Genomic DNA, 54,657 nt, shown 5'->3' on the forward strand with positions numbered 1-54,657 from the left:
GGAGATCCGTCCCGGCGGCGGCCGCCGTACGGAGGCCCGGCCGGACTGTCCACCCCCGTGGGGCAGTCCGGCCGGGCCTCCGGCTCGTGGGGGCTCGCGCGCCGTCAGGCGACGCGGGCGACCGCTCGCCGACGGTCCGTCCGGATCGCGGCCGCGCCGCCGAGGATCGCGGCCGCGACCGGGCCGGAGCGGCGGAACACGTCCCGCACGAAGCGGGTGCGCCGGGCGCCGAGGTCCCGCAGCGCGGGGCCGTGGTCGACCGCCACGAAGAGCGCGGCGGCGAGCAGCAGCAACCGCCACCCACCGACCGTCACCCGCCGGGCGGCCGGGCCGAGTTCGGCCAGCGAGTCGGCCAGCCGGTCGCAGTGGAACGGGATGTGCCGCTCCTCGTCGGCCATGATCCGCCCGGCCACCTCGCTCACCAGCGGATCGGCGGCGCCGTCCCGGACGGCGCGGTAGTACGGGACGGCGACCAGCTCGGCGATCATCAGCACCAGCAGCTCGGTGCGCATCCCGAGCAGCCGCCGTACCCGGACGAAGATCCGGTCGCTCCAGTGCCCGTCCAGGGTCGGGCGACCGCCCGCCTCCAACAGCCGGGCCAGCAACCGGGCGTGGTTCTGCTCCTCGGCGACGAAGAGCCGGGCGGCCAGGGCGTAGTCCGGGTCCCCCTCCTTGTCGGCCTTGCCGATCAGGTTGGCCCCGTCACCGTCCTCGCCGACCTGGAACTTCTGCAGGCTGGCCCAGACGGTGTCCGGCAGCCGCGCCACCGCCGACCAGTCGGGCTCGGCGGTGGCGGCCCGGCGGGCGGCCTCGGCATGGAAGTGGTCCACCCACTGGGCGAAATCGTGCTCGGGCATGGCGGTCCCCCTCGTGACGGCGGTGCGACTCGCTCCGCCCTGCGACGTGGACGACTCTAGACCGGGAACTGAACACGTTCAACACGGTTCGCCGCAGGCCGCCCGCCCGGGGTCGCTCAGCCGACCGCCACCGCGCGCGCCGCCTCGGCCATCGAGCGCTCCCCCGCCGCGTTGGGGTGGAAGGCCGCCGCGCCGCTGCCGAACAGCGGTTCCATCCACCGCGTCCCCGAGGGCTTGCACACGTCGTGGCCCACCGAGGGCGCGTACACGTCCACGTACCGGGCACCGTGCGCGGCGGCCTGGGCCGCGATCACCGAGTTGAGCCGCTTCTGGGTGTCGCGCAGCCAGGGCGCGTCGCCCTTGGCGATGCTGACGGTGGCCCAGCAGTTGGACCCGTCGTCCGGCAGGATCGCCGGGTACCCCGTCACCAGCACCGTCGCCCGCGGCGCCCGCTGCCGGATGCCGTCCAGCACCGCCCCGACCTTCGCCCCGGTCGCGTCCACCTTCGCGGCCAGCTGGTCGGTCCCGCCCGAGGTGTAACTCCCCTTGCAGGGAGCGCCGTTGCCGTTGAAGAAGCCGAGCGTGGTGCAGCGCACGATGATGTCGGCGAAGCCCACGTCGTTGCCGCCGATGGTCAGCGTCACCAGGTCGGTGTCGGTGGTCAGCGCGGTGAACTGCGGCCCGGCGGAGCCGCTCTGCGTGCTCGTCATGTGGACGGTGGTCGCTCCGCCGCAGGTGACGTCCGCCCTCGCGGCCGGCGCCAGTGCCCCGGCCAGCACCGAGGGGTAGTTCTTGTCCGACCGCGCACAGGCGGTGTCCACCTGCGTCGGCACCCCGGCGCCGGAGGCGTAGGAGTCGCCGAGGGCGACGTAGCGGGCGTACGGGGCGGCCTGGGCCGCAGCGGCGGCCGGGCCGGCGGCGGTGAGGGCACCGGCGGCGAGGGAGGCCGTGAGGGCGAGGGTGGTGAGGGCCGCGCGGGCGCGCGGGATTCCGGTCGTCGGCATGGGGGTGCCTCCGTGGCGGTGACGAGGGGTGGGGGACGGCACACCGCCACGGAGCTGCACCAGCCGTGGTTACCGGGCGGTCTTACCGCTCGGTAAGGATGTGGCCCGTCCGTCCCCCAGTCAAGCACCGTGACAGCACGGCGAGTTGACCTTCCCCCGACCGGCCGAAGGCCGCCCCGCCGGGCGACACCCGTTCAGCGGTCCTTGAACTCCTCGATGGCGTCGTGGACCACCTTCACCATGCTCTCGCTGCCCACGTGGCCGGAGTCCTCGGAGATGTGCAGCCGGGCTCCCGGCCAGGCGTTCACCAGCCGCCAGGCCGACTGCGGCGGGCAGCCCATGTCGTGCCGGCCGGTCACCACCACGCCGGGGATGCCGGCCAGGCGGGGCGCGCCGCGCAGGAGCTGGTCCTCCGTCAGCCAGGCGCCGTGGCCGAAGAAGTGGGAGCAGATCCGGACGAAGGCGATCTGGTCCTCGTCCACCCGGTCGCTGTACATGCCCGGCCGGTTGTTGGGCTCCGCCGAGATGACGGCGTCCTCCCAGGCGAGCCAGTCGACGGCGGCCTTCGCCCGGACGGCGCGGTCGGGGTGCTCCATCAGCCGGGCGTAGGCGGCCGGCAGGTCGCCGTCCCGCTCCGCCTCGGGCACGCCGCCGCGGAAGCGCTCCCAGGCCTCGGGGTGGAAGCGTCCGGCGCCGCGGTAGAGCCAGTCGATCTCGGCGCGGCTGCTGGTCATGACGGCCTGGAGGATGAGCTCGCTGACCCGCTCCGGGTGCCGCTGCGCGTAGGCCAGGGCGAGCGTCACACCCCAGGAGGCGCCGTTCACCAGCCACTTCTCCACACCGAGGTGCTCGCGCAGGCGCTCCATGTCCTCGATCAGGTGCCCGGTGGTGTTCAGGCTCATGTCCGCCGCCGGGTCACTGGCGTGCGGCGTGCTGCGGCCGCAGTTCCGCTGGTCGAAGCGGATCACCCGGTACCGCTCCGGGTCCCAGGCCCGCAGCGGGTTCCGCGGCGACCCGGACCCGGGCCCGCCGTGGACGCCGACCGCGGGTTTGCCGTCCGGACTGCCGTACTGCTCGTAGTACACGCGGTTCCCGTCGCCGGTGTCGAGGAAGCCGCTGTCGTAGGGCGTGATCGGTGGGTAGAGAGGCATGACAGTGCTCCTAGCACGGGGGCGTGCCGGTGCCAACCTTCTTCTCCCTAGGTTCCCGAGTCGCCGGCCCGTGCCGACGATGGACACATGAGCGAGCGAGGTGGATGGGGAGCGGGAGCGGCGGCCGGAGTGGCCGTCGCCGTGGCGCTGCTGAGCGGGTGTCAGCAGTCGCCCGGCACGGGCGGCGCGGGGCCCTCGGCTGCGCCGGCCGCCGAGGCACCGGCGGTGCCGACGGCCTCGGCCGGCGACCGGGAGCTGCTGGAGTGGGCCGAGCAGACGCACACCGCCGACTGCATGCGGAAGGCCGGCTTCACGTACTACGTGGAGTGGGTCCGCGACACCACCGCCGAGGACGGGCGCCGCTCCGACTTCGGTTCGGCGGACACCTCCTGGGCGCGGGCCTACGGCTACGGCATCCAGCGCCGTCCCCCGAAACCGTCGGCGTCCCCGGGAGCGCACCGGACCAACGCGGACTACGTCGGCGGGCTGTCCTCCGAGCGGCGCGGCGCCTACACCGCGGCGCTCAACGGGGACCGGGCCGACTCGCTCACCGTCCCGCTCGCCGACGGCAACTCCGCCTTCACCCCGCGCGGGGGCTGCACCTCGGCCGCCCGGCGGGAGCTGTACGGCGACCTGGACCGCTGGTTCGCGCTGGACATCCGGGCGAGCAACCTCCAGTTGGAGACCGGCCCGCTGGTGGCCGCCGACGCCCGGTACACGGAAGCGCTGACGGCCTGGCGCACCTGCATGGCGGCGGCCGGGCACCCGGCGCAGAGCCCCGGCGAGGCGCGCCGCCAGGTGGCCTCCGCCGCCCAGGAGCTCCGCGCCGCCGGGGAGAAGCAGTCCCAGGAGAGCCAGGGACCTGACGCCGCCTGGCAGTTGGAGGTGTCGACGGCGACGGCGGACGCGGGCTGCTCGGGGTCCTCGCAGCTGGTGACGGTCGCCGAGCGGGTGGCCGCCGAGGCGCGCGGCCGGATCCGCGAGCAGAGCCGTGCCGAGTTCGCCGAGTACGACGCCCTGCGGGCGCGGGCCGTCGGACGGGCCAGGGAGCTCATCGAGGTTTCGACGCGGACCACCCGCGTCGAGTCACATGGGGAGATACGACGATGAACCGTTTCAAGAAGCTCGGGCTGGCCGCCGCCGCGACGGCGGGCCTCGCGCTGGCGCTGGCGACGCCCGCCTCCGCGGACGCGGGCCGGGTCGTCAACGACTACTGCCACACCGGCGACTTCTGCGCCTTCTACCTGCCCAACTACCAGTACACCTCCGGCAACCAGGCCATCGCCTGGGCCGGTGACAACTGGGACTGGGCGGGCTCCACCCAGGGCAAGTGGGGCAGCATCAACAACAACTCCGAGTCCTGGTACAACGCGGGTGCCCCCGACACCTACGACAAGGTGAAGGTCTACAACTACGCGGGCGGCAGCGGCCTGCTCTTCTGCCTGCCGCGCAACTCGGGCATCGCCAGCAACTCCGGCGTGGCGAACATCGCCTCCGCCCACGTCTGGGTCAGCAGCTGCTGACACCGTGAACCACGCCGGCCCCGCCCTCTTCCGGGCGGGGCCGCCGTCGTTCTCAGGCGCGGGCGCGGAACATCTCCAGCGGCGGGTGGGCGAGCGCCTCGGCCCAGAACTCCTCGCCGTACTGGCGCAGTCCGGCCTCGGTGATCTGCAGCGGCACCCACTCGACCTCGCGGAAACCGGCGGCCTGCAGGCACTTCTCGTAGACCTCGCGGCTCGGCGCCGAGGAGACGATGGTGATCGGCTCCGGCTCCAGCAGCGCGGTGACCCGGACCCGGTTCCCGGTCTCGATCTCACCGGCGAACTCGCAGCGGAAGCCGTAGTTCTCCAGGTCCGCGCAGTCGAAGGCGTAGTCCGGCTTCTGGGCCAGCACGAAGAACTCGCCGCCCGGCACCAGGTTGCGGTGGATGTTGCGGCACATCCGCTCCATCTCGGCCACCGTCTGGGCGTAGTTGAGACACTGCACGCCGAGCGCCACGTCGAACTTCGGTTCCAGATCGCCGAGTTCGAGGACGTCACCGACCTCGTAGCGCACGCCCAGCGGCTCGCGCCGCTCGATCTCCCGCGCGGCGGCGATCATCTCCACCGAGATGTCCACCCCGAACACCTCGCCCGCGCCGCGCCGCTTGAACTCCCGGCTGTAGAAGCCGGTTCCGCAGGCCAGGTCGAGCACCGACCGGCCCCGGACGTCGCCCACCAGCTCCAGGAAGCTCGGCACCTCGCCGAAGCGCATCAGCGGCAGGGCCTTGAAGCCCTCGAAGGCCTCACCGATCTGGTCGTACTGCTGCCCGCTCATGGACAGTCCCCCTTCCGGGCCGCACCCCGTTGCGCGGCCGTGGCGGAAATCCTCTCCCCGCACCGGTGGGCGGCCGTATTGGCGGATGACACAGAGAAGTCGGGCCGGATCGCGGTTCCCGCAGGCAGACGTTACGGATCGTCAGGAACGGTCGGCCGCACGGGGAACGAGCGGGCCGTGCGCGCTCGCTCCCGCTCGGAGGCGGCCGCCCCGTTCCGGCGATCACATTCGCCTTCAGCACTGCCGTGCGAACCGGAACGATCACATTCGGTCTCTTCCGATCCTTCGCCCCGACTTCCACCCGGACTCCGCAATCATGATCTCGGAAGCCGACGGACGGTCTGGGGAGACAGCGACGTGAGACCGGACGGGCGGCGAATACCGGCACCTCGGCACCTCTGAACGAACCGATCAGATCCAGAACGGGCAACCGACGCCCCGGGCACCGCGCGGGGTCGGCCGGTCCGTGCTGTCCGCTCGTGCCCAATCGCGGTGCACACCGCGCCCCGGCAGCCCTGTGGGCGCCCTTCCCCGAGGAGTAGTCATGCTTGGCCTGGGAGCACCACCCACGCCGCAGTCGAGCCGGTCCACGCAGTCCAGCCTGTCCACGCAGGCGGCCAGGCTGCTGGCCACGACCACCAAGTCCGAACCGCAGATGCAGGGGATCACCTCCCGGAACCTGCTGCGCACCCTGCCCTGGGTGGAGGTCGCGGCCGGCACCTACCGGGTCAACCGGCGCCTGCTGCTCAGGACCGGGGCCGGACGGGTGCTCTTCGTCCAGGAGGGCGCGGACCAGGTCCGGCCCGTCCCCGCCTCGCTGGACGCGCTGCCCGCCCTGCGCGGCTACGCCGACCAGGAGGTGCTGGCCGAGCTGGCCGCGGGCTTCCGAGTCCGCGAGGTCCGCGCCGGTGACCTGCTGGCCGGCCAGGGGCAGCCGGTCGAGGAGGTCTTCCTGATCGCCCACGGCCGCCTGGAGCGGATCGTCGAGGGCAAGTACGGCGAGTCGCAGGTGGTCGGCGTGGTCACCGACGGCGCCCACCTGGGCGACGAGGCCCACCTGGGCCCGGACGCCGAGTGGTCGGCCACGCTGCGCGCCGCCACCGACGCCACCGTGCTCGCCCTCCCCTGGGCGCAGTACCGCGAACTCCTGGACCGCACGCCCTCGTTGCGGGCCCACACCGAGGAGTTCCGGGCCCGGGCCGGCCGCGCCGTCAACCGCAAGGGCGAGGCCGAGATCGCGATCAGCGCCGGCCACCGCGGCGAGCCGGAGATCCCCACCAGCTTCGTCGACTACGAACTCGCGCCCCGCGAGTACGAGTTGTCGGTGGCGCAGACCATCCTCCAGGTGCACACCCGGGTCTCCGACCTCTACAACGACCCGATGGACCAGCTGCAGCAGCAGCTGCGCCTGACGGTGGAGGAGCTGCGCGAGCGGCAGGAGCACGAGATCGTCAACAACCGGGAGTTCGGCCTGCTCCACAACGCCGCCTACGACCAGCGGATCTCCACCCGCAGCGGCCCGCCCACCCCGGACGACCTGGACCAGCTGCTGGCCATGCGGCGCTCCACCCACGCCTTCTTCGCCCACCCGAAGGTGATCACGGCCTTCTTCGCCGAGTGCAACAAGCGCGGCCTGTACCCGGCCCCGGCCGAGGTCAACGGCAAGCTCGTGCCCGGCTGGCGGGGCGTGCCGATCTACCCGCTCTCGAAGATCCCGGTCTCCGACACCCAGACCTCCACCATCATGGCGATGCGCTTCGGCGAGGAGCAGCAGGGCGTGATCGGCCTGCGTCCCCAGGACCTCCCGGAGGAGGTCGAGCCGGGGCTGAACGTCCGCTTCATGGGCATCAACCAGCAGTCGGTGATGCGCTACCTGGTCAGCGGCTACCACTCGGCCGCCGTCCTGGTGCCGGACGCCCTCGGCCTGCTGGAGAACTGCCAGATCGGGGCCTCCGCATGACCGCCGCCGAACTCCAGGACCTGGGGCGGCTGTTGCGCGGCCCGAGCGGCCTGGGCACGGGCAGCCTCTACCCGACGCTGCCCGCCGAAGCGCCCGAGGCCGAGGTGCCCACGGCGGAGGCCGTCGTCCTGCCCGGGCCGCCGCAACTCGCTTTCCCGGTGGAGGAGATCGAGGTCTCCGAGGCACCGGTCGCCTTCTCCCTGCCCGGCCTGCCCGGCCTCGCCGTCCCCAGCCTGACGCCCGCCACCGCTCCGGAGCCGCCCCTCTCGGGCAAGCCGGCCCCGGGCGACCCGGTGCCGGGGCTGTACTTCCACCCCGTCGCCGAGCCGGACCCGGCCCGCGTCGAGGAGGTCAGCCGCCGGATCAAGGACTGGGCGGTGCACGAGGTCGCGCTCTACCCGCCGGAGTGGGAGGACCAGTTCGACGGCTTCTCGCTCGGCCGCTACATGGTGACCTGCCACCCGGACGCGCCGACCGTGGACCACCTGATGGTGGCCACCCGTCTGATGGCGGCCGAGAACGTCGTCGACGACGTCTACTGCGAGGACCACGGCGGCTCCCCGGTCGGCCTCGGCGGGCGCCTGCTGCTGGCGCACACCGCGCTGGACCCGCTGCACACCACCGCCGGCTACACCCCGGCCTGGCAGGAGTCGCTGCAGTCCGACGCGCCGCGCCGGGCGTACTTCTCGGCCATGGAGTACTTCCGCCAGGCCGCCAGCGCCTCCCAGGCGGACCGCTTCCGGCACGACATGGCCCGGCTGCACATGGGCTACCTGGCCGAGGCCGCCTGGGACGAGACGGACTACGTGCCCCAGGTGTGGGAGTACCTGGCGATGCGTCAGTTCAACAACTTCCGCCCGTGCCCGACCATCACCGACACGATCGGCGGCTACGAGCTCCCCGCCGATCTGCACGCGCTGCCCGCCCTCCAGCGGGTGATCGCGCTGGCGGGGAACGCGACCACCATCGTCAACGACCTGTACTCCTACACCAAGGAGCTGCAGAGCCCCGGCCTGCACCTCAACCTCCCCGTGGTGATCGCCCGGAACGAGGAGCTGGACGCCCGGGACGCCTACCTCAAGGCCGTCGAGATCCACAACGAGCTGATGCACGCCTTCGAGGCCGAATCGGCCCAGTTGGCCGTCGAGTACCCGAACCCGGCGCTGCTGCGCTTCCTGCGCGGCGTCGCGGTCTGGATCGACGGCAACCACAACTGGCACCAGACCAACACCTACCGCTACACCCTGCCCGACTTCTGGTAACCGCCGCCGGCTTCCCCGGTAGGCCCATCGTCCGCATCACGAGGAGATCCCCCATGACCACCACCGCTGACCCGAACACCGCGTCGATCCCGGCCCCCGCCAGCGCGTACCAGGGTGACATCGCCCGCTACTGGAACAACGAGGCCCGCCCGGTCAACCTGCTCCTCGGCGACGTGGACGGCCTCTACCACCACCACTACGGCATCGGCGACATCGACCAGGCCGCGATCCAGGCCGACGACCCGGCCGAGCGCGAGCAGAAGGTGATCAACGAGCTGCACCGCCTGGAGTCCGCCCAGACCAACGTGCTGCTCGACCACCTCGGCCCGATCACCGCCGAGGACACCCTGGTCGACGCCGGCTGCGGCCGCGGCGGCTCCATGGTGATGGCCCACCAGCGCTTCAACTGCACCGTGGAGGGCGTCACCCTCTCCTCCACCCAGGCCGACTTCGGCAACAACCGCGCCCGCGAGCTCGGCATCGACCACGCCGTCCGCTCCCGGGTGGCCAACATGCTCAACATGCCGTTCGAGACCGGCCAGGCCGCGGCGTCCTGGAACAACGAGTCCAGCATGTACGTGGACCTCGAGGACCTGTTCTCCGAGCACTCCCGGATCCTGAAGCTGGGCGGCCGCTACGTCACCATCACCGGCTGCTGGAACCCCACATACGGCCAGCCCTCCAAGTGGGTCTCCCAGATCAACGCCCACTTCGAGTGCAACATCCACTCCCGCCGCGAGTACATGCGCGCGATGGCCGACAACCGTCTGGTCCCCCAGGCCGTCATCGACCTGACCCCGGCCACCCTGCCCTACTGGGAGCTCCGCGCCACCACCTCGATCGTCACCGGCATCGAGGAGGCCTTCATCCAGTCCTACAAGGACGGCTCCTTCCAGTACCTCCTGATCGCGGCCGACCGCGTCTGACCTCTCCGAGGTACGTGGTCACGCTTCTGGGGGCGCGGGGCTCTGTTGATCTGCGGCTCCGCCGCGTGGGCGCGGGTCGGAAGGCAGCTCACCTGCAACTGGGGCTCCGTCAGCCAGTTGCAGGTGCTGCCGTTCCCCCGCGCGCAGTTCCTCGCGCCCCCGGCGTGTCCACCAGGCGTAGGCGGTACGTGCCGCGCGGCGGGTCCTGCGGCAGGCGGCCGGCCCCGATGGCGGTGAGCAGGGCGTTCGGGTCGGTGGTGAGCTCCACCGTCCGGGGCTCGCCGTCCAGGCGGACGTGCATCAGGCCGAGGTCCAGCTCCAGCACGTCCGGCAGGAGCGGTACCGCGGGACAGGTCCGCCGCAGGTGCTCCGCGAACGCCGATGCCTCCTCCGTGGCGAAGAGTTCGGGCGTCCGCTGCCGGGCGTACCCCGCCAGCAGCTCCCGCACCCCGCCCTCCCCCAGCGTCAGCAACAGCAGCCGCACCGTGTGCACCAGGGTCCCGGCCAGCGCCCCCGCCCGGAACTCCAGGATCAGCTCCCGCAGCAGCCCGATCGCCGGATCCGCCGCCAACTCCCGCTCCAGCGCGGTCCGCGGCTCCCGCCCCACGGCCAGCCCGCCGAGCGCGGCCTCCCACTCCTCCGGGGACGGGCCCGTCTCCGCGGCCTCCCCCACCACCGGCAGGGAGACCGGCGCCGTGACGGCTCCCGGCACCCACATCTCCCGCACCCGGTCCGTCAACTCCCGTACCTCGGAGGCCTCCAGTCCCGGTGCGGCGGACGCCATGACCTCGAACAGCACGGCCCGCAGCGCGGGCAGCCGGGGCAGCACCCGCTCGGCGAGGAGCAGCAACTCCTCGTCCGGCAGGCCGCTGTGGGCGTCCAGCCAGTAGCCCCGGTGCTCGAACCCGCCCGCGAGGTGGACCTCCCAGACCCGCTCCAGCGGCAGCTCGGCGAGCAGCTCGTCCACCGTGCAGCGCCCGTTGCGCTCGTTGGCGAGCACGTTGTGAAGGTCCAACAGCAGCCCGCAGTCCGCCCGTTCGGCCACCTGTGCCGCGAACGCGCCGTCGCTCAGCTCGTCCGCCCGGGGCCGCAGGTAGTTGGTGCCGAGCTCGACCGCGAACGGCACCGGCAGGGCGTCGGCCATCGCCCGCACGGACCGGACGCCGCGCCGCACGCCCGCCGGGCTCTGCCGGGGCGGCAGCATGAAGCCCGTACGGAATCCCTCGGCCCCGCCGCCCACCCGGTTGAAGGCCAGGTGCTCGCTGACCCACGGCACGTCCATCCGAGCCGCCAACTCACCCAGCAGATGGATGTGCTCGGCCTCCGGGAGGACCGTCCCGCCCACCGGGTCGCCGATGCTGTGCAGCAAGCGGGCGCCCGGCAGGTCGGCCAGGCGGCGCAGGGCTTCGTCGTCGGTGCCGAGGGTGCCGTCCGGCCGGGCCCGCCAGAAGGTCTGCGGTTCGACCTCGACCACGTCGAGCTTCTCCCCGCACTCCTCCAACAGCCCTTCCAGGCCCCGTACGTAGGTGAGCCCGACTCCCAGACGGTCCATCCGCCCGGCCCCTCCCGCGCCGCCCGGCCCGCGCCTCAGCCGGCCACCACCGACCCACCACCCAGGGTGAACTCGGCCGAACGGCCGAAGGACCAGTCGAAGCCGGAGTGGCAGCTCGGGCAGTTGTCCTGGTTGACGGCGGCCTTGACCGTGGCGGCCATCAGGTCCAGCCCGTCGGCCTCGGCCAGCGAGAGGGTGAGCTCGGCCGGGGCGTCGACGACAGTGGTGAAGGACATGGGAAACCTCCTGCGCGGAGCCCGGCGGTGCCGGGCGCGGTGATGGTGGGAGCAGCATGCCGCGCATCCCCCTCCCACCTCCCGCCCCGACGCCCAAACTGCCGGTCAACTGCCGCCCACCGCAGGCCCGTTCCCCTCCCCGGGCCGCAGGGCCACCGTCAGCAGCACCGACACCGCCGCCACCACGCCGATCGCCACCGCCGGGCCGACCACCTGCGCCACCCCGCCCGCGATCGCCGCGCCCAGCCCCTGGCAGGTCATCCTCCCGGCGGACTCGACCCCCTGGACCTGTCCCCGCACCGCCTCGGGCGTCGCCTCCAGCAGACGCTCCTGCAAGGGCAGGGTGGCGGCGAAGCCCACGCCCGCCACCAGCACCGCCACCGCGAGCACGGGCGTCGGCGGCCGCAGCGCGAAGAGCAGGAAGGGCAGCGCCAGCAGCAGCCGCAGACCGAAGGCCCAGCGCCGTCGCTGCCGCGCGTCCAGCAGCCGCCCGACCGTCAGGTCCCCGAGCAGCATCCCCGCGGACCCCGCCGCCAGCAGCAGCCCGGCACCCCCGCCCGCGTACGGGATGAACAGCGCCTCGCAGCCGACGATCAGCCCGTTCGGCACCCAGAGGTTCAGCAGCAGCACCCGCTGCCCGGGGTCGGCGAACAGGGCCGCGTTGGCACTCCAGGTGGCCCGCAGCCCGGGCCGCCGGGCGAGGCGGACGGAGCGCTCCCGTACCGTGGCCGCGACCAGGGCCAGCGCGCCGGCGTTCAGCAGGCCCGCGACCGCGAAGAGCTGGTGGGGCGTCAGGTGACGGGCCAGCAGGCCTCCCGCCGCGAAGCCGAGGACGGCGGTCGCCCCGGAGGTGACGTTGGTCAGCGAGCGAGCTGACGCATAGCCGCCCGGCGGGACGGTCTCGGCGAGCAGGCCGAGCCGGGTGCCGGTGGCCAGGGACTGGAGGAGGCCGAGCACCAGCAGCACCCCGAAGCGGGCGGTCAGCGGCAGGCCGGGCAGGGCTTGGACGGCGGTGCCGGCCAGGGTGACGCCGTGGAGGGCGAGCAGGGTGCGGCGGGGGTGGCGGCCGTCGGCCACCGACATCAGGGTGAGGGCTCCGAGCACGGTGGCGAAGGTGGCGCCGTACATGCTGACGGCGGTCAGGAAGGGCGAGCCGGTGCGGTCGTCGACCAGGGAGCCGAGGGCGAAACCGGAGAGCGTGGTGGCGGCGACGGTGAGGGTGAAGGAGGCGTACAGCCCGGCGAACTCGCGGTCGCGGAGCAGGGTGAGGTAGCCGGTACGGGCCGGCGTCAGGGTGTCGATGGGCATGAAAAAAGCCTCCGCGCGCACCAAGTCGGGGCGCTGGAGGCGAACGCACGCACTATAGCATTCAGTACGCCCCGTGAACGTGACTACGGTCTCAGTGATCTTGCTTTGCCATTCGTTTACACTCCTGTAGACCGACCAGACACGTACGCACTGACGAAAGAAGGAGCCGCGGTCCCCGCGATGGACGAGCCTCCCAGTTCCACCCGTGCCGTTCCCGTACAGCAGGACGACCAGTCCGGAGCGGGGGTGGCACGGTGACCGAAGTCCTGCTGCTCCTGCTCGCCCTCGCGCTCACCCTGGCCTGCGCCGTCTTCGTGGCCGCCGAGTTCTCCCTCACCACCGTCGAGCGCGGTGAGGTGGAGCGCGCCGCCGAGGCCGGTGAGCGCGGCGCCGCCGGCGCCCTGGCCGCCGTCAAGCGGCTCACCTTCCAGCTCTCCGGGGCCCAGCTCGGCATCACCGTGACCAGCCTGGTCATCGGCATGCTCGCCGAGCCCTCGGTCTCCGCGCTGCTGCGCGGCCCGCTCACCGCGGTCGGGCTGCCCCACGGGGCCGTGGACACCGTGGCCGTGCTGCTCGGCGTGCTGCTCTCCACCGTGGTCCTGATGGTGGCCGGCGAGCTGGTTCCGAAGAACTGGGCGATCTCCCGCCCGCTCGCCGTGGCCAAGATCGTGGCCCGGCCGCAGTACCTGTTCTCGGCCGCGTTCTCCCCGCTGATCGGGCACCTCAACAACTCCGCGAACCGGGTGGTGCGCCGCTTCGGCCTGGAGCCCGCCGAGGAGCTGGCCTCGGCCCGCACCCCGCAGGAGCTCATCGCGCTGGCCCGGCACTCCGCCCGCGAGGGCGCGATAGAGCCCGACACCGCCGACCTCTTCGTCCGGGCGCTGCGCCTGCGGGAGTTGACGGCGGAGAACGTGATGACCCCTCGGGTCGACGTGCAGGCCCTGGAGGAGCACGCCACCGCCGCCGACGTCGCCAACCTGACCCGGGCCACCGGCCTGTCCCGCTTCCCGGTCTACCGGGGCAGCATGGACCAGGTGGTCGGCACCGTGCACATCCGGCACGCCCTGGGCGTCCCGGCCGCCGAGCGCGCCTCCCGCCGGGTCACCACCCTGATGACCCCGCCGCTGCTGGTGCCCGAGACCCTCACCGTGGACCGGCTGCTGGACCAGCTGCGCGGCGAGGAGAGCCTGGCCGTGGTCATCGACGAGTACGGCGGCACGGCCGGCATCGCCTCGCTGGAGGACATCGTCGAGGAGGTGGTCGGCGAGGTCCGCGACGAGCACGACCCGACCGAGGTGCCCGACCTGTTCTTCGTCGGCACCCTCACCGACGGCCGCCGTCAGTGGGACGCCGACGGCATCACCCGCACCGACCAGCTGGAGACGCTCGGACTGCCCTCCGCCGAGGGCCCGTACGAGACCCTGGCCGGGCTGATCGCGCACCGGCTGGGCCGGATCCCCACCCCGGGCGACCTGGTCGAGCTGGAGGGCTGGCAGCTGGAGGTCGAGAGCGTCGACCACCACGTGGCGGAACGGGTGCGGATCACCGCCCCTGAAGCCCCGTCAGCCGACGAACCGTCGGACGGCCGCTCGGACGGCCGCGCCTCGGACCACAGCGCGGACCGCACCGCGGACCGCACCGCCGAGCGCACGGAGGAGGACCGGTGACCGCGCTCCAGCTCTTCATCGGCCTGCTGACCCTGGTCAGCAACGCCTTCTTCGTCGGCGGCGAGTTCGCCCTGATCTCGGTGCGCCGCAGCCAGGTCGAACCGCAGGCCGAGGCGGGCGACCGCCGGGCCAAGACCGTCATCTGGGGCCTGGAGCACGTCTCGGCGATGCTCGCGACCGCCCAGCTCGGCATCACCGTCTCCTCCCTGGTGCTCGGCGCCGTGGCCGAGCCGGCCATCGCCCACCTGCTGGAGCCGGTCTTCCACGCCGTCGGCGTGCCGGACGCGCTCACCCACCCGATCGCCTTCGTGATCGCGCTGACGGTGGCCACGTACCTGCACATGCTGCTCGGCGAGATGATCCCGAAGAACCTGGCGCTGGCCGCGCCGCAGAAGGCGGCGATGCTGCTGGTGCCGCCGCTGGTGGCGACCACCAAGGCGCTGCGCCCGCTGGTCTTCTCGATCAACGCCTTCGCCAACGCCATCCTGCGGATGCTCAAGGTGGAGCCCAAGGACGAGGTCGGCTCGGTCTTCACCGAGGACGAGCTCTCCCGGATGGTGCAGGACTCCTCGGACGCCGAGCTGCTCAGCGAGCGCGACACCGAGCTGCTCCAGGACGCCCTGGAGCTGGGCAGCCGCCCGGTCTCCGAGGTGGTCACCCCGACCGCCCAGGTGGTCTTCGCCCGGCCCGGCACCACCCCCGCCCAGCTGGAGGAGCTCGCCGCCCGGACGGGCTTCTCCCGCTTCCCGCTGCTGCGGGCGGACGGGACGGTCTCCGGCTACCTGCACGTCAAGGACGCGCTGGAGCAGGACGAGAACCGCGACCTGCCGTTCCCGTCCCGGGCCCTGCACCCGATCGCCCGGGTCGCCGAGTCCACTCCGCTGGACGACGTGCTCACCGCGATGCGGCGCTCCGGCACCCACCTGGCCGCGGCCGTCGCCCCCGACGGCTCGGCCACCGGTCTGGTGACCCTGGAGGACGTGCTCAAGGAGCTGGTCGGCCCCGCCGCCCACTGAGCGAGCCGCCCGCCGTCGAAGGCCCGGCTGCGCGCCCTCCCGGGGGTGCGCAGCCGGGCCTTCCCCGTACGGATGCCACCCCGGGCCGGAGGTGGTGTGCTGGCAGCACACCCACTCGGCACGAGGACAAGAGGAAGTGACCGGCCATGGCCGTTCTGATCCACGCGGTGCTCCCGGGGATCACCGCCGAGCAGTACGACGCCCTGAACGCCCGGCTCCAGCAGACGCCGGAGATCTTCGCGGGCTGCCTCTCGCACGTCTGCGTCGCGACCGACCAGGGGTTGGAGATCTTCGACCTCTGGGAGAGCGAGGCGCAGATGGACGCGTTCGCCGACAGGATGATGCCCGTCGCGCAGGAGCTGGGCTGGCCCAGCGGCTCGGGGCGTCCGCCCGTCCACCAGGTCCACAACTACTGGGTGCCCGGGGCGTAGGCTCCGCGCGTCCCCGGCGTTCGCGCGCCGCAGGCGGTACCGTGGGCGATCCACCGCGACCTCCGAGGAGCGGACCCGATGCCCCGTGCCAACCGTGACCTGACCACCATCGCCGACACCATCGAACCGACCGACCACGTCGTGCCCCCGGCCCTGCAGGCCAGGGTCCGCGGCGTGGTCGCCGCCCACGCCAGGGACGGCGAGGACTGCCGTCTGCTGCTGGAGGCCCTCGGCCTCTCCGCCGGAGCGCTCGAACCGGCCGGCGAACAGCGCTCCGCCCAAGGCTCCTGACGCCCCGTCGGACGGGCCGCCCTCCCCGCGGAGGGCGGCCCTCCGGCGTGTCCGGGACCTTGGTCCGCGCACAGTCGCGACGTAGGACCCTCGGTAAAGCCCGCGTGAAGGCGGACATTGGAGAGGTCTAGACCAGTGTGGCGGTCACCGCCGCCCCGCTCGGCCGACGCCGTCTCGACAGCAGGGGTTACGCCATGAGTTCCACCGTCCAACGCGCCGGACAGCAGCCCGCCGACGCCCCCGACCCGGGCCAGTACCGGCCCGGACGCACCGTCAGCGACTGGGACCCGGAGGACCCGGTCTTCTGGCGGGCCACCGGACGCAAGGTGGCCAACCGCAACCTGTGGATCGCGGTGCCCGCCCTGCTGGTCGGCTTCGTGGTCTGGCAGGTCTGGTCCGTCACCGCGACCAACCTCAAGGACGTCGGCTTCGGGCTCACCACCTCCCAGCTGTTCTGGCTCACCGCCATCCCCGGCCTGACCGGTGGCACCGCCCGGATCTTCTACACCTTCCTCGGCCCGAAGATCGGCCAGCGCCGCTTCACCGCGCTCTCCACGATCGTGCTGGTGGTCCCGCTGCTCTGGCTGGGCATCGCCATCCAGGACACCTCCACCCCGTACCTGGTGCTCGCCGCCATCGCCGCGCTCTGCGGCTTCGGCGGTGCCAACTTCTCCTCCTCGCTGGCCAACATCGGCTTCTTCTTCCCGAAGAAGGAGAAGGGCAACGCCACCGGCATCAACGGCGGGCTCGGCAACCTGGGCGTCTCGGTGGTCCAGCTGCTCACCCCGATCCTGATCACCTCCTCGGTGCTGGCGATCGGCTCCGCCCAGCACAAGGCGAACGGCACCGCCGTCTACCTGCAGAACGCCGCCTTCGTCTGGATCCCGGTGATCGTCCTGCTGGCCGCCGTCAGCTGGTTCGGACAGAACGACCTCAAGGTGGCCTCCACCCCGTTCAGCCGGCAGCAGGTCATCTTCCGGCGCAAGCACACCTGGCTGATGACCTGGCTGTACGTCGGCACCTTCGGCTCCTTCATCGGCTTCGCCGCCGCCCTGCCGCTGCTCATCAAGACCACCTTCCCGGACTACTCCGTCGCCACCTACGCCTGGATGGGCCCGGCCGTCGGCGCCCTGGCCCGCTGGGCCGGCGGCTGGATCGCCGACAAGCTCGGCGGCGCCAAGGTCACCCTGCTCTCCTTCGCCGGGATGGCGGTCTCCATCGTCGGCGTGATCACCTTCCTGCCCTCCGGCGCGGACGGCGGCTCGTTCTGGGGCTTCTTCGCCTGCTTCCTGGCCGCCTTCTTCTTCTCCGGCATCGGCAACGGCTCGACCTTCCGGCAGATCCCGGTGATCTTCCGGGCCCGCGCCCTGAAGGGCCTCACCGAGGGCACCGCCGCCCACGACCAGGCGCTCAAGCAGGCCGAGATGGAGTCCGGAGCCGTCACCGGCTTCACCGCGGCGATCGCCGCCTACGGCTTCTTCTTCATCCCGGCGATGTTCGCCAACTTCGCCGTCACCAGCGCGATGTGGGGCTTCGTCGCCTTCTACCTGAGCTGCCTGGCGGTCACCTGGTGGTACTACGCCCGCAAGGGTGCCGAGTACCCGAGCTGACGCCGCGTCACTCCCCCGCCCCCCGTCACCACCTCCTGGCCGGGCCGCCTCAGTGCGGCCCGGCCAGCGTCCGCCGGGCCCGGTCGAGGAAGGCCTCCAGGGCGAAGTCGAAGGCGGCGTCGGCCCGGCGGCCCTCGGGGAGGGCCGCGAGGGCGCGGGCGAGCAGCGGAGTCGAGCCGTCCGGGGCCGGCTCCCACATCGTCTCGGGCGAGGCCAGGTCCAGCGCGGAGCCGAGGACCAGGTTGTCCAGCGCGGCGATCAGCACCATCACCACCGAGTCCGCGAAACCGGCCTCCAGCAGCACCGCGACCGCCTTGTCGTAGTGGGCCAGCACCTCGGGCGCGACGACCTGGGCCATCGACAGCAGCGTGATGGCGCGCGGGTGGGCGGCGAAGGCCGCGCGGCAGGAGAGCGCCCAGGCCTCCATCGCCCGGTCCCAGGGCCGCAGGTCGAGGGTGCCCGGGTCGATCTCGGCCGCCAGCCGGAGCCGCAGCAGTTCGACGATCCCGGCCCGGCCCTCGACGTGGTGGTAGACGGAGGCGGTCTGCACGCCGAGCCGCTTGGCGATCTGCGGCACGGAGAAGTCGCCGTGCTCGTCGACCAGGGCCAGCGCGGTGGCCGCGATCCGCTCCTGGTCCAGCAGCGCTTTGCTGGGACGCCCCATCGCTCCCCTCCTCAGGTCTTCCCGCACCCTAGCCGTACGGGCTAGGGTGCAAAAACCATCATGCTTTAGGTTTACGGAACCGACGTCTGACCTGCCGTCACCTTCCCAGGAGTTCACCGTGACCCCCGACCTCGTCGTGCTCGCCGCCCGGATGCACACCCTGGACCCGGGCCGGCCGCGGGCCACCGCCGTCGCCGTCCGGGACGGCCTGATCACCGCCGTCGGCGACGCCCGGGACGCCCGCGCCTGGCGCGGCCCCGGCACCGAGGTGATCGACCTCGGCGCAGCGACCCTCGTCCCCGGCCTGACCGACGGCCACAGCCACCCCGCCCTGGGCCTGGAGATGGCCGCCGGCACGGACTTCTCCGCCGTGCGCGACCTGGACGGGCTGCGCGCGGCGCTGACCGCCGCCGAGCGGACCGACGGGTGGGTGGTCGGCTGGGGGCTCGACCACAACGCCTTCGGCGGCCGCCCCGTCCACCGCGAGCTGCTGGAGTCCGTGCTCGGCCCGGAGGTCCCCGTCTTCCTCCGGCTGTACGACGTCCACTCCGCGCTGGTCAGCGGCGCCGCCCTGCGCGCCGCCGGGATCGACGGGCCGCGCACCTTCGCCCAGCGCGCCACCGTCGTCTGCGACGCCGACGGCGTCCCCACCGGCCACCTGATCGAGCACGCCGCGATGGACCCGGTCACCGCGATCCTGCCGCGCCGCCCGCTCGCCGAGCGCCGCGAGGAGCTGCGGGGCCTGCTCGCCGAGATGGCGTCCACCGGCCTGACCGGCGCCCACGTGATGGACGCCGGCGGCGAGGTGCTGGACCTGCTCCGCGCGATCGAGGAGCGGGAGGAGCTGCCACTGCGGCTGCGGATCAACCCGTGGTGCATGCCCGGCACCGACCGGGACGGGCTCGACGGACTCGCCGCACTGCACGGCACCGCAGGGCGCGGCTGGCTGGTCGGGGGCGTCAAGCTGTTCATGGACGGCACCGTCGAGGGCGGCTCGGCCTGGCTGGAGCACGGCGACTGCCACGGGCAGAGCCGCGACGGGCTCTGGCTCGACCCGGCCGAGTACACCGCCGCGGTCCACCACCTGCACGCCGCCGGGGTGCGGACCGCCACCCACGCCATCGGCGACGCGGGTGTTCGCCACGTCCTGGACACCGTCGCCGCGCTCGGCCCGGACGGGCGGATGCGCCACCGCGTCGAGCACATCGAGACCCTGCCGCGCGAGCAGGCCGTCCGGTTCGCGCAGCTCGGCGTGATCGCCTCCATGCAGCCCGCCCACAGCGCCTTCACCCGCGCCGACCGGACCGACGAGTGGGCACGGCGCCTCGGCCCCGAGCGCGCCGCGCTCGCCTGGCCCTGCCGCACCCTGCGCGACACCGGCGCGGTGCTGGTCCTCGGCTCCGACTGGCCGGTCTCGAACTCCGACCCGCGCGTGGTGCTGGCCCACGCGCAGCTGCGCCGCGCCCCCGGCACGGACATCCCGCCGGTGGTCCCCGAGCAGGGCCTCACCGCGCTGATGGCGCTGGAGGGTTGCACCACGCACGCCGCCGTCGCCGCGGGCGAGGCCGACCGCGCCGGACGGATCGCCCCCGGTCTGCGCGCCGACCTCACCGCCCTCGCCCTCGACCCGCTCACCGTCCCGGCGGACGAACTCGCCCAGTCCCCGGTCGCCCTGACCGTGTCGAACGGCCGGATCACGCACCGGAACGGCTGACCCGACCGTCCGTCACTCGCCGCCTGCCGCCACCACGCGCCGGGCCTCCTCCGAGCGGGCCTGCTCACGGCGGGCCTGCTCCCGGCGGGCCAGCAGCCGGTCCAGCAGCGGACCGGTACGCATGGTGCGGCAGTCGGTGATCGGGCCGTCCAGGACGGCCCGGGCGTCGCCCGGACGGCCCGCCGCGAGCAGGGCCTCGGCCAGCGGATCGACGGCCAGGGCGTGCATCACGGTCTGGCCGGAGCGGCGGCCGATCGCGGCCGCGGTGCGCAACTCCCGCAGCGCTCCCGGGAGATCACCCCGGTCCAGGGCCACCCGGCCCAGGCCGGTGTGGGCGGCGGTCTGGCCCGCCAGGTCGCCGCCCTCCCTGGTGTGGGCCAGCACCTCCGCGAAGTCCCGTTCCGCCTCCCGGTGGCGGCCCAGCAGGCGGTGCGCCTCGGCCACCCAGCGCAGCATGCTCATCCTCGGCCAGACCGCACCGCCCCGCCCCGCCGTCTCCAACGCCTCCCGGAACAGCCGCAACGCCTCCTCCTGCCGCCCCTCCGCCAGCAGCAACTGCCCCAGCCCGCGCAGCGCGTGCGCCTGCCCGTAGAGGTCACCGGCCGCGGCGAACACCTCGGCCCCGCGACGGCAGCGGGCCATCGCCTCGCCCGTCCGCCCCTGGAGCCGGTCGAGGTAGGAGAGCACCCAGCCCGCGTACGCCCGGCCGTGCTCGTCGCCCAGCTCGCCGAAGAGCGCCGCGCCCTCCTCCAGGGTCTCCCGGGCCGCGTCCCACTCCTCGTGGGTGGCCCTGCACCGGCCCAGGCCCACCAGGAGCGCGGCCTCGGCCCGGCGCTCCCCCGCCGCCCGGGCCGCCGCCAGGCCGAGCTCCTGCACGGTGCGCCAGCCCGCCAGATCGCTGCGCAGGTCGAAGAGGTACTCCCCGAGTGCCGCCAACTCCCAGCAGGCGGAGGCATGTTCGTCCCCGGGCGGCAGACCGGCCGCCTGCCGCACGGTGGCCACCAGCGCCTCGCGCTCCTCCCCCAGCCAACCGACCGGATCGGCCGTCACCGCCGCCGGCCCGGGCTCGCTGTCCGTCAGTTCCTGCCGGCCGCACCGCACTTCGCCCGCCGATCGGTCCGGCCCGCCGATCCGGGCCGGGTAGTCGCTGCCCTGGTGGGCCACCCGGCCCGCCCGCACCAGCGTGACCCAGCGACGCAGCACCCGGCCCAGGGCCGCCTCCCGCTCCCCCGGCGGCTCCTCCGCCTCGGCCCGCTCGCGTCCGTACGCGCGGACCAGGTCGTGGTAGCGGTAGCGCACCTGCCGTGCGCCGGCCGGGCGGTCGACCTCCAGCAGGTGGGTGGCCACCAGGGCGTCCAGCAGGTGCTCGGTCTCGGCCAGCGGGCGGCCCGACGCGGCCGCCGCCGTCCAGGCGGCGAAGTCGGGGGCGTCCAGCAGGGCCGTGCGGCGCAGCAGGGCGCGGGCGGGCCCGGACAGCGTCCGGTGCGTGAGGGAGAGCCCGGCGCGGACGCCCAGGGTGCCGTGGGTCAGTTCGTCCAGGCGGCGGCGTTCGTCGGCCAGGCGGTCCACCAGCTCGGCCATTCCGCGGTGCGGGTGCGCGGCCAGTTTGGCGGCCACGATCCTTACCGCCAGCGGGAGGTGGCCGCAGAGCCCGGCCAGGGTGCGGGCCGCCTCGGGCTCCGCGCCGACCCGCTCGGGCCCCGCGACGGCGGCCAGCAGCGCCACGGCGGAGGCCTCGTCCAACGGGCCGAGCGGCAGGGAGAGCCGCAGGTCCAGGCCGGGCAGGCGCCGCCGGCTGGTGAGCAGCACCGCGCTGCCCGGGGTGCCCGGCAGCAGGGGGCGGGCCTGCTCCTCGTCGGCGGCGTTGTCCAGCAGCACCAGGACCCGGCGGTCGGCCAGCAGGGTACGGTAGAGGGCGGCGCGTTCGGCGGTGGTGCCGGGCAGGCGGCGGCCGTCCACGCCGAGGGCGCGCAGGAAGCCGGCCAGCACCTCGCCGGGGTCGGCGGGGCGTTGGTCCGCCCCGCGCAGGTCGACGAAGAGCTGGCCGTCGGGGTAGGCGGCCCGGCGTCGGTGGGCGACGTGGACGGCCAACGCGGCCTTCCCCGCTCCGGCCTGACCGCTGATCAGACAGACCGGGACGGCCTCCGGGCGCCGGCCGGCGGCAAGGGCCCGCAGCAGGGCCCGGACGGCGGCCGGGCGGTCGACGAACGCCTGGCTGTCGGACGGCAGTTGGGCGGGCACGGGCAACACCACACCGCCCGGCCCCTCCTCCGGCGCACCCTCCCGCGCGGGCTTCGGCTCGGGCTCCGAAAGCGGCCTCGGCTCGGGCTTCGACCGCGGCCTCGGCCCGGGCCCCGGCTCGGGCTGCGCCGACCGGTCGGCGAGCACGGCCCGGTGCAGGCGGGTGAGTTCGGCGCCGGGGTCGAGGCCGAGCTCCTCGGCCAGCGTGCGGCGGGTCCGGGTGTACAGCTCCAGGGCCTCGGCGCGCCGGCCGGAGCGGTGGAGGGCGAGCAGGGCGAGCTCCGTGAAGCGCTCGCGCAGCGGGTGTTCGGCGGTCAACCCGGCGAGCTCGTCGACGAGTTCGCGGTGGCGGCCGCGTGCGAGGTCGGCCTCGACGCGCCGCTCCAGGCAGCTCAGCCGCTCCTCCTCCAACTGCGCCGCCGCTGCCGCCAGCACCGGGCCGCCGAGTCCGCCGAGGGCCGGTCCGCGCCAGAGCGCCAGGGCCTCCCGCAGCCGTCCGGCCACCCGCTCCGGGTCGCCCGCGGCCCGCTCCACCGACGCCCGGAACCTGCCGAGGTCCGTACCGTCCTGAGCGACCGTCAGGACGAAGCCGTCGTCCCCCGTCCGTTCCGGCCCCACCGCCGCGCCGCCGGTGCCGGCCGCCAAGCGCCGCCGCAGGCCGCCCACCACGTTGAACACCTGCTCGCGCGCGGTGGCCGGCGGCTCCTCCCAGAGCGCCCGGGCCAGGCGGCCGACCGTGACCACCCGCCCGGCGTCCAGCAGCAGGACCGCCAGCGCCCGCCGGTCCCGCGGGCCGCCGGTCGGCAGCTCCCGCCCGTCCCCGTCGGTCACCCGGAGCGGTCCGAGCAGCGCGAACTCCATCCGTCCCCCGTCCCCCTGACGTCCCGTCACCGGCCTCCCGGTGGCCGATCGATGGGGAACCAGTGGCCGCCGATCGTAGCGTGGACATGCCCGACGGCGAAGAGCCCCGCACGCCCCCACACCCTCCCGGAGGACCCTCCATGCGTACCCGTTGGCGGAGAACCGCCGCCCTCCTGCTCGGCACCGCGCTGACCCTGGCCGTCCCGGCCACCGGCCACGCCGCCGCCCCGGCCGGCCCGGCCGCCCCTGCTGCCCCGGCCGTCCCCTCCGGCCCCGCCGTCGCCGTGGCCCTCGGCGACAGCTTCATCTCCGGCGAGGGCGGCCGCTGGCTCGGCAACACCGCACGCTACGACGGCAGCCGCAACGGCACCGACCGCGCCTGGACCGGCAGCCGGTACGACCCCGCCCGGGTGTACGGCACCACCGGCGCCGTCGAGGGCTGCCACCGCTCGGACACCGCCGAGCTGAACAGCGCCACCGCCCTGCCGGTGGCCGAGCGGTACAACCTGGCCTGTTCCGGTGCCGAGACGGTGCACGTGCTCAGCACGGCGGCCGGCGGCCAGGCCTTCAAGGGCGAGGCCCCGCAGAACGACCGGCTGGCCCAACTCGCGCGCGGCAAGCGGGTCTCGCTGGTCGTGCTCTCGATCGGTGGCAACGACCTCGGCTTCGGCGAGATCATCGGCGAGTGCGCGTACGACTGGGCGTTCAGCCGGCTCTGCATGAACGAGCAGCAGGCGGTCGTCGACGGCAAGCTGCCCGGGGTCCGGGCCAAGGTCACCGCCGTGGTGGACGACATCCGCTCGGTGATGACCGCCGCCGGGTACCGGAACGCGGACTACCGGCTGGTGCTCCAGTCCTACCCCTCCCCGATCCCGGGCGGCGAGGAGTTCCGCCTGCGCGAGGGCGACTCCAACCGGCTGAACCGCGACGGCTGCCCGTTCAACAACCGCGACGCCTCCTGGGCCCGCTACTCCCTGGTGCCCCAACTCGCCGAACTGGTCGGCTCGGTGGCCGCCGCGAAGGGCGCCGAGTTCCTCGACCTCCAGGAGACCATGAGCGGACACGAGGTCTGCTCCCTCGGCACCACCCAGGTCGGCCAGAGCGGGCCGGACGCCCGCAGGCACGAGTGGTTCCGCTTCCTCGACTACGCCAACACCCAAGGGACGCTGGAGGAGTCGATGCACCCGAACGCCTTCGGCCAGCGCGCCCTCGGCGCCTGCCTCTCCCTGCTTTCCGCCGCCCGGCCAGGCCGCTACGGCTGCGAGAGCGACTACCTCGGCGACGGCTCGCCCACCGCGATGCGGCTGCTGCCGCGGAGCTGACGCCCGGGGGTCCGCTCGGCCCGCTACGCTGGGCGGACCCCCGGCAGCACCCGTGAACGGAAACCATCCGCATGGACCTCAGCTTCACCGGCCACGTGATCGAGTGGCGCGGCCCGGCGCCGTACTACTACGTCCCGCTGCCGGAGGAGGAGTCGGCGGCCGTCCGTCAGGTGGCCGCGCAGGCCAGCTACGGCTGGGGCGTGATCCCCGTGGAGGCCCGGATCGGCTCCCGCGCCTTCACCACCTCGCTCTTCCCCAAGGACGGGGCCTACCTGCTGCCGCTGAAGCTCGCCGTCCGCACCCCGCTGGGCCTGACCACGGGCGACCAGGTGGACGTGGAACTGACCGTCCGGCTCTGACCCCTGCCCCTCCCTCATCCGTCCGGGGCGTCCTGCCGCAGCTCCTCCAGGTACAGGTGCAAGGCCGCCGCCCCCGCCAACAGGGCCCGGCCCCGCGCGGTCAGCCGTCCGTTCCACTCCGCCAGCGCCGCCTGCAGCGGTTCGGCCCCGCCGGCCGTCCGGACCTGCTCCAGCACCAGCGCGATCTGCGGCAACCCATGCCCTCCGCGCCGCAGTTGACGGGCCAGCAGCGCGTCCCGCACCTGTGCGGGCCCGTACACCCGGTACCCGGTACGGCGGTCCCGCTCGGGCACCACCAACCCGGCCGCCTCCCACTTGCGCAGGGTCGCCGGGCGCAGACCGAGACGGTGCGCCAGGTGCCCGATCAGCAGGCCGCCCTCCTCCGTCCCCCGCTCCTCCACCGGCTCCAGGTCGCGCAGCGCCACCGCCACCGACTCCAGCGTCCGGCGGTCCTCGGCCAGCAGGGCATGGCTCGCGTCGATCAGCCGCAGCGCCTCCTCCACCGCGCCCCCGTTGACCGCGCGCATCACCGCACCGGCGTTCGCGTGGCCGTGGCCGGGGACCAGGGCCAGGAAGGTGCGCAGGGCGGTGGCGTGCAGCGGGGTGTAGGCGCGGTAGCCGTGCGGGGAGCGGTCGGCGGGCGGCAGGAAGCCGGCCTCCTCGTAGTTGCGCACCGCCTGGGTGGAGAGGCCGTGCTCCCGGGCCAGATCGACCGGACGCAACCTCTGCTTGAGACTTTTGTCGTCCATCCTCGGGTCCAGACCTCCGAAAGTTCACACCGAAGGTTCAAGGATACGGTGGAAGCCATGACTCCCCCCACCCTCTCCGAGGTCACCGCTCCGTTCACTCCCGCGCGCCTGGCCGCCCTCCTCTCCCCTGCCGTCCGGGTGCTCGGCCTGGGCGAGCCGACCCACGGGGTCGAAGCCTTCCTCGACCTGCGCAACGAGCTCTTCCGCCACCTGGTCGAACACCGCGGCTACCGCTCCATCGCCCTCGAGTCCGACTGCCTGTCAGCCCTGGCCGCGGACGCCTACGTCGCGGGCCACGCCGACGACCTCGACCACGCCGCCGCCCACGGCCTCAGCCACGGCTTCGGCGCCTACCCGGGCAACCGCGAGCTGCTGCACTGGATGCGGCAGTGGAACGCCGCCCACCCTCCGGAGGACCGGCTCCGCTTCGACGGCATCGACGGCCCGCTGGAGGTCAGCGGCGCCGCCGCCCCCGGCCCCGCGCTCACCACCCTGCACGGCCTCCTCTCCCCTCACCTCGAACTCCCGTTCACCCTGGACGAGTTGACCGCCCTCCTGGGCAACTCCTCCCCGTGGACGGACCCGGGGGTGATGTGGGACCCGGCCAAGTCCGTCGGCCGCACGCCGGAGGCGGACCGGCTGCGCCTGATCGCCGACGACCTCACCGCCCTGCTCGCCGCCCGAACCCCGCAGCTGCTGGCCGCCACCTCCCCCGAGCACCTCTGGCTGGCCGGTCTGCACGCCCGCACCGCCACCGGCCTGCTCCGCTACCACGCCGCCCTGGCCGACCCCGGCCCGCAGCGCCTGACCTCGCTGGTCGCCCTGCGCGACCTGATGATGGCCGACAACCTCTCCGCCGTCGCCGACCGCGAGGCCCACCGCGGCCCGACCCTCGCCTTCGCCCACAACAGCCACCTCCAACGCACCGAGAGCAGCATGCAGTTCGGCGGCCAACGCCTCACCTGGTGGAGCGGCGGCGCCCTGCTCGCCACCCGCCTGGCCGACCGCTACGCCTTCACCGCCACCACCTTCGGCACCCGCGCCACCGACCACCCCGCCCCCGACACCCTCGAAGGCCTCCTCCTCGCAACTGCCCACCCCCGAACGCTGCACCCCGCCCCGGACCTCGCCGCCGCCCTGCCCCCGGGCACGCCACTGCGCGCCCCCGCCAACCACACCTACTTCCCCCTCGATCCGGCCACCGTCGGCCACGCCGACGCCGTCGTCTTCCTCCGCGACGTCTGACCCAGGGTCACCGCAGCACGGGATAACCGTTCGCCCCGCTCGTCGGGGCACTGCGAGGATGGCCGGGATGAACGCGCTGAACGTGATGACCTCGGTGGACGCGGCCTGGAGCCGGCTCGGACGACATGACGGCTCGGCGGAGGCGGTCGCGGAGCTGCGGCGCATCGCGCGCGGTGAACCGGCGGACGGGTACCAGCTGTTCTACCGGCTCTACCGCGACCCCACGGGCATGGAGGCGTTCGCGCCCGACGCGCTGCCGTTCCTGACGGCACTGGCACGGGATCCGTCCCTGCCGGACCGGCACGAGGTGGCAGCGACCCTGTTCATGCTGGTCGGTGCCGCACGGACGCAGCCCGCCGAGCGGATCGCCCCTGGCTGGCACGCGGCCTGGCGTTCCTGCCGAGCGGCGGCCGAGCACCTCATCGAGGATCCGGACCCGCGGACCCGCCGGTGGGCCGTCGACCTGGTGGAGCGTCACGCCCCGCTGCTGGAGCGGCTCCGGTCGGAGGAGGAGCCCGCGGTGCGGATCAAGCTCCTCATGAGGCTCGGCGAGCTCGCCGCCGGGAGCTCGGACTCCGACGACGCTCGGCTCGCGCTGGAGGCCGCCGCCACGGCATCGGCCGCCCTGCGCCTGGCGGCCCTCCGCGGCCTCGCCCGGCTGGATCCCGAGGGAGCCGCCGGCCTGCCGGAGCAGTTGGTCACCGTCTTCCGGGAGCCGGGGGCGGCGGCCTCGGTCGGGGCCGAGTGGGACCTGCCCGACCCGGAGTACCGCACCGAACTGCCCGGTCTGATCCTGGGGACGGCCGAGGACCTCCCGGGACCACTGGCCGCACGGTTCACCTCCGAGCTCGCCCGGACCGGTGAACTCACCTACCGGACAGCCGCGTTGGACGCTGCCTGGAAGGTACTGGTGGTCCGCCCCTCAGCCGGCCCGGGGCTGGTCCGGGTGGCGGGCGAGCTGCTGGACGACCCGGAGCCGGCCGTCCGGGTCCGAGCCGCGAACCTGCTGGCGGTGCTCGGGCCGTCGGCCGCCCCCTTCGCGGACGCGCTGCTCGCGCACCTCGACGATCCCGGCGAGGACGAGCTGCGCGACGGCCGCGTCACCGACTACGCGCACTGGGCCCTCGGGCGGATCGGCGACCCACGGGTGATGCCGCGCCTGGTCGACGGGTTGACCGCCCTCGACCGCGAGCCCGGCCGGGGGTACCAGGCGTGTGACCCTCACCGGCCCGAGCCCTACGACGCCCTGCTCACGCTGGAGGAGCACGCCGGCGCGCTGCGCCCCGCCCTGCTGGAGCTGGCCCGGGCCGGGTCCGGGACCCGCCCCGGACGGACCGCGGCCGCCGTCCTGTCCGCGTGGGACGGAACCACCCCTCCGTGGGAACCCACCCTGCGCGGGGACTTGGAGGCCACGGCGGCCAGGCTCACCGAGATGCCACCGCTCTACCAGCCCTGGCAGGACCCGCTCACCCACCTCGCCGCCGTGGCCGCGGTCGCCGCACTCTCCCGACGCGGCCCCCTCGCCCCGCCGGTCCGCAGCGCGGTGGAGCACGTCCTGTCCCTGGACCGGCGCCTCGCCGTCACCTTCGACTACCGGGCCTTCCTGGACGACGAGCGCCTGCGTGCCGTCCTGCGGCGGGCGTTGGACGGCGAGGCCGTCCGGATGCCCCACCTCTGCCTGCCGACCCAGTGCTGAGCCGGCCACCCTCTCACGGCGTGCGGCCCCACAGCCGCCCGACCGGGGGCTCGGCCCGGATCGCCTCGGCGCGGAACGACACCCGCCGGTCCCGGCCGGTCAGTGTGACGGCCCCGGCCTCCAGAACGGCCTCGGTGAGCGGCCAGCCGGACCAGGCGTCCACCACGAAATCACTGACACCGCCGCACACCAGCACGAACTCGTAGGCATTGTGGCCCCGTTCACGCCAGAGCTCAGCCGCACCCGCCGCCACTGCGAAGGCGGAGAGCCGCAGCGTCACGGAGCTGCCGCGCTCGTCGACCAGGAGCGACTCCAACCGGTGGTCCGTCAGCGGTGGCGGGGGCGAGCCGAGGACGGAACGGATCACCTCCGGGTCGGCCAGCGCGGCGGACCAGTCGGGCTCACTCATAGAACACCTTCGCGGTGGTGGGCGGCAGTACCGTGTACCGGCGCCGCTCCAGCGGGCCGTCGAACCAGCGCCGGGCCGTGTAGGGGTCCCCGTCCTCGGAGCGGTAGGCGTTGAGGCGCCCCGGACGCACGCCGTGGGCGGTGAACCGCAGCGAGAACTCCCGCCCCGCCACGGCGACTTCGATCCGGCGCTCCGGGGTCGGCGCCCAGGCCCCGAACGCCACGTCGACCACCGTCGCCCCGGGCACGCCCCGCATCCGCAGGTCCTCCACCGCGACGAACTCCAGCTGGGCCTCGAACCGGTCGCAGCCCGCCTCGGTCCACTCCGGCGGCGCGAGGTCAGGGAACCGCGGAAACTCCACCCGCAGGGTCACCGCAGCGCCGTACGGGCTCAGGTGCACCGAGCGCAGCACCAGCCCCGCCAAGGGCGGCAGTTCGCGGTACAGCCCGGTGAACCGCTCCGCGTGCAGCAGCAGCCCCGGCCGGACATCGGCTGCTGACACGACCCCTCCCCTTCCCGTCCGGACGCCTCTGAGCTGCGATGATATCCAGGAACGTCCCCGGCCTCGCACGGTGGGCAGGTCCGGCAGGTGCTTCGGGGCGGCTTCCTCGGCCGGGGCGCCGGAAAGGCGTTGCCTACCGGTTGGAGGCGAGATCGGCGATCCCCATGGCCCAGGCCCGGAACGCCGCGCGGGCGTCGGGCGCGACCCGGTCCCTGACGGCGGCCACCTCACCCGGTTCCAGCCCGGCCCGGTGCTCAGCGGCGAACTCGGTGTCCAGGAACGGCTCCAGCAGGTCACCCCACACGTCGGCGCGGCGCAGCAGGGCGATCCCGTGCCGTGCGCAGAACGCCCGCAGTTCGGCCCGTTGCCCCGCCGGGAAGAACACGGTCTCCCCCCGACGGTCCGCACCTCCGGCGGCGTGGCGTCCGGGTCGGCGTCCCGGACCGCCCGGACGGGGACGACCCGCTCCTCCGGGGAGGACCCGGTGCGAGGAACGCGGAGGTGATCGGCGGCGAGGACGGCATCCGGTCTCATCGGGCCGTCCTGCCCTGCCGTCAGGGACGTCGCCGTCAACCGGTGGCCCGGTCTCACGCTCCCGGTGCCCAGCGGGTGGGCTCGGGCGCGGGGCCGTCCAGGGCGTTGCGGAGCTTGTCGCGGAAGGTCTTCGGCGGAGCGTCGTTCCCCGCCACCACGTGCACCAACCGGGCCGTCGTGACCCGCAGGTGGCACTCGCGGTGGTGCTGCCGCAGCCAGACCAGCCAGGAGCCGTCCCCCGCGCGGAACGCCTGGCGGGCCGGTACGTCCCCCGGCCTGGCGTGACGCGCCAGCAGGTCCGGAACGTGCTTCAGGGCGGCCTCCTCGGCGACCGCCAGGGCGTCCTCCTCACTGCCGCCCACCGGATGACTGGCCACCAGGGTCCAGTGGTGCAGCTTCAGTTCGACCCCGTCGGCGTGCTTGGTCATCCGGGTGTCCTCCTCGATGAGGACGTACCACTGGGCAGCAGTCATACCGCGAGCCTAGGCAACCGGCCGGCCGCACCGGGAGGCCCATCGGCAAGCCGGTGCGAACCGGTGACCGCACCGCGACACTCCCGGTGGACCGGGGCCGCACTGCCCGACGGGAGCGGTGATCGGTTAGGCTCGCGGGCCGTGAGCGCGAAGACGATCAAGGTGTACGAGGCGGTCCGGGAGGACTTCCGGCGGGATGCCGGGCGGCGGGGGTTCACCCTGTCGCAGGCTCAGGAGGCGGCCGTGGAGCGGCTGTCCCGGCTGGCGGGGGAACTGGCCGGCGCCAGAAGGCTGTTCAGGGCGCCGGCGCCGGTGCGGGGGCTGTACGTCTGGGGGCCGGTCGGGCGGGGGAAGAGCTGGCTGGTGGACACCTTCTTCGAGGCGGTGCCGGGCGAGCGGAAGCGGCGGCTGCACTTCCACGACTTCTTCCACCTGCTGCACGAGGGCGTGGCGCACGCGGCACCCGTGGGCGCCGACTCCCGTACCAGCGCCGTCGACCGGGCCGTGGAGGAACTGCTCGGGGACGCGGAGCTGTTGGTCTTCGACGAGTTCCATGCCCATGACGCGGGGGACGCGATGCTGGTGGCCCGGCTGTTCCGCACCCTGCTGGACCGGCGGGTCACCCTCGTCACCACCTCCAACTACCCGCCCTCCGGCCTGATGCCGAACCCCGTCTACCACCACCTCTTCGAGCCGACGATCGCCCTGATCGAGGAGCGGATGGACGTCCTCGACGTGTCGGGGCCGACCGACTTCCGCCGCATCGGCCAACTCCCCTCCGGCGGGCGCAGGTTCGCGGAGGGCGCCGTGCTCGACCGGGAGGATGCCCAACGGGCGGGCTTCGCCGCGCCGGCGGCCGAGGAGCGGACCGCGGTGGCGGGCCACCTGCGGGAGTTGACGGTCCGCGCGGTGCGCGGCGGCACCGTCTGGGTCGGGTTCGGGGAGCTCTGCGAGAGCACCACCTCCGTGCCGGACTACCTGGCGCTGGCCGCCCGCTTCGACACGGTGGTGGTGGACGGTGTCGTCCCGCTCGCCGAGGCCACGGCGGACGGGCGGCAGCGCTTCGGGAACCTGGTGGACGTCTGCTGCGACCGCGACGTCCGGCTGGTCCTGATCGGGGCCGACCCGCTCGCCGGGGCCGGGCCGGAGATGCTGCGCGACCTGGACCGGATCGCCAGCCGCCTGGCGATGCTGCAGAAGGTCCCGGCGGCGCGGTAGCCGAAGGGCCCCGGCGGGCAGGGGATGCCGCCGGGGCCCACACCTACGGCTACGGGACGGGCTGCTGCTGGGTGACGCAGTGGATGCCGCCGCCGCCGAGGCCCAGGTAGTCGATGTTCAGCTGGACCACGGTGCGGCCCGGGAAGAGCGACTGGAGCTTGGACTTGGCGGCGGCGTCGGCTCGGGAGTCGCCGAACTGGGCCGCGATGACGGCGTCGTTGCAGACGTAGTAGTTGGCGTAGGAGCCGACGAAGGCCGGGTCCGACTGGCGGATGGAGTAGTAGTCCGGGCCGCCGAGCTTGGTGGCCTGGATGCGGACGCCGCGCGCGTCGGTGGCGGCGGCGAGCACGTTGTACTGGTTGATCTCGTCCTTGGTCCAGACGTCCGACGGGTCGTCAGTGGCGTTGGGGTACTGGACGAGCGCCTTGCCGGGCTCCAGGAAGCGCGAGGTGGCGTCCACGTGGTCGCCGGTGATGTCCTGGCCCGCCACGCCGGCGAACCAGATCACCTTGCTCGCGCCGTAGGCGTTCTTCAGCGCCGTCTCGGCGGTGGTCTGGCTCATCCCGGGGTTCCGGTTGGAGACCAGCAGGCTGCTCTTGGTGGCCATCACGGTGCCGGCGCCGTCGGTCTCGACCGCCCCGCCCTCGCCGATGATCGAGGCGGCGGTGAACGGCAGGCCGAGCAGCGCGGCGACCCGGGAGGCCACCTTGCCGTCGTTGGTGTAGACCTGGTTGCCGCCCCAGCCGTTGAAGTTGAGGCCGATGGTGTCCAGGCCGCCGAGGCCGTTGGTGCGGAAGACCGGGCCGGTGTCGCGCATCCAGCAGTCGTTCACCGGGATGCTGGTGATGATCGTGATGTTCGCAGCGGTGCAGAGCTGGCGGGCCCGGGCCGCCGAGGCCGGGTTGGCCAGCATGTAGACCGGCTCGTAGCGGGCGATGGTGTTGGCCACCAGGGCGATGTTGCCCTGGATCTGGCTGAGCGAGGGCACCTTGCCGCCGCGGCGGCCTCCGCTGCGACCGGTCCAGATGGTGGCGTCGTCCGGCCAGGCCATCCAGGTGCGGGTGTGCCGGACGGTGTCCACCGGCACGGAGAAGGTGCCGGCCGCCAGGCCGGTGGAGCCCGCGAGGCCGGGCGAGGCGGAGCCGCGGGTCACGGACGCCCCTGCGGTGCCGCCGCCGGCCACCGCCCAGGTGGCGCCCGCCGCGGCGAGCCCGGCGGCGGCGAGGAAGCCTCGTCTCCCGAGGGAGGTGTGCGACTGCGCGTGGGGATCGCGTGCGCTGGTCATGTGGTGACCTTCCGTCAGTGCGGCCGTGGTCGCTCCAGGGCCATGCCCAGAAGGTAAAACTGACCAAGCGCTCGGTCAATACTTTGGGCAGCACTTCGTTCAGGTTGACGTCACCTCGGCCTCACCCGGCTCGGTAGAGTGCGCGGATGGCCCAGCTCGAAGACCAGACGCCGACGACCGTCCGCAAGCCCCGTGCCTCGACCAAGGGCGAGCAGACCAGGGCCAGGCTGCTCACCGCCGCCCGCGAGCTCCTGGCCGGAGACGGCGAAGTCCCCTTCACCACACGGAACGTGGCGGCCCGTGCCGGGGTCACGCACGGGATGTGCCACTACCACTTCCAGACCCGCACGGACCTGATCGTGGCCGTGGTCGAAGCGATCCGCCCGGAGTGGGTCACCCCGCTGGAGGAGGCCGTCGCGGCCCCCGGCCCCTTCGCGGAGCGGCTGGAACGGGTCATCGCACTGCTCGGCCAGCCCGAGGCCGGGGACCTCTCCCGGCTGCACTCAGCCCTGCACTGGTTCGCCGTGAACGACGAGCGGGTGCGCGATGCGCTGGCGGCGGAGTACGGGCGCTGGCGGGCCTGCTTCACCACGCTGTACGGAGTGTTGGCGGACGAGCACGGCGGCGTGGTGGACCCCCGGCCGCTGGGCGAGGCCGCCGCGGCCGGGACCGACGGGCTCGCCGCCTACCAGTCCCTGGAGCCGGCCTACGACCCGCGCCGGGCCCTGCGTGCGCTCTTCCTCGGCCTGGCGGCCGGCGTCACGGCGGGCACCGGCTGAGGCAGCGCCCGGCAGGACCTGCTGATCCTACGTCAGCCTCCCGCCTCGGCCGCTGCCGCCCGGTGCTCCGCCCGCAGCCCGCTCGCCACCGCGCACACCAGACTCGCCGCGATGATGCCCTCCGCCCAGAACAGCGCGACGTAGTCCATCAGGCAGCCGATCGGCGGCGAGCCGGTGGCGGCGTTGCGCAGCCCGATCAGCGCGAACAGGGTGGCGGCCATCCAGCCGAGCGCTGGCCAGACCAGCGGACTGCGCTTGCGGATCAGCACCTGGGCGCCGCCCAGCACCGAGAGCGCCAGTGCCCACATCGTGGCGATCATGAACCAGGCCAGGATGAAGGTGCTCCGGGAGCGGGTGATCTTCGCCTCCAGCACCGCCTCGGACGGAGCCTCCGAGACGTCCTTCGCCTTGGTCAGGAAGAACGGGTCGGCATCGGTGAACAGCACCTCCAGCGGCACCGGTTGGCCACCCGAGGAGGCCGCCCAGCTCGCCGACAGCTTGTACCGGTCGAAGGGGTAGTCGCTGGGCGTCCCGCCGTACAGGCCGAGGGTGATCGCCTGCGGCTGGGCCGCCTGCCCCGCCTCCACCTTCAGCTTGGTGGCGGTCTGCGCGTTGACGGTGACCTCGACCGGGCGGGTGAAGGTCAGTGACTCCGGGCCGGTGGCCAGGGCGCCGTGCGGGACCAGGACGGTGTAGAGGGTGACCTCCTGCGCGTTCGGGTCCACCTCCTGCACCGTCATGTCCAACTCCACGCCGTCGCCGACGACTTCGACCCCGAGGCGGCGCGGTTCCTGACGGCTGTTCCGCTCGTCCAGGTAGAGCGTGATGCCGGCCGCCAACAGCACCACGACCAGGGCCAGCAGGCCGAACTGCCAGCGCGCCGGACGGGCCCGTCGCACCGCGCTCAGCGGGCTCACCGAACGGGCTCCGGCTGCTGCTGGGTCGAGCAGTGGATGCCGCCGCCGCCCGCCGCGATCGCGTTGATCTCGACGGGCACCACCTGGCGCCCCGGGTGGAGCTCGCCGAGGATCCCGGCGGCCCGGTCGTCGGAGGCCTTGTCGCCGAAACTCGGCACGATGACGCCGCCGTTGACGACGTAGTAGTTGAGGTAGGTGGCGAGGAAGTCCTTGCCGCGGTCCGGGAGGCGGCTCAGATCGGGCTCGACCAGCTCGACGATCCGCAGCTTGCGGCCGTTGGCGTCGGTGGCCTCCTTGAGCACCTGGAGCGCCTGGTCGGAGGCGCGGGACCAGATGTCCGGCTCGGCGTCCGGCCCGGGGCGGTGCAGCACCACCACGCCGGGCTCGGCGAAGCGGGCGAGGGCGTCGATGTGGCAGTCGGTGATGTCCTGCCCGGCCACGCCGGCGAACCAGAGCACCTTGCGGACCCCGAAGAGCTCCTTGAAGGCGGCCTCGATCTGGTCCCGACTCTTGCCCGGATTGCGGTTGGGGTTCACCCACGAGCTCTCGGTGGCCATCAGCGTGCCCTCGCCGTCCACCTCGATGCCGCCGCCCTCCCCGGTGATCGGCGCCTCGATCCGGCGGACGGAGTAGCGCTCCAGCACCCTCCGGGCCACCTGCGAGTCGTTGGCGTGGGTCTGCTTGTTGCCCCAGCCGTTGAAGTTGAGGTCGACCCCGGCCAGCGCTCCCCCGCCGGTGACGAAGGTCGGTCCGGTGTCGCGGGCCCACAGGTCGTCCACCGCAAGGTCGATCACCTCCACGCTGGACCCGCACAGCTGCCTGGCCTCCGCGCTCTGCTCCGGACGGGCCATCAGGACCACCGGCTCGAACCGGGCGACGGCCTGCGCGACGCGGGCGATGTCCTGCCGGACGGCGGGCAGGTCATCGCCCCAGACCTGGTCCAGGGCGGGCCAGGCCATGAAGGTCCTGGTGTGCGGCTTGGCCTCCGACGGCATCGCGAGCGGTACGGGCGTCGGGGACGGCGAGGGCGACGGGGACGGGGACGGCGAAGCCGAAGGAGATGACCCCTCGTCAGCCCCCGATGACGAACATCCGTCCAACAACGCCACGGCGGCCAGAACCGACCCCGACCTCAGCAGCGTCCGGCGCGACAGGGCTGGCTCTCTCACGGTCGGTTCCCCTTGCTCCACGAAAACCCACAGGACGTCAGACTCCCGACCCTAGGCGCGCCGGCCCCCGATCCCCGTGATCCCGTACCCGGCCGAACGGGCGATTCGCCCGGCCCGGCACCGCAAGGAGCTCAGCTCACGGGCCGGCCGGCAGACGGCCGGCGTGATCCCCGCACGACCGGATGAGGATCGCGCGCCATGTGCTCACGGGGCGGAGGGAGTGACAGCAGAGGTCCTCGATCGGCTCCTCCCCACCGCGCTACGCCACCGCCTCCGGATCAGCCAGCCGGACGACGGCCGTGCCGGCCTGGCTCTCGCCGAACTCCCAGGCCGCGACGAGGCGATGGCCCCCGGCTGCCGCGGCGTCGGTGGTCGCCGGCCAGGCGTCGGCGGCGCGGTAGCGGGCACCTCGGGAGCGGGCGTCCTGCGGAGGGAGGCTGAGGTGGCGCAGCCGGCGGCGGAGGGCGGGCTCGGGGACGGTGGCCAGGGCGTCCTGCCACGGTTCGGCGGCGGTCGGTTCGCGGTCCTCGCCGGGGAGGGGGGTCCAGTCGGCGGGGGTGCCGGTGGTGAAGGTGGCCGCGCGCATCGCGTCCGTCAGCGTTCCGTCGGTGGCGATGCGCAGCACCACGCCGAGCCAGTTGTTGAGGGCGGTGGCGGAGGCCAGGTCGACGCCGTGCCGGGCCAGCAGAGCGGCCAAGTCGGCGCCGCGGATCAGCACTTCGCCGCTCTCCTCCGACTCCACGCCCACGGCCCGGACCGCGGCGGCGAAGTCGGCGTCGAACGGCCGCGGCCCCTTGTGACCGTCCTCGCCCCAGGGGCCGGTGCCGTCCAGCAGCATCGGGTCGAAGCGGAACAGGCTCTCCGCCGGGAGGAACCTCCGGCCGGCCGCCCCGAGCACGTACTCGTCGGCCCCGTACGGGAATTCGCGGGGTTCGGGATCGGCGAGCTGCTCCGCGCCGCACCACCCGTTCGGGAACAGGTACTCGTCCAGCGAGTCGTCGGCGTGGAAGACCCCGTAGCGCGCACCGGGCTCCTCACCACCCGAGTCGCCGAGCAGGATGGCGAACGCCTCCACCAGGACGGCGTCGAAGGGGGCCGGAACGGAACGGTCGGCGGTCATGGGTGCAGGCTACCCGTGGCCGGGCCGGCACGTACTGCGGGTACCCGCCGCACCGCACGGCACGGCACCGCGGCCCCGGCGGTGTCGGAAGGAACGCCCGACGCCGCCGGGGCCGCGAACTGCCCGGCAGCCGACCCCAGAGCCGGTCTAGAGCGCGCGCCGCGCCGCCGCGATCGCCTTCGGGTCCCAGCCCGGACGCGGGACCGAGTCCAACAAGAGCTGGGTGTACGGGTGTTGAGGCCTGGCCAGCACCTCAGCGGTACGGCCCTGCTCGACGATCCGGCCCTGCCGCATCACGATCACGTCCTCGGTGACGCAGCGCACGACGCCCAGGTCGTGGGTGATGAAGAGGTAGCCGATCCCGGTCCGCTCGCGGATCTCCGCCAGCAGGTTCAGGATCTGCGCCTGCACCGAGACGTCGAGCGCGGCCACCGCCTCGTCCAACACCAGCACGGCCGGCTCCACCGCCAACGCCCGGGCGATGGCGACGCGTTGGCGCTGTCCACCGGAGAGCTGGCGGGGCAGCGCGGACGCCTCCCGGGCGCCGAGGCCGACCTGCTCCAGCAGTTCCTCGATCCGGCTGCGGTGGTCGGCCTCGGGGAAGTGCAGCTTCAGCGTCTCGGTCAGCGCGCTGCCGACGGTGCAACGCGGGTCCAGCGAGAGGTACGGGTCCTGGAAGACCATCTGCACCTCGCGTGCCCGGGCCAGCCGAGCCGCCTTGCCCCTGGCCCCGGCCGCCATCCGGTCCCGGCCGTTGACCAACACCCGTCCGGAGTCGGCCCGTTCGAGGCCGACCACGATCCGGGCACTGGTGGTCTTGCCGGAGCCGGACTCGCCGACGATGCCCAGCGAGCCGCCTTCGGCGAGCGTGAAGGAGACGTTGTCCACCGCCTGCACCTCGCCGTAGGAGCGGTGCAGGCCGAGCACCTCCAGGACGGGTGCGGCGGGCGTCGCGTGATCGGTCGCGTGATCAGCCATGGGCGAGGACCTCACCGGTTCGGTCGCTGTGGTGGCAGGCCGCCAGGCGCCCCGGCTCGCCCGCGACGGGCAGCAGGGCGGGCTCCTGCTGGGTGCACTCGAAGGTGGCGATCGGGCAACGCGGGGCGAACGGACACCCCGTCAGCTCCTCGCGCAGGCTGGGCGGCCGCCCCTCGATCGCGGCCAGCCGGCCGCCCGGCGCGTCCAGCCGCGGGGTGGCCGCGAGCAGGGCCGCCGAGTACGGGTGGCGCGGACGCTCGAACAGCGCCTCGGCCTGGCCGGTCTCCACGATCCGCCCGGCGTACATCACGTACACCCGGTCGCTGATCGCGGCGGCCAGGCCCAGGTCGTGGGTGACGAACAGCAGGCCGGTGCCGAAGCGCTGCTGGAGGTCGTCGAGCAGCGCCACCACCTCCGCCTGCGAGCTGACGTCCAGCGCGGTGGTCGGCTCGTCGGCCAGGATCAGCGCCGGGTCGCCCATCAGGGCGGCGGCGATCATCACCCGCTGGAGCATGCCGCCGGAGACCTGGCCGGGGTAGCGGCCGAGCACCGAGGCGGGCAGGCCCACGGCGTCCAGCATCTCCACCGCGCGCTGCTCCGCTTCCTGGGCGGAGCGGCCGTCGTTGAGCCTGAGGCTCTCGGTGAGGAAGTCGCCGAGGCGGCGCATCGGGTTGACGGCGGCCCTCGGGTCCTGGAAGACCATCGCGGCGGTGTGGGTGCGCAGCCTGCGCAGCTGGGCGGGCGTCATGGTGAGCACGTCGTCCCCGGCCACCCGCAGGGCGCCCTCGGTGACGGCGCCGGGCGGCAGCAGGCCGAGGGCGCTGCGGGAGGTGAGGCTCTTGCCGGAGCCGGACTCCCCCACCAGGGCGACGGTCTCGGCGGCGCCGACGGTGAGGTCGACCCCGGCGAGCACCGGCCGGGCGGTGCCGGGCAGACGCAGCCGGTAGCCCCGGACCTCCAGGGTGGGCTGCGTCTCCGGGAGCGGCTGCTTGTCGAGGGTGGTCATCGGTCCCTCCTGGCGACCTGGTCGGCCCAGCGCTCGCCGACGACGTTGAAGGCGACGACGGTCAGCACGATCGCGACGCAGGGCAGGACGGCGGAGAGCGGGTAGCCGTTCTGGATGGCGGACTGTCCGTCGAAGACCATCCGGCCCCAGTCGGGGGTGAGGGCGGGGACGCCGAGCCCGAGGAAGGAGAGGCCGGCCAGGTCGATCAGGGCGTAGCCGAAGTTGACGGTGGACTGGGCGAGCACCACCGGCGCGATACCGGGGATGACGTGCCGCAGGCAGATCTGCAGGCCGGAGTGACCCTGCACCTGGTAGGCCTCGACGTAGGGGCGGGAGCGCTCGGCCAGCACCAGTGAGCGGGTGAGCCGGCTGACGTAGGGCAGGTAGGCGATGGCCAGCGCGATCACCGGGGCGAGCAGGCCCTCGCCGTAGACCGAGACGATCAGGATGGCGAGCAGCATGCCCGGGAAGGCGAAGACCAGTTCGGTACTGCGGGAGAGCACCGAGTCCAGCCAGCCGCCGCGCCAGGCGGCGGTGACGCCGATGGCGACGCCGGCCAGGGTGGAGAAGGCCACCACGCCGAGCGGGCCGAGCAGCGAGGTGCGGGCGCCGAGCAGCAGCCGGGAGAGGGTGTCCCGGCCGGAGGCGTCCACGCCGAGCAGGTGCTCGGCGGAGGGGCCGGCCAGCGCGTTGCCGAGGTCGACCGCGTTGGGGTCCTCCGGGGCCAGCCAGGGGGCGAGCAGCGCGGCCAGCACCACCAGGGCGACGAAGCCCAGGCAGAGCAGCTGGAGCAGGCTGCGGTCGGTGCGGATCCGGGCCAGGCCCGGTCGGCGGATCAGGGTGGCGGTCATCCGGCGCTCCTCCCGGAGCCGAGGGTGACCCGGGGGTCGACCAGCGGGTGGACCAGGTCGACCAGCAGGTTCACCCCCATGAACAGCCCGACCATGATCAGTGAGATGGCCTGCACGGTGGGGAAGTCCTTGGTGGTGGTGGAGAGTTCGAGCAGCTGGCCGATGCCGCCCACGCTGAACGCGGTCTCCACCAGGACGGTGCAGACCAGCAGGGTGGAGACGATCAGGCCGCCGGTGGTGAGCACGGTGCCCAGCGCGTTGCGGAAGACGTGACGGCGGATCACCTGGTGCTCCGTCACCCCGCGGCTGCGGGCCACCGTGACGTGCTCGTGGCCCATCACCTCGGCCATCGCGGCCCGGGTGACCCGGGCCAGCATTCCGATCAGGTAGAGCGCGAGCGCGACGGCTGGCAGGGTGAGGTGCCAGACCATGTCGCCGAAGCCCTCCCCCGTGCCGCCGGTGGGGAACCAGCCGAGGCCGACCGCGAAGACGCCCTGGAGCAGCACGGCGGCAACGAAGGACGGGGTTCCGAGGGCCACGGTGGTGGTGACCAGCACGGTGGAGTCCACCGCGCCGCCCTTGACGGCGCCGAGCCAGCCGAGCAGCAGCCCGATCGCCAGCACCAGGACCAGGGCCATGGCGACCAGCAGCAGGGTGGCCGGCAGCCGGTCGGCGAGCAGCCGGGAGACGTCCGTGCGGTAGGTGACGGAGCGTCCGAAGTCGCCGTGCAGGATCTGCCCGGCCCAGCGCAGGTACTGCACGAAGAACGGGTCGTCCAGGTGGTACTGGGCGTTGACCGCCGCGATGGCCTCGGGGGAGGCCGAGCGGCCCGCCAGCAGGAAGCTGGCAGGGCTGCCCGGCGCGAGGTACATCGCCCCGAAGATCACGAAGGAGGCGGCCGCCAGGGTGGCGGCCATCTCGGCCAGCCGTCGGGCGGCGAATCTCAGGAAGCTCACGGTGCAGCTCCCACCGCGGCCGCCCACGGCTGGTAGAGGTAGGAGATGGTGGTCGGGGCGCCGCTGATCCGCTTGTTGAGGAAGACGGCGGTCGGCCACTCGGCGACCGGGATCCAGAGCAGCTGCTCGGAGGCGGTCTTCTGGAGCTTGGCGCTGAGCGCGTACCGCAGCGCGGGGTCGTTGGCCTTCACGGCCTCGTCCACCAGGCCGTCGTAGACCGGGTCGCTGTAGGAGGCGAAGTTCTGGTACGCGCCGGTCTTGAAGTTGGCCAGCAGGTCCAGCGGGTCGGTGATCGAGTCGTAGTACGTCTCGGGGAACATGTCGATCCCCTCGCGCGCCTGCGGGTCGGTGAACAGCGCGGTGAACGCGTTCGGCGCGATGGTCTTGAGCTTGACGTCCAGTCCGATCTTGGCCCCGGCCGCCTGCACGGCGGTGGCGAGCACCGAGACGTCCAGGCCGATCGGGCTGGTGGCCACGGTGATGCTCTTGCCGGTGGCGCCGGCCTCCTGGATCAGGGCCTTGGCCTTGGCCAGGTCGGGCTCCGTGGGGGTGAGGCCCTCGAAGGCCTGCTTGCGGACCGTCTCGGGGGCTCCGGCCCAGGCGGCCCGGGTGGTGAGCGAGCCGGTGACCTGCCCGGACCCGCCGAGCCCGGCCTTCTGGAAGCCCGAGCGGTCCAGCGCCAGCGAGAGCGCCTGGCGGACCCGCACGTCGCCGAGCACGCCCTTCATGTTGGTGACGTTGACGTTGACGGTGCTCAGGCCCTCGCCGAAGTACAGCGTGCCGGCGCCGCTGGAGCGCAGCCGCTGGTAGGCCTCGGTGGGGATCAGGTAGCCGCCGTCGGCCTCGCCGCTGAGCAGCGCGTTGACCCGGGCCGAGGGGTCGGTGAGGAAGCGGAAGACCGCCTTCTTGGACTTGGCCTTGGTGCCCCAGTAGCCGTCGAAGCGCTCCAGCTCGATCGACTGGCCCTTGGTCCAGGTGCCGAGCTTGAACGGGCCGGTGCAGGCCAGGCTGCCGGTGGTGCCGTAGTCCTTGCCGGCCGCCTCGACGCCCGCCTTGGAGGCGATCACCCCGGCGGCGGTGGCCATGTACTGGTTGAACTGCGAGTCGGGCTGCGTCAGCTTGACGGTGACCTGGAGCGGCCCGGTCTTGGTGATCGAGCTGACGTGCTGGAACTGCTGGGCCCAGGCGGCCGCGTTGTCCGGGTTCATCTGGCGGCCGAGGCTGTAGACCACGTCGTCGGCGGTCAGGGCGCCGCCGTCGTGGAACTTCACGTTCGGCCGCAGGTCGTAGACCCAGGTGTTGGGGTCCGGGTTGCTCGCCTTCTCGGCCAGGCCGGGGCCCAGGGTGAGGTCCGGGTTCCACCGCATCAGGCTCTCGCAGACGTTGGAGAGCACCGTGTTCTGCGGGTAGTCGAAGGCGGAGATGTAGTCCAGGGTGGGCGGTTCGGCGTAGACCGCCCAGCTGAAGGAGTCCAGCCCGTCCTTGCCGGCCGGGGTCCCGGCGGAGAGCTTGAAGCCCTCGCCGTCGAGGTTCCCGGTCTTCGGCGGCCCGGAGCAGGCCGAGGCGGTCAGGGCGAGCAGTGCGGCGGCCGCCAACGCCGAGGATCTTACGACGGCGGAGCGGTACTGACGGCGAGTCATGCGCGGGGCTCCTTCGGGATCTGCTGGGTGATGCAGTGCACGCCGCCGCCACCGAAGGCGATGGCCCGGGCCCGGACGCCGACCACCTTGCGGCCGGGGAAGCACTCGGCGATCACCGCGAGCGCCTCCTCCTCGCCGGGGAGGTCGGCGACGGGGACGACCACGCCGCCGTTGGCGACGTAGAAGTTGAGGTAGCAGACCTCGATCTCCTGGCCGGCGATCTCGGTGAAGACCGTCTGCGGGAGGTCGATGATCTCCAGTGTGCGGCCCCGGGCGTCCACGGCCGCCTCCAACACGGCGCGGTTGTCGCGCATCCGCTGGTAGTCGGGGTGGTTCGGGTCGCTCGGGAGCTGGATCAGCACCTGGCCGGGGCCGGTGAAGGCGCAGACGCCGTCCACGTGGCCGTCGGTCTCGGTGTCCAGCAGACCGCCGTAGGGCAGCCAGATCACCTTGGTGACGCCGAGCTTGGCGATCAGCTCGGCCTCGATCTCCTCCTTGCTCATGCCCGGGTTGCGGTTCGGGTGGAGCAGGCACTGCTCGGTGGTGATCAGGGTGCCCTCGCCGTCCACGGTGACGGCGCCGCCCTCCAGGATCATCCGGGAGTCGATCCGCTCGACGCCGAGGCGCTCCAGCAGCAGGCCGGAGATCCGGTCGTCGGAGTCCCAGGGGCTGTGCTTGCCGCCCCAGGCGTTGAACCGGAAGTCCACCCCGGCCCGGGCGCCGTCCTGGTCGAGCACGAAGATCGGCGCGGAGTCGCGGAACCACGCGTCGTCGATGGGCAGTTCGGTCACCTCGATGCCCTCACCGCAGAGCGCGCGGGCCTCCTCGCCCTGGCCCGGGGCGGCGACCATGGTCACCGGCTCGAACTCGGAGATCGCCCGGGCCACCTGCGCGTACTCGCGCTTGGCGTCCTCGAAGGTGGCGCCCCAGAGGTCCTCGCGGGTGGGCCAGGCCATCAGGCAGCCCTCGTGCTCGGTCCACTCGGCGGGCATGCGGAACGTCATGACAACTCTTCTCTAGGGGGTGGTTCAGGGGGTGGAGCGGCCGGGCTCAGTACGCCGGCGGGACGGCGGGCTGGGACTGGGTGGCGCAGTGGATGCCGCCGCCGCCCGAGGCGATGCCGTCGATGTTCAGCTGCACCACCCGGCGGTCCGGGTAGGCGGCCTGGAGGATCGTGTACGCGAGGCCGTCCGCGTAGCGGTCGCCGAACTGCGGGGCGATCACCGCGCCGTTGACGGTGTAGTAGTTGGTGTAGCTGGAGAGGAACTCCTTGCCGCCGCCACGGATCAACTTCTTGTCCGGGCCCGGGAGTTCGGTGATCTGCAGGCGGCGGCCGCGGGCGTCGGTGGCGCTCTGGAGGATCCGCTTGGTCTCCTCGTAGACCCGGACCCACTTGGGGTCGGTGTCCGGCCCCGGCTGGTCCAGGATCACCTTGCCGGGCGCGGTGAAGCGGGCCAGGCAGTCGATGTGGCAGTCGGTGATGTCCTGCCCGGCGAGGCCCGGCACCCAGATCACCTTGTCCTGGCCGAGCGCGGACTTGAGCTCCTGCTCCACCTGGGCCCGGCTCATCCCGGGGTTGCGGTTCGGGTTGACCAGCGAGCTCTCGGTGACCAGCAGGGTGCCCTCCCCGTCGGTCTCCAGCGAGCCGCCCTCGCCGACGAAACCGGCCTTGATCCGCGGCACGTTGTAGCGGTAGAGCAGCTCCTCGGCCGCCACCGCGTCGTTCTGGAACTGCTGGTAGTACGAGGTGCCGGTCTTGCCCCAGCCGTTGAAGTTGGTGTCCACGCCGGCCACGGCGCCGGGGGCGACCACGAAGGTGGGACCGAAGTCGCGGATCCAGAGGTCGTCGTTGCGGATCTCCTCGACGTCGATCCGGTGGTAGGCGCCCGAGCCGCAGTAGTAGCGGGCGTCCGCGGCCTGCTCGGGCCGGGCGAGCACCACGACCGGCTCGTAGCGGGATATCTCGTACGCGACGTTGGCGATGTCCCGCCGGACCACCGCGAGGTCGTAGGACCAGACCGAGCGCAGGGCCGGCCAGGACATGAAGGTCCGCACGTGGCGGCCGTCCTCGGCCGGCATCCGCAGGGTCGCACCGTTGGGGGCGGTGGCGGCCCGGGCCGCTCCGGCACCGGGGAGGGCGAGGCCCAGGGCGGCCAGCGGCGCGGCGGCCGCGCCGAACTTCAGCAGGCTCCGGCGGGAGGTGACAGGGGTGTTCATGAAGACTCCCTAGAGGGTTCGGGAGGTGTGTGGGGTGACACACATCCTGCTCTGGACTGAAAATTCAGTCAAGGCATGAAGCGCACCTGATCGGGGAACGCGGCCCCCTCGGACCGCCTCCGTACCCGTACAGGCCGCTCACCACGGGATTTCTTCGCTGAAAATCTCGTCAGGATTGCTTCTGTGCAGGTAGAGTGAATGCCCGTGTCAGACCGTCGAACAGAGATACTCAGGGCCGCCACGCGGGTCATCAGCCGCCGCGGCGTGCGCGGACTGCGGGTCGCGGAGCTCGCGACCGAGGCCGGCGTCTCCGCCGCGCTCATCTACTACCACTTCACCGACCGGGCGGGGATCCTGCGCGAGACGCTGGAGTTCATCGGCGAGCGCGCCGACCGGTACACCACCGAGCAGGACCCGGAGCTCGCCGGGGACCCGAGGGCCGAGCTGGCCCAGGTCCTGCTGCTGGAGCTCCAGGACACCGTCGAGGTGCGCGAGAACAGCACCGCCTGGGGCGAGTTGAGGGCCAGTGCGGTCTTCGACCAGGACCTGCGCGAGGACCTGGCCCGCGCCACCCACACCTGGGTGCACGAGATCGCCTACCTGCTGGGCCGCGCCGACCCGGCCGGCACCGCCCCCGCGCACGCCTCCTCCGCCGAGCGGCTGACCGCCCTGCTGGAGGGGCTGAGCGTGCGCTGGCTCAGCGGCTCGATCCCGCTGGAGCACGCCCGGATGCTGCTCGCCGAGGCCATCGAGGCCGAACTCCCGCCCTACGGCCAGGAGTTCACCGCCTGATCCGGGCGCGCTCCAGAGCACGCCGCAGCCCCTCCGGACCGTACGGACCGAAGGGGCTGGGGGCTGGTGGCTATCCGGCGTCGGGGGTGCCGGGCTGGTCGTGCGTGGAGCAGTGGATGCCACCGCCGCCGGAGGCGATGTTGTCGATCACCACCGGCACCACCTCCCGGCCCGGGAAGTGGTCCCGGACGATCTGCTGCGCCCGGTCGTCCGCCTTGGCGTCGCCGAACTTCGGCAGGAAGACGGCCTTGTTGGCGATGTAGAAGTTGATGTACGAGGAGACGAAGGCGTCCCCGCGTCCGGTGATCCGGTCCGGGTCGGGCTGCGGAAGGTCGATCACCTTGAGCGGGCGGCCGAGCGCGTCGGTGGCGTCCTTGAGCACCTCGCGGGCCTGGGCCGCCGAACGGGACCAGACGTCGGCGGGCGCACCGGGGAAGGGCTGGTCGAGCAGCACCACGCCCGGCGCGGCGAACCGCACCAGGCAGTCCACGTGCGCGTCGGTGATGTCCTGGCCGCGCACCCCGGCGAACCAGATCACCTTGGTGACGCCCAGCGCCTCCTTGAGCTCGGCCTCGACCTGGTCCCGGCTCTTGCCCTTGTTCCGGTTGTCGTTGACGACCGAGCTCTCGGTGACCATCAGGGTGCCCTGGCCGTCGCTCTCGAAGGAGCCGCCCTCGCCGACCAGCGGCGTGCGGATCCGCTCGATGCCGTACTTGCCGAGCACGGCGGCGGCCAGCGCGGAGTCGTTGCCGTGCTCCTTCTGCTTGTTGCCCCAGCCGTTGAAGTTGAAGTCCACGCCCTTGACGTGGCCGCCCTCCTCGACGAAGACCGGTACGGTGTCCCGCGCCCAGAGGTCGTCGACCGCGAGCGGCACCACCTCGACCTCGTTGCCGCAGGCGTTCTGCGCCGCGTCCAGCTGGCCCGGCCGGGCGAACATCACCACGTGCTCGAAGCCGGCCACAGCCCGGGCCAGCCGCGCGATGTCCGCACGCACGCCCGGGAGTTGGTCGTCCCAGATGCCGGTCGAGGCGGGCCAGGACATGAAGGTGCGGGCGTGGCTCTCCCACTCGGCCCCGAACCGGCGGCCCTCCTTCCTCACCGGCGGGGTCGGCTGGGACGGCGGCCGCTCGGTGGAGGCCGGCGGCTCGGGCCCCTCCTCGTCGAGCACGCCGCAGGCGGTGGCGCCCAGCGTGAGCAGCCCCGCTCCGGCGGCGGCGCGCAGCACCGTGCGGCGGGTGGGCGAGAAGGGCGTGGTGCGGTCTGACACGGAATCACTCCGGCTCTGCTGTGGGGTGGTACGGCACGGCGGCTCGCGGACGGTGGCCGCGGCGGAAGGCCGCGCGCGCCGGTCTTCGGGTGCGGATTCGGCTACGGCAGGGGTTCCTGCATGGTCGAGCAGTGGATGCCGCCGCCTCCGGTCATCAGGCGGTCCACGTCCAGCTGGACCACCTCGCGCCCGGGGAAGCACTCGGCGATGGTCCGCCGGGCGGCCTCGTCCTTGGCGCGGTCGCCGAACTGGGCGGTGATGACGCCCCCGTTGACGACATGGAAGTTCAGGTAGGAGTCGACGAACTTCGAGTCCCGGGACCGGACTTCGTCCGGCCCGTCGATCCGGATCACCCGCAGCCGGCGACCGCGGGCATCGGTGGCCCGGGAGAGGATGTCGAACTGCTCACGGGCGTCCCGCGCCCAGACGTCGTTGCGGTCGGCCGGCGGCAGCTGGACCATGACGACCCCGGGCGCGACGAACCGGGAGGTGACGTCGATGTGGTCGTCGGTGATGTCGCGGCCCTTGATGCCGGGCACCCAGATCATCTTGTCCGCGCCGTAGACGTCGAGCACGGCCTCCTCGACCTCGTCCCGGCTCCAGCCCCGGTTGCGGTTCTTGTTCACCAGGCTGCTCTCGGTGGCCATCACGGTGCCGTCGCCGTCGGTCTCCACCGAGCCGCCCTCGCCCACGAACTCGGCGTAGGAGAACGGGAGTCGGAGGTGATCGGCGATCCCGCGGGCCACCTCGGCGTCGTCCCGGTGGGTCTGCTTGTTCCCCCAGCCGTTGAAGTTGAGGCCGACGGCGTCCAGCCGCCCGTGCCCGTCGCGGCGGAAGACCGGCGCGGTGTCCCGCATCCACAGGTCGTCGGTCGGGATCTCGGCGGTGACGGTGACGGCGGGCCCGCAGAGGGCGCGCGCCTCCTGGACGCTGTACTCGTCCGGCGCGCACATCACCACCGGCTCGAAGCGGGCCACCGTCCGGGCGATCAGCGCGATGTCCTGCTGGACACCGGACAGCTGACGCCCCCAGACGGAGCGGCGGGAGGGCCACGACATCCAGGTACGGGCGTGCGGCACGTCGTCCCGGTCCACCCACCACTGCGGCGGCTCTCCGGCGGGCCGGTGGGCCTGCTGCTCGGGGGCCGCCCCGAACAGGCGGCTGATGAAGGATCGGCTGTCACTCATGGGATCTCCATCTCGAGAATTGCACGGTACCGCCGACCTGTCGGCCCGGCTCCGCGTCTTCACTCTCGCACTGACTGAATTTTCAGTCAAGAAAGCCCCCAAGCAGAAGGCCCCGGGTCGGCTCGCAAGCCGCCCCGGGGCCCTTCGCTCCGACTACGTCCGGTTCAGTGGTGCAGCCGCTCCAGCTCGCTGTCGATCGCCCCGGTCATCAGCTCCCGCGCGTGCTCCAGCGGCAGGCTGCCGCTGAGCCAGCGCACGCTGAGGCCCTCCACCATCGCGGTCAGCCGCTCGGCGGAGGCCGCCAGTGCGGCGGCACCGTTCATCGGCCGCACCCGGCCGACCAGCTCGGCCACCTCCTGGACCCAGCCCAGGGTGGCCCGGGCGAGGTCCTCGCGCAGGTCCGGGTCGAAGACCGCACTGGCGCGCAGCTCGCCCCAGGCCGTGCTGTTCTCCCGCACCTCCGGCGTGTCCTGGAGCTCCAGCAGCAGGGTCTGCTCCAGCTCCCCACGGGGCGTCAGCGGGGGCTCGTCCGCCAGCCGTTCGGTGGTGTACCGGCCGGCCCGGTCGTTGATGAACTCCAGCGTCGCGCGGAGGATCCCCGCCCGGTCCTTGAAGTGGTAGTAGATGAGCGCGGTGGACACGCTCGCCTCGGCGGCGAGCTCCTCCACCCGCAGCCCGCGGACACCGCGCCGGGCGATCACCCGCGCGGCCGCTTCCATGATCGAGGTTCTACGGTCTGCCACAAGCGATCACCCTACCCGCACCGTTTCCGCGCACCGCCGCGCCCGCCCCTTTCCCGGCGCCCGCCACCTCCGCCCCTCCACTGCGGCCCGCCCGATACACCCATACTGACTGATATTCCGGTCAGGGTATAGTCCGAGCCGTCCGAGACCTCCCCCTTGCACACCTGCACCGACCCGCTGGGAGCCCCCATGACCGCTGACCTCTTCGGCAACAAGGCCCCCGGCGCGTTCACACCGCTCGCCCCCGAGGACCCGGCCGAGGTCGGCGGCTACCGGCTCCGGGCCCGCCTCGGCGCGGGCGGCATGGGCCGGGTCTACCTCGCCTACACGCCCGGCGGGCGGCCCGTCGCCCTCAAGGTGATCCGCCCCGAACTCGCCGAGGACCCGCAGTTCCGCCACCGCTTCGCCCAGGAGGTGGCCAGCGCCCGCCTCATCCACGGCCTCTTCACCGCCCAGGTGGTCGACGCCGGCCCCGACGACGCGCTCCCCTGGCTGGCCACCGCCTACGTCCCCGGCCCCTCCCTCCACCAGGTCGTCCACCGCCACGGCCCGCTGCCCGAGCGGACCGGCCTCCTGCTGCTGGCCGGGATCGCCGAGGCCCTCCAGGCCGTCCACGCCGCCGGGGTCGTCCACCGCGACCTCAAGCCCGGCAACGTGCTGCTCGCCGCCGACGGCCCCCGGGTCATCGACTTCGGCATCGCCCGCGCCGCCGACGCCCTCCCCCTCACCAGCACCGGCCTGCGGATCGGCTCCCCCGGCTTCATGGCCCCCGAGCAGGCCCTCGGCCGGACCGCCACCCCGGCCACCGACGTCTTCGCCCTCGGCGCCCTGACCGCCTTCGTCGGCTCCGGCACCCTCCCCTTCGGCTTCGGCCCCGAAGCCGGCTCCCTCTACCGCGCCGTCCACGAGGAACCGGACCTCGACCGCCTCCCGCCCTCCCTCCTCGAACCGGCCCGCCTGTGCCTCGCCAAGGACCCGGCCGACCGGCCCACCACGGCGCAGCTGATCGAGTACGTCCGCAACCACCCCGCGGTCGGGGGTGAACTCCGTTTCACGGACGGGTGGTTGCCCGAATCGGTCAGCTCCGCCCTGGTCGGCCACAGCGAGCTCCCGCCGACCCCGGCCCCGACGGCGCCGACGGCCCTCGCGGCTCCGGCCTCCGCCCTCGCGACGGTGCTGCTCACCCCGGCGACCGCACCCGAGGCCGCCACCCGCCTCGCCGGGCCCCCGCCGACTCCCGGCGCCGGGAAGCGGAAGGGGCGGCGGATCGCCGTGCGGGTGTCGGTCGTCGCAGGTGCGCTGCTGGTCGGTGCCGCAGGGGGCCTCCTGCTACTGGACCCGTACGACTTCGACGACTCCGAGGCCGAGGCGGCCACCCCTCCCCCGTCGTCGTCCTCCGCGACGCCCTCTCCCTCCCCGTCTCCCTCCCCCTCCCCCTCTCCGACGGCGACCCCCTCCCCCGGATACGTACCGGTCCGCACCGACCTGACGCTCAGATCGCCCGACTCCTCCTACGAGTTCGACCTCCGGGCCGGAAAGGTGACCGCACAGGACGTCTCCACCTGGTTCCTCGGCCGCCACGGCGACGACCTCACCCTCCCCGACGGCTCCTCCGCCTACGTCTCCCCCGGCGGCCCCGTCCAACTGGAGGACTGCATCCGCGGGTTGGCCAGCGGTCCGGTCCACGCCGTCGCCCTCGGCACCGTTCAGGACGGCCGCGGCTTCTGCCTCCGCTCCCGCGACGGCGGTGACCTCGCCCTCGTCCGCGTCACCGACTCCGGCCCCGAGGACACCCCTCTGACCGTCACCGTCACCACCTACCGCCGGGCCTCCTGACCACCCGTCAGGGCAGCGGCGTCCGGACGGACCGCCGTCTGCCATCGGTGAACACCACTCCGTACGGGCGGGACGGTCACTACCGTCCCGTCACATGACGGCACTCACCACCCGCGCGGTCGAATACCCGGCCGACGACCTGACGATGATCGGACACCTCGCACTCCCGGCCGGCACCTCGCGCCGACCCGCCGTGCTGATCGGCCCCGAGGGAATGGGGCTCAGCGACGTCGAACGCCGGCGGGCCGACGCCCTGGCCGAACTGGGGTACGTGGCGCTCGCCTTCGACCTGCACGGCGGGCGCTACCTGGACGACCCGGAGGACATGCTGGCCCGCTGCCTGCCGCTGCTCGCCGATCCCGACCGCATGCGGGGAATCGGCCGCGCCGCGCTCGACGTCCTGCGGGCCGAACCGCGGACCGACCCCGACCGGATCGCCGCCATCGGCTACGGCACCGGCGGCGCGGTCGCGCTGGAGCTCGGCCGCGCCGGCGTCGACCTGCGGGCGATCGGGACCGTCAACGCGCTGACCACGGGCCGGCCGGGCGAGGCGGCGCGCATCCGCTGTCCGGTGTGGGCGGGGGTCGGCTCGGAGGACCCGATCATGCCGCCCGCCCAGCGGGAGGCCTTCACCGCGGAGATGCGGGCCGCGGGCGTCGACTGGCGCCTGACGGTCTACGGCGGAGCCCTCCACGCCTTCCACCACCCGACGGTCGACCACCCCACCCCTCCCGGCGTCGGCTACCACCCACGCCACGCAGAGCGGGCCTGGCACGACATCCTCGCCCTGCTCACCGAGTGCCTGCCCACCACGGAATGACCCCACCCGGCCCCTCCCGCCCGGCCACGGCGCGGGTCGGCCCGTGCGGAGCGGTCAGTCCACCAGGCCGTAGCACTCGGGGAACGCGCGCAGGAAGCCGGCCCGGTCGGAATCGTCCTCCACGGTGTGCAGTTCGCCGAGCACCTGGAGGAGCCCCGTCTGCTGATCCTCCGTCATGCGCTCGATGACCGTGCCGATCAACTCCAGCGCCTTGACCGCGTGATCGGGATCCATCTGCTGCGGAGAGGACGTCGCGATGTGCCACGTGAGGTCGACCAGCGCGTCCGTCACGCCATGGGCCAGGGACGGGTAGTGGGACACGACATGCTCGTTTCGGTCGGACGACGCGGGGCGGTTCGCATACTCAATCACGTCGACGAGCAGGCCGCTCCGCGCGTCCGGTCATCTGAAGGGCTTCGGGGAGTACGACGGGCTCCCGAAACCGACCGGCCGAGCACCCGGCCACACCCGACCGTACCCGGCGAGGCGGAACCGGCGAACCGCCCCCTCGCGGGACTAGCATCGCGGCATGACCGGAGACAGCGCGGACCGCCGGTGGTCCGAGTCCATGCCGGAGGCGTACGAGCGGTACCTGGTGCCGGTGGTCTTCCGGCCGTTCGCCGAGGACCTGGCCGCCCGGGCGGCGGCGCTCCGACCCCGGCGGGTGCTCGAACTCGCGGCGGGTACAGGGGTGTTGACCTCCGCTCTGCTGGCCGCCCTGCCCACCGCCGAAGTGACGGCCACCGACCTCAACGAGGCGATGGTCACCTACGGCTCCGCCCGGGCCCCGGGGGCGGTGTGGCAGCAGGCCGACGCGCAGCACCTGCCGTTCCCGGACGGAGCGTTCGATCTGGTGGTCTGTCAGTTCGGCGTGATGTTCTTCCCCGACCGGGTGGCGGCCTACCGGGAGATCCGCCGGGTGCTGGCTTCCGGCGGCCGGGCACTCCTCACCACCTGGGGGCCACTCCCCACCCACGCCTACGGCGCGGCGCTGCAGGCCGGGCTGGAGCGGGCCTTCCCCGGCGACGCACCGCCGTTCCTCCCCACCGTCCCGCACGGCTACGCCGATCCCGCCGCCGTGGCCGCCGATCTGACCGCCGCCGGTCTGACCGTCGAGGAGCAGCGGGAGCTGACGCTGGACGGCCGGGCCGCCTCCACCGCCGACGTCGCGATCGGCTTCCTCACCGGCACGCCCGTCCGCGCGGGCGTGCTGGAACGCGGGGACACGCCGGAGGTCCGGGCCCTCGTGGTCGAGGAGATGACGGCCCGGCTGGGGCCGGGGCCGGTGACGGCCCCGATGACGGCGTACGTCCTCCGCGCCGCGGCCTGAGCGCCGGTCCGCTCCGATCTGCCCCGCCCCGCCGGAGGAACGGCGGCCCGGCCCGGACGCACCGCGCTTGACGTTGACGCTGCGGCAGCTCCTACGGTCGTGACCAGGTCCGGACGGACCGGCCCGACGAGGAGGGGCGATGGACCTGCCGATCGCGGAGGTCGCCCGGATGTCGGGCGTGACCGCCCGGACGCTGCGGCACTACGAGGGGATCGGCCTGCTCCCGCCGGCCCGGATCGCTCGCCGAGCTGATGGCGGCCGGCGTTCCGGTGGCCGACGCGGCCGCGCAGGCGGAAGTCGACGCGCAGTTCCGGTCCCTGACGGAGCTCCACCCGGTCACGGCGGAGGAGTTCCGCGCCATGGGGCGGGCCTGCGTGCGGCAGCCCGAGTGGCGCGCCGCGTACGAGGCGATCGCTCCCGGGCTGGCCGAGTACCAGCAGGCCGCGATCGAGCTCTACGCGGCGGGCCTGCCGGCCTGAGTCACCGTCAGGCCTTCCGGCCCAGCTGCTCCGCCCAGTCCGCCAGGCGCGCGAAGTCGTCCGGCGTCAGGCCGGTCTTCGGGTCCACGTGGTGCAGCAGCGCCGGGCCCGGGTGGTTGGCCCGGACCCAGGCCCGGTCCGCCTCCGTGATCAGGTCGTCGACCCACGCGAACGGACGCCCCCGGGCCCAGGCCACGATCTGCGGCGTCTTCCAGAACACCCCGCCCCCGGGCTCGGGGCGGGGCTCCGCCCAGGCGACGTACGGCAGTTCGGGAAGGCCGAGCAGCGGCGCGACGAACGCGTTCGCCTCCTCCTCCCAGGTCGTCGCCCAGACCAGCTCGAACGGCAGCCCGGCGAGTGCCGCCCCGTGCTCCTCGTTGAGCCAGACCCGCAGCGGTTTCGGCGCCTTGTGGGGCAGCCCGTACTCCCGGAGCCGCCGCCGCTCCATCGCCTCCCACCGAGGCGTCATCAACCGGTGCGTCCCGTACCCCTCGGGCCGCCGGTACGGCTTCGACGCGAAGGGATTCAACGGCCCGTCCACATCCACCATCAACAACGGCCGCACCGGCCCACCCCCACTCGTCGGTGCCCGGACGATACCGACGATCCACCACTGACGACCAGCGACTTCGTGGTCCCGAGCGCTCGTCGAGCGCGTCGGTCAGGGCGACGACCACCGTCGCCGTCCCGGCCACCGGGCACGAACCCCTCCCATGACCTGATGACCTGACAGACGGTCAGGCGTGAGAGGCTGGGCGGCATGGACGGGGCGTCGAACGATGAGTTTTCCCGGAGGTTCCTGGCTGCGATCCAGGTCGGTGATGTCTGCAGCGGGATCGTGGCAGAACTGACTCCACGAGGTGTGTCGGTGATCCTGGACGGCTTCGCTGCACGTCCCTTGGGGTTCGTGGGGCCGCTGGACCGGTCCTGGGTCCGGTCCTCGGGAGCGGCCGTGGAGGTCGGCGACCGGATCACCGCCGAGGTGACCGCCATCGACCTTGCGCAAGGTCGGGTCTGGATGTCCACGGCCGCCACGGAGAACCCCGAACTCTGGGCGTTCCTGAAATCCCTGCGCACCGGAGAAGTCCTGTCGGGCCGGATCGGGTCGATCGAACGGTTCGGAGTGTTCGTCACCCTGGACGACGGCCCGGACCATCCGGTCTTCCCCGGCGTCGGGTTCATCACGATCCCCGAGCTGTCCTGGCGGCACTTCGAGGCGGCTTCGGACGTCGTTCAGGTGGGCCAGCGCGTCAGGTGCGAGTTCCTCCAGTTCGACACGACGAACGGAGAGGCCAGGCTGTCCCTGCGAGCGACGCAGCCCGACCCGTTCCAGGCTTTCGCCGAGACCACCGCAGTGGGGCAGTCGCTGCAGGGACGAGTTACCAAGCTGGTTCCGTTCGGAGCGTTCGTGCAGGTCACCAACGACATCGAGGGCCTGGTCCATCTGCGGGAACTCACCTGGACGCCTGTCGAGGCTCCAGAGATGGTCGTCCAAGTCGGCGACGACATCACGGTCGTCGTCACTGAGATCGATCGAGAACGACGCAGGCTGTCCCTCTCCCGACGGCACGCCTCTCCGGCTCGCGACTGACCTCTCGCGCGCTCGCCTCAGCCGGGTCCGCATGACATGACCCGTCTCATCGAAGATTGACTGGCGCGGGATTGTCGCAGTGCCCGCCCAGCGCTACACGGTGCGAAGAACAGGGTCGAT

General features: G+C 73.3%; 53 protein-coding genes and 2 pseudogenes (1 of these 55 only partly in view). 24 read left to right on the forward strand and 31 right to left on the reverse strand.

Going from position 1 to position 54,657, the window contains the following annotated elements:
- Positions 1 to 104 precede the first annotated feature (104 nt).
- The 3 genes from ACWEPF_RS27835 to pip form a co-directional block, all read right to left on the reverse strand.
- Positions 105 to 857 carry a ferritin-like domain-containing protein gene (locus tag ACWEPF_RS27835; protein ID WP_452174684.1) on the reverse strand — a complete coding sequence of 251 codons (753 nt, stop codon included), beginning with the start codon at positions 855 to 857 and terminating at the stop codon, positions 105 to 107.
- Positions 858 to 973: 116 nt separating this feature from the next.
- Entirely contained in the window at positions 974 to 1,861 is an 888-nt protein-coding gene (locus ACWEPF_RS27840) for an SGNH/GDSL hydrolase family protein (protein ID WP_452174685.1), read from the reverse strand.
- 194 nt (positions 1,862 to 2,055) lie between these two features.
- Positions 2,056 to 3,012 (reverse strand): prolyl aminopeptidase, encoded by a 957-nt coding sequence (gene pip / locus ACWEPF_RS27845; RefSeq protein ID WP_452174686.1) that lies wholly within the window; start codon positions 3,010 to 3,012, stop codon positions 2,056 to 2,058.
- Positions 3,013 to 3,099: 87 nt separating this feature from the next.
- Between pip and ACWEPF_RS27850 the strand changes: the two genes are divergently transcribed.
- Positions 3,100 to 4,122 (forward strand): hypothetical protein, encoded by a 1,023-nt coding sequence (locus ACWEPF_RS27850; RefSeq protein WP_452174687.1) that lies wholly within the window; start codon positions 3,100 to 3,102, stop codon positions 4,120 to 4,122.
- On the forward strand, positions 4,119 to 4,535 hold the full coding sequence (locus tag ACWEPF_RS27855) for a peptidase inhibitor family I36 protein (RefSeq protein WP_452174688.1): 417 nt from the start codon (positions 4,119 to 4,121) through the stop codon (positions 4,533 to 4,535). The genes ACWEPF_RS27850 and ACWEPF_RS27855 overlap by 4 nt, the downstream gene beginning before the upstream one ends.
- A gap of 52 nt (positions 4,536 to 4,587) precedes the next feature.
- Here the strand turns inward: ACWEPF_RS27855 and ACWEPF_RS27860 are convergent, their stop codons facing one another.
- A complete protein-coding gene (locus ACWEPF_RS27860) occupies positions 4,588 to 5,328 on the reverse strand; it encodes a class I SAM-dependent methyltransferase (protein ID WP_345281714.1) in 741 nt (246 codons plus the stop codon).
- A gap of 544 nt (positions 5,329 to 5,872) precedes the next feature.
- Between ACWEPF_RS27860 and ACWEPF_RS27865 the strand changes: the two genes are divergently transcribed.
- From ACWEPF_RS27865 to ACWEPF_RS27875, 3 genes are read left to right on the forward strand one after another with little or no spacing between them, the layout of a single operon-like run.
- Positions 5,873 to 7,288 carry a family 2B encapsulin nanocompartment shell protein gene (locus ACWEPF_RS27865; protein WP_452174689.1) on the forward strand — a complete coding sequence of 472 codons (1,416 nt, stop codon included), beginning with the start codon at positions 5,873 to 5,875 and terminating at the stop codon, positions 7,286 to 7,288.
- Positions 7,285 to 8,550, forward strand: coding sequence for a family 2 encapsulin nanocompartment cargo protein terpene cyclase (locus tag ACWEPF_RS27870; protein ID WP_452174690.1), 1,266 nt, complete (start codon positions 7,285 to 7,287; stop codon positions 8,548 to 8,550). The genes ACWEPF_RS27865 and ACWEPF_RS27870 overlap by 4 nt, the downstream gene beginning before the upstream one ends.
- A gap of 53 nt (positions 8,551 to 8,603) precedes the next feature.
- Positions 8,604 to 9,476 carry a geranyl diphosphate 2-C-methyltransferase gene (locus ACWEPF_RS27875; RefSeq protein WP_452174691.1) on the forward strand — a complete coding sequence of 291 codons (873 nt, stop codon included), beginning with the start codon at positions 8,604 to 8,606 and terminating at the stop codon, positions 9,474 to 9,476.
- Between the two features lie 109 nt (positions 9,477 to 9,585).
- Here the strand turns inward: ACWEPF_RS27875 and ACWEPF_RS27880 are convergent, their stop codons facing one another.
- From ACWEPF_RS27880 to ACWEPF_RS27890, 3 genes are all read right to left on the reverse strand, one after another.
- Positions 9,586 to 11,028, reverse strand: coding sequence for a DUF692 domain-containing protein (locus ACWEPF_RS27880; protein ID WP_452174692.1), 1,443 nt, complete (start codon positions 11,026 to 11,028; stop codon positions 9,586 to 9,588).
- Between the two features lie 35 nt (positions 11,029 to 11,063).
- The gene (locus ACWEPF_RS27885; RefSeq protein WP_345281705.1) at positions 11,064 to 11,264 is read right to left on the reverse strand and encodes a hypothetical protein; all 201 of its coding nucleotides are present in this window, start codon (positions 11,262 to 11,264) and stop codon (positions 11,064 to 11,066) included.
- 105 nt (positions 11,265 to 11,369) lie between these two features.
- Positions 11,370 to 12,572, reverse strand: coding sequence for an MFS transporter (locus ACWEPF_RS27890; RefSeq protein ID WP_452174693.1), 1,203 nt, complete (start codon positions 12,570 to 12,572; stop codon positions 11,370 to 11,372).
- Positions 12,573 to 12,826: 254 nt separating this feature from the next.
- Here ACWEPF_RS27890 and ACWEPF_RS27895 point away from each other — a divergent pair, with 254 nt between their 5' ends.
- The 5 genes from ACWEPF_RS27895 (at position 12,827) to ACWEPF_RS27915 (ending at position 17,587) form a co-directional block, all read left to right on the forward strand.
- Entirely contained in the window at positions 12,827 to 14,239 is a 1,413-nt protein-coding gene (locus ACWEPF_RS27895; protein ID WP_452174694.1) for a hemolysin family protein, read from the forward strand.
- Positions 14,236 to 15,255 carry a hemolysin family protein gene (locus ACWEPF_RS27900; RefSeq protein ID WP_452174695.1) on the forward strand — a complete coding sequence of 340 codons (1,020 nt, stop codon included), beginning with the start codon at positions 14,236 to 14,238 and terminating at the stop codon, positions 15,253 to 15,255. The genes ACWEPF_RS27895 and ACWEPF_RS27900 overlap by 4 nt, the downstream gene beginning before the upstream one ends.
- A gap of 146 nt (positions 15,256 to 15,401) precedes the next feature.
- Positions 15,402 to 15,686, forward strand: a complete 285-nt coding sequence (locus ACWEPF_RS27905; protein ID WP_452174696.1) for a hypothetical protein — start codon at positions 15,402 to 15,404, stop codon at positions 15,684 to 15,686.
- A 78-nt stretch (positions 15,687 to 15,764) separates the two neighbouring features.
- Positions 15,765 to 15,977 carry a hypothetical protein gene (locus ACWEPF_RS27910; protein WP_345281699.1) on the forward strand — a complete coding sequence of 71 codons (213 nt, stop codon included), beginning with the start codon at positions 15,765 to 15,767 and terminating at the stop codon, positions 15,975 to 15,977.
- Between the two features lie 194 nt (positions 15,978 to 16,171).
- Entirely contained in the window at positions 16,172 to 17,587 is a 1,416-nt protein-coding gene (locus ACWEPF_RS27915) for a NarK family nitrate/nitrite MFS transporter (protein WP_452174697.1), read from the forward strand.
- 49 nt (positions 17,588 to 17,636) lie between these two features.
- Here ACWEPF_RS27915 and ACWEPF_RS27920 read toward each other — a convergent pair whose 3' ends face one another.
- On the reverse strand, positions 17,637 to 18,251 hold the full coding sequence (locus ACWEPF_RS27920) for a TetR/AcrR family transcriptional regulator (protein ID WP_452174698.1): 615 nt from the start codon (positions 18,249 to 18,251) through the stop codon (positions 17,637 to 17,639).
- A gap of 151 nt (positions 18,252 to 18,402) precedes the next feature.
- On the opposite strand from ACWEPF_RS27920, the gene ACWEPF_RS27925 reads away from it, so the two are divergent.
- Positions 18,403 to 19,965, forward strand: coding sequence for an amidohydrolase (locus ACWEPF_RS27925; protein WP_452174734.1), 1,563 nt, complete (start codon positions 18,403 to 18,405; stop codon positions 19,963 to 19,965).
- A gap of 12 nt (positions 19,966 to 19,977) precedes the next feature.
- Here ACWEPF_RS27925 and ACWEPF_RS27930 read toward each other — a convergent pair whose 3' ends face one another.
- The gene (locus tag ACWEPF_RS27930) at positions 19,978 to 23,097 is read right to left on the reverse strand and encodes an AfsR/SARP family transcriptional regulator (protein WP_452174699.1); all 3,120 of its coding nucleotides are present in this window, start codon (positions 23,095 to 23,097) and stop codon (positions 19,978 to 19,980) included.
- Positions 23,098 to 23,207: 110 nt separating this feature from the next.
- Between ACWEPF_RS27930 and ACWEPF_RS27935 the strand changes: the two genes are divergently transcribed.
- A complete protein-coding gene (locus tag ACWEPF_RS27935) occupies positions 23,208 to 24,389 on the forward strand; it encodes a GDSL-type esterase/lipase family protein (RefSeq protein ID WP_452174700.1) in 1,182 nt (393 codons plus the stop codon).
- A 71-nt stretch (positions 24,390 to 24,460) separates the two neighbouring features.
- A complete protein-coding gene (locus tag ACWEPF_RS27940) occupies positions 24,461 to 24,748 on the forward strand; it encodes a DUF1905 domain-containing protein (protein WP_452174701.1) in 288 nt (95 codons plus the stop codon).
- A 14-nt stretch (positions 24,749 to 24,762) separates the two neighbouring features.
- Here ACWEPF_RS27940 and ACWEPF_RS27945 read toward each other — a convergent pair whose 3' ends face one another.
- Complete coding sequence (locus ACWEPF_RS27945; RefSeq protein WP_452174702.1) at positions 24,763 to 25,497, reverse strand: MerR family transcriptional regulator; 735 nt, start codon at positions 25,495 to 25,497, stop codon at positions 24,763 to 24,765.
- Between the two features lie 57 nt (positions 25,498 to 25,554).
- Between ACWEPF_RS27945 and ACWEPF_RS27950 the strand changes: the two genes are divergently transcribed.
- Both ACWEPF_RS27950 and ACWEPF_RS27955 read left to right on the forward strand, forming a co-directional pair.
- Positions 25,555 to 26,742, forward strand: a complete 1,188-nt coding sequence (locus tag ACWEPF_RS27950) for an erythromycin esterase family protein (protein ID WP_452174703.1) — start codon at positions 25,555 to 25,557, stop codon at positions 26,740 to 26,742.
- Positions 26,743 to 26,809: 67 nt separating this feature from the next.
- A complete protein-coding gene (locus ACWEPF_RS27955) occupies positions 26,810 to 28,438 on the forward strand; it encodes a HEAT repeat domain-containing protein (protein WP_452174704.1) in 1,629 nt (542 codons plus the stop codon).
- A gap of 13 nt (positions 28,439 to 28,451) precedes the next feature.
- On the opposite strand, the gene ACWEPF_RS27960 is transcribed toward ACWEPF_RS27955, so the two are convergent.
- The 4 genes from ACWEPF_RS27960 to ACWEPF_RS27975 form a co-directional block, all read right to left on the reverse strand.
- Positions 28,452 to 28,847, reverse strand: coding sequence for an Imm50 family immunity protein (locus ACWEPF_RS27960; RefSeq protein ID WP_345281684.1), 396 nt, complete (start codon positions 28,845 to 28,847; stop codon positions 28,452 to 28,454).
- The gene (locus tag ACWEPF_RS27965) at positions 28,840 to 29,349 is read right to left on the reverse strand and encodes an Imm50 family immunity protein (RefSeq protein WP_452174705.1); all 510 of its coding nucleotides are present in this window, start codon (positions 29,347 to 29,349) and stop codon (positions 28,840 to 28,842) included. Before ACWEPF_RS27965 ends, ACWEPF_RS27960 begins: the two co-directional genes overlap by 8 nt.
- Positions 29,350 to 29,482: 133 nt before the next feature.
- Positions 29,483 to 29,734: a hypothetical protein gene (locus ACWEPF_RS27970; protein WP_452174706.1), complete on the reverse strand. Its 252-nt coding sequence runs from the start codon at positions 29,732 to 29,734 to the stop codon at positions 29,483 to 29,485.
- Positions 29,735 to 29,936: 202 nt separating this feature from the next.
- Entirely contained in the window at positions 29,937 to 30,356 is a 420-nt protein-coding gene (locus ACWEPF_RS27975; RefSeq protein WP_452174707.1) for a hypothetical protein, read from the reverse strand.
- A gap of 141 nt (positions 30,357 to 30,497) precedes the next feature.
- Here ACWEPF_RS27975 and zapE point away from each other — a divergent pair, with 141 nt between their 5' ends.
- Positions 30,498 to 31,574 (forward strand): cell division protein ZapE, encoded by a 1,077-nt coding sequence (zapE, locus tag ACWEPF_RS27980; RefSeq protein ID WP_452174708.1) that lies wholly within the window; start codon positions 30,498 to 30,500, stop codon positions 31,572 to 31,574.
- A gap of 49 nt (positions 31,575 to 31,623) precedes the next feature.
- Here the strand turns inward: zapE and ACWEPF_RS27985 are convergent, their stop codons facing one another.
- Entirely contained in the window at positions 31,624 to 32,859 is a 1,236-nt protein-coding gene (locus ACWEPF_RS27985; RefSeq protein WP_452174709.1) for an agmatine deiminase family protein, read from the reverse strand.
- Positions 32,860 to 33,005: 146 nt separating this feature from the next.
- Here ACWEPF_RS27985 and ACWEPF_RS27990 point away from each other — a divergent pair, with 146 nt between their 5' ends.
- Positions 33,006 to 33,638 carry a TetR/AcrR family transcriptional regulator gene (locus tag ACWEPF_RS27990; RefSeq protein ID WP_345281674.1) on the forward strand — a complete coding sequence of 211 codons (633 nt, stop codon included), beginning with the start codon at positions 33,006 to 33,008 and terminating at the stop codon, positions 33,636 to 33,638.
- A 32-nt stretch (positions 33,639 to 33,670) separates the two neighbouring features.
- Here the strand turns inward: ACWEPF_RS27990 and ACWEPF_RS27995 are convergent, their stop codons facing one another.
- The 10 genes from ACWEPF_RS27995 to ACWEPF_RS28040 form a co-directional block, all read right to left on the reverse strand.
- The gene (locus ACWEPF_RS27995) at positions 33,671 to 34,555 is read right to left on the reverse strand and encodes a DUF4436 family protein (protein WP_345281672.1); all 885 of its coding nucleotides are present in this window, start codon (positions 34,553 to 34,555) and stop codon (positions 33,671 to 33,673) included.
- Complete coding sequence (locus ACWEPF_RS28000; protein WP_452174710.1) at positions 34,552 to 35,550, reverse strand: agmatine deiminase family protein; 999 nt, start codon at positions 35,548 to 35,550, stop codon at positions 34,552 to 34,554. Before ACWEPF_RS28000 ends, ACWEPF_RS27995 begins: the two co-directional genes overlap by 4 nt.
- 433 nt (positions 35,551 to 35,983) lie before the next feature.
- The gene (locus tag ACWEPF_RS28005) at positions 35,984 to 36,844 is read right to left on the reverse strand and encodes a hypothetical protein (RefSeq protein WP_452174711.1); all 861 of its coding nucleotides are present in this window, start codon (positions 36,842 to 36,844) and stop codon (positions 35,984 to 35,986) included.
- A 147-nt stretch (positions 36,845 to 36,991) separates the two neighbouring features.
- Positions 36,992 to 37,822: an ABC transporter ATP-binding protein gene (locus tag ACWEPF_RS28010; protein ID WP_452174712.1), complete on the reverse strand. Its 831-nt coding sequence runs from the start codon at positions 37,820 to 37,822 to the stop codon at positions 36,992 to 36,994.
- Complete coding sequence (locus tag ACWEPF_RS28015) at positions 37,815 to 38,828, reverse strand: ABC transporter ATP-binding protein (protein WP_452174713.1); 1,014 nt, start codon at positions 38,826 to 38,828, stop codon at positions 37,815 to 37,817. Before ACWEPF_RS28015 ends, ACWEPF_RS28010 begins: the two co-directional genes overlap by 8 nt.
- Positions 38,825 to 39,679 carry an ABC transporter permease gene (locus ACWEPF_RS28020; RefSeq protein WP_345281662.1) on the reverse strand — a complete coding sequence of 285 codons (855 nt, stop codon included), beginning with the start codon at positions 39,677 to 39,679 and terminating at the stop codon, positions 38,825 to 38,827. The genes ACWEPF_RS28015 and ACWEPF_RS28020 overlap by 4 nt, the downstream gene beginning before the upstream one ends.
- A complete protein-coding gene (locus ACWEPF_RS28025; protein ID WP_452174714.1) occupies positions 39,676 to 40,635 on the reverse strand; it encodes an ABC transporter permease in 960 nt (319 codons plus the stop codon). Before ACWEPF_RS28025 ends, ACWEPF_RS28020 begins: the two co-directional genes overlap by 4 nt.
- Positions 40,632 to 42,230, reverse strand: coding sequence for an ABC transporter substrate-binding protein (locus ACWEPF_RS28030; protein WP_452174715.1), 1,599 nt, complete (start codon positions 42,228 to 42,230; stop codon positions 40,632 to 40,634). Before ACWEPF_RS28030 ends, ACWEPF_RS28025 begins: the two co-directional genes overlap by 4 nt.
- A 41-nt stretch (positions 42,231 to 42,271) precedes the next feature.
- Positions 42,272 to 43,279 (reverse strand): agmatine deiminase family protein, encoded by a 1,008-nt coding sequence (locus tag ACWEPF_RS28035; RefSeq protein WP_345281656.1) that lies wholly within the window; start codon positions 43,277 to 43,279, stop codon positions 42,272 to 42,274.
- A gap of 46 nt (positions 43,280 to 43,325) precedes the next feature.
- Positions 43,326 to 44,492 carry an agmatine deiminase family protein gene (locus ACWEPF_RS28040; protein ID WP_452174716.1) on the reverse strand — a complete coding sequence of 389 codons (1,167 nt, stop codon included), beginning with the start codon at positions 44,490 to 44,492 and terminating at the stop codon, positions 43,326 to 43,328.
- 198 nt (positions 44,493 to 44,690) lie between these two features.
- On the opposite strand from ACWEPF_RS28040, the gene ACWEPF_RS28045 reads away from it, so the two are divergent.
- Entirely contained in the window at positions 44,691 to 45,284 is a 594-nt protein-coding gene (locus tag ACWEPF_RS28045; RefSeq protein WP_380149652.1) for a TetR/AcrR family transcriptional regulator, read from the forward strand.
- A gap of 70 nt (positions 45,285 to 45,354) precedes the next feature.
- On the opposite strand, the gene ACWEPF_RS28050 is transcribed toward ACWEPF_RS28045, so the two are convergent.
- From ACWEPF_RS28050 to ACWEPF_RS28060, 3 genes are all read right to left on the reverse strand, one after another.
- Positions 45,355 to 46,551: an agmatine deiminase family protein gene (locus ACWEPF_RS28050; protein ID WP_452174717.1), complete on the reverse strand. Its 1,197-nt coding sequence runs from the start codon at positions 46,549 to 46,551 to the stop codon at positions 45,355 to 45,357.
- Positions 46,552 to 46,652: 101 nt separating this feature from the next.
- A complete protein-coding gene (locus ACWEPF_RS28055; RefSeq protein WP_452174718.1) occupies positions 46,653 to 47,738 on the reverse strand; it encodes an agmatine deiminase family protein in 1,086 nt (361 codons plus the stop codon).
- A gap of 164 nt (positions 47,739 to 47,902) precedes the next feature.
- The gene (locus ACWEPF_RS28060) at positions 47,903 to 48,457 is read right to left on the reverse strand and encodes a TetR/AcrR family transcriptional regulator (protein WP_380149703.1); all 555 of its coding nucleotides are present in this window, start codon (positions 48,455 to 48,457) and stop codon (positions 47,903 to 47,905) included.
- Positions 48,458 to 48,670: 213 nt separating this feature from the next.
- Here ACWEPF_RS28060 and ACWEPF_RS28065 point away from each other — a divergent pair, with 213 nt between their 5' ends.
- Both ACWEPF_RS28065 and ACWEPF_RS28070 read left to right on the forward strand, forming a co-directional pair.
- Positions 48,671 to 50,317, forward strand: a complete 1,647-nt coding sequence (locus tag ACWEPF_RS28065; protein WP_452174719.1) for a serine/threonine-protein kinase — start codon at positions 48,671 to 48,673, stop codon at positions 50,315 to 50,317.
- Between the two features lie 94 nt (positions 50,318 to 50,411).
- Positions 50,412 to 51,137, forward strand: a complete 726-nt coding sequence (locus ACWEPF_RS28070) for a dienelactone hydrolase family protein (RefSeq protein ID WP_452174720.1) — start codon at positions 50,412 to 50,414, stop codon at positions 51,135 to 51,137.
- A gap of 54 nt (positions 51,138 to 51,191) precedes the next feature.
- Here ACWEPF_RS28070 and ACWEPF_RS28075 read toward each other — a convergent pair whose 3' ends face one another.
- Positions 51,192 to 51,458, reverse strand: coding sequence for a hypothetical protein (locus tag ACWEPF_RS28075; protein ID WP_452174721.1), 267 nt, complete (start codon positions 51,456 to 51,458; stop codon positions 51,192 to 51,194).
- Positions 51,459 to 51,666: 208 nt separating this feature from the next.
- Here ACWEPF_RS28075 and ACWEPF_RS28080 point away from each other — a divergent pair, with 208 nt between their 5' ends.
- The 3 genes and pseudogenes from ACWEPF_RS28080 to ACWEPF_RS28090 form a co-directional block, all read left to right on the forward strand.
- Entirely contained in the window at positions 51,667 to 52,467 is an 801-nt protein-coding gene (locus ACWEPF_RS28080; RefSeq protein ID WP_452174722.1) for a class I SAM-dependent methyltransferase, read from the forward strand.
- 139 nt (positions 52,468 to 52,606) lie between these two features.
- Positions 52,607 to 52,690, forward strand: a pseudogene (locus ACWEPF_RS28085) (MerR family DNA-binding transcriptional regulator); the annotation flags it as partial.
- A 16-nt stretch (positions 52,691 to 52,706) separates the two neighbouring features.
- Positions 52,707 to 52,946: pseudogene (locus tag ACWEPF_RS28090) on the forward strand (TipAS antibiotic-recognition domain-containing protein); the annotation flags it as partial.
- Between the two features lie 7 nt (positions 52,947 to 52,953).
- On the opposite strand, the gene ACWEPF_RS28095 reads toward ACWEPF_RS28090, so the two are convergent.
- Entirely contained in the window at positions 52,954 to 53,496 is a 543-nt protein-coding gene (locus tag ACWEPF_RS28095) for a hypothetical protein (RefSeq protein ID WP_449795936.1), read from the reverse strand.
- Between the two features lie 210 nt (positions 53,497 to 53,706).
- Here ACWEPF_RS28095 and ACWEPF_RS28100 point away from each other — a divergent pair, with 210 nt between their 5' ends.
- Positions 53,707 to 54,537, forward strand: a complete 831-nt coding sequence (locus tag ACWEPF_RS28100; protein WP_452174723.1) for a S1 RNA-binding domain-containing protein — start codon at positions 53,707 to 53,709, stop codon at positions 54,535 to 54,537.
- A 93-nt stretch (positions 54,538 to 54,630) separates the two neighbouring features.
- Here ACWEPF_RS28100 and ACWEPF_RS28105 read toward each other — a convergent pair whose 3' ends face one another.
- A protein-coding gene (locus tag ACWEPF_RS28105) for a hypothetical protein (RefSeq protein WP_452174724.1) crosses the window boundary here: on the reverse strand, positions 54,631 to 54,657 show its 3' portion. Its footprint extends 414 nt past the window's final position; 27 of the gene's 441 nt are visible here — the last part of the coding sequence; its start codon lies beyond the right edge, outside the window; it ends in the stop codon at positions 54,631 to 54,633.

Source organism: Kitasatospora sp. NPDC004289 (assembly GCF_053602875.1).

Coding starts and splice junctions, on each gene's coding strand:
- ACWEPF_RS27915 (WP_452174697.1), top strand. CDS start 16,172: ATGAGTTCCACCGTCCAACGCGCCGGACAGCAGCCCGCCGACGCCCCC.
- ACWEPF_RS27945 (WP_452174702.1), bottom strand. CDS start 25,497: ATGGACGACAAAAGTCTCAAGCAGAGGTTGCGTCCGGTCGATCTGGCC.
- ACWEPF_RS27990 (WP_345281674.1), top strand. CDS start 33,006: ATGGCCCAGCTCGAAGACCAGACGCCGACGACCGTCCGCAAGCCCCGT.
- ACWEPF_RS28045 (WP_380149652.1), top strand. CDS start 44,691: ATGCCCGTGTCAGACCGTCGAACAGAGATACTCAGGGCCGCCACGCGG.
- ACWEPF_RS28010 (WP_452174712.1), bottom strand. CDS start 37,822: ATGGCTGATCACGCGACCGATCACGCGACGCCCGCCGCACCCGTCCTG.
- ACWEPF_RS28005 (WP_452174711.1), bottom strand. CDS start 36,844: ATGACCGCCGACCGTTCCGTTCCGGCCCCCTTCGACGCCGTCCTGGTG.
- ACWEPF_RS27865 (WP_452174689.1), top strand. CDS start 5,873: ATGCTTGGCCTGGGAGCACCACCCACGCCGCAGTCGAGCCGGTCCACG.
- ACWEPF_RS27870 (WP_452174690.1), top strand. CDS start 7,285: ATGACCGCCGCCGAACTCCAGGACCTGGGGCGGCTGTTGCGCGGCCCG.
- ACWEPF_RS27985 (WP_452174709.1), bottom strand. CDS start 32,859: ATGACCAGCGCACGCGATCCCCACGCGCAGTCGCACACCTCCCTCGGG.
- ACWEPF_RS27855 (WP_452174688.1), top strand. CDS start 4,119: ATGAACCGTTTCAAGAAGCTCGGGCTGGCCGCCGCCGCGACGGCGGGC.
- ACWEPF_RS27840 (WP_452174685.1), bottom strand. CDS start 1,861: ATGCCGACGACCGGAATCCCGCGCGCCCGCGCGGCCCTCACCACCCTC.
- ACWEPF_RS27950 (WP_452174703.1), top strand. CDS start 25,555: ATGACTCCCCCCACCCTCTCCGAGGTCACCGCTCCGTTCACTCCCGCG.
- ACWEPF_RS28080 (WP_452174722.1), top strand. CDS start 51,667: ATGACCGGAGACAGCGCGGACCGCCGGTGGTCCGAGTCCATGCCGGAG.
- ACWEPF_RS27850 (WP_452174687.1), top strand. CDS start 3,100: ATGAGCGAGCGAGGTGGATGGGGAGCGGGAGCGGCGGCCGGAGTGGCC.
- ACWEPF_RS27880 (WP_452174692.1), bottom strand. CDS start 11,028: ATGGACCGTCTGGGAGTCGGGCTCACCTACGTACGGGGCCTGGAAGGG.
- ACWEPF_RS28100 (WP_452174723.1), top strand. CDS start 53,707: ATGGACGGGGCGTCGAACGATGAGTTTTCCCGGAGGTTCCTGGCTGCG.
- ACWEPF_RS27925 (WP_452174734.1), top strand. CDS start 18,403: ATGCACACCCTGGACCCGGGCCGGCCGCGGGCCACCGCCGTCGCCGTC.
- ACWEPF_RS28000 (WP_452174710.1), bottom strand. CDS start 35,550: ATGCCGTCGGAGGCCAAGCCGCACACCAGGACCTTCATGGCCTGGCCC.
- ACWEPF_RS27835 (WP_452174684.1), bottom strand. CDS start 857: ATGCCCGAGCACGATTTCGCCCAGTGGGTGGACCACTTCCATGCCGAG.
- ACWEPF_RS27975 (WP_452174707.1), bottom strand. CDS start 30,356: ATGACTGCTGCCCAGTGGTACGTCCTCATCGAGGAGGACACCCGGATG.
- ACWEPF_RS28015 (WP_452174713.1), bottom strand. CDS start 38,828: ATGACCACCCTCGACAAGCAGCCGCTCCCGGAGACGCAGCCCACCCTG.
- ACWEPF_RS28020 (WP_345281662.1), bottom strand. CDS start 39,679: ATGACCGCCACCCTGATCCGCCGACCGGGCCTGGCCCGGATCCGCACC.
- ACWEPF_RS27940 (WP_452174701.1), top strand. CDS start 24,461: ATGGACCTCAGCTTCACCGGCCACGTGATCGAGTGGCGCGGCCCGGCG.
- ACWEPF_RS28055 (WP_452174718.1), bottom strand. CDS start 47,738: ATGAGTGACAGCCGATCCTTCATCAGCCGCCTGTTCGGGGCGGCCCCC.
- ACWEPF_RS28065 (WP_452174719.1), top strand. CDS start 48,671: ATGACCGCTGACCTCTTCGGCAACAAGGCCCCCGGCGCGTTCACACCG.
- ACWEPF_RS27920 (WP_452174698.1), bottom strand. CDS start 18,251: ATGGGGCGTCCCAGCAAAGCGCTGCTGGACCAGGAGCGGATCGCGGCC.
- pip (WP_452174686.1), bottom strand. CDS start 3,012: ATGCCTCTCTACCCACCGATCACGCCCTACGACAGCGGCTTCCTCGAC.
- ACWEPF_RS28040 (WP_452174716.1), bottom strand. CDS start 44,492: ATGAACACCCCTGTCACCTCCCGCCGGAGCCTGCTGAAGTTCGGCGCG.
- ACWEPF_RS27960 (WP_345281684.1), bottom strand. CDS start 28,847: ATGAGTGAGCCCGACTGGTCCGCCGCGCTGGCCGACCCGGAGGTGATC.
- ACWEPF_RS27905 (WP_452174696.1), top strand. CDS start 15,402: ATGGCCGTTCTGATCCACGCGGTGCTCCCGGGGATCACCGCCGAGCAG.
- ACWEPF_RS27890 (WP_452174693.1), bottom strand. CDS start 12,572: ATGCCCATCGACACCCTGACGCCGGCCCGTACCGGCTACCTCACCCTG.
- ACWEPF_RS27885 (WP_345281705.1), bottom strand. CDS start 11,264: ATGTCCTTCACCACTGTCGTCGACGCCCCGGCCGAGCTCACCCTCTCG.
- ACWEPF_RS28060 (WP_380149703.1), bottom strand. CDS start 48,457: ATGGAAGCGGCCGCGCGGGTGATCGCCCGGCGCGGTGTCCGCGGGCTG.
- ACWEPF_RS28095 (WP_449795936.1), bottom strand. CDS start 53,496: ATGGTGGATGTGGACGGGCCGTTGAATCCCTTCGCGTCGAAGCCGTAC.
- ACWEPF_RS28070 (WP_452174720.1), top strand. CDS start 50,412: ATGACGGCACTCACCACCCGCGCGGTCGAATACCCGGCCGACGACCTG.
- ACWEPF_RS27875 (WP_452174691.1), top strand. CDS start 8,604: ATGACCACCACCGCTGACCCGAACACCGCGTCGATCCCGGCCCCCGCC.
- ACWEPF_RS27860 (WP_345281714.1), bottom strand. CDS start 5,328: ATGAGCGGGCAGCAGTACGACCAGATCGGTGAGGCCTTCGAGGGCTTC.
- ACWEPF_RS28035 (WP_345281656.1), bottom strand. CDS start 43,279: ATGACGTTCCGCATGCCCGCCGAGTGGACCGAGCACGAGGGCTGCCTG.
- ACWEPF_RS27935 (WP_452174700.1), top strand. CDS start 23,208: ATGCGTACCCGTTGGCGGAGAACCGCCGCCCTCCTGCTCGGCACCGCG.
- ACWEPF_RS27955 (WP_452174704.1), top strand. CDS start 26,810: ATGAACGCGCTGAACGTGATGACCTCGGTGGACGCGGCCTGGAGCCGG.
- ACWEPF_RS27910 (WP_345281699.1), top strand. CDS start 15,765: ATGCCCCGTGCCAACCGTGACCTGACCACCATCGCCGACACCATCGAA.